This is a genomic window from Streptomyces aurantiacus JA 4570 (assembly GCF_000414115.1).
Taxonomy (GTDB): Bacteria; Actinomycetota; Actinomycetes; order Streptomycetales; family Streptomycetaceae; genus Streptomyces; species Streptomyces aurantiacus_A.
In genome coordinates this window covers 1-48834 of sequence record NZ_AOPZ01000275.1, presented here as the reverse complement: position 1 = coordinate 48834, position 48834 = coordinate 1, and the positions used below count along the sequence as shown (strand labels likewise).

The 48834-nt window shown below is 72.6% G+C and carries 40 protein-coding genes and 1 pseudogene; 21 read left to right on the top strand and 20 right to left on the bottom strand.

The window, feature by feature from the left end; translation table 11 throughout:
• Positions 1-29 precede the first annotated feature (29 nt).
• The 3 genes from STRAU_RS25105 to STRAU_RS25095 form a co-directional block, all read right to left on the bottom strand.
• Positions 30-476 (bottom strand): NUDIX hydrolase, encoded by a 447-nt coding sequence (locus tag STRAU_RS25105; protein ID WP_016643197.1) that lies wholly within the window; start codon positions 474-476, stop codon positions 30-32.
• A 41-nt stretch (positions 477-517) separates the two neighbouring features.
• Positions 518-1372 carry a pyridoxamine 5'-phosphate oxidase family protein gene (locus STRAU_RS25100; protein ID WP_037661758.1) on the bottom strand — a complete coding sequence of 285 codons (855 nt, stop codon included), beginning with the start codon at positions 1370-1372 and terminating at the stop codon, positions 518-520.
• Between the two features lie 102 nt (positions 1373-1474).
• A complete protein-coding gene (locus STRAU_RS25095) occupies positions 1475-1936 on the bottom strand; it encodes a VOC family protein (protein ID WP_037661742.1) in 462 nt (153 codons plus the stop codon).
• Positions 1937-2064: 128 nt separating this feature from the next.
• Between STRAU_RS25095 and STRAU_RS25090 the strand changes: the two genes are divergently transcribed.
• Both STRAU_RS25090 and STRAU_RS25085 read left to right on the top strand, forming a co-directional pair.
• A complete protein-coding gene (locus tag STRAU_RS25090) occupies positions 2065-2646 on the top strand; it encodes a CGNR zinc finger domain-containing protein (RefSeq protein WP_016643194.1) in 582 nt (193 codons plus the stop codon).
• Between the two features lie 218 nt (positions 2647-2864).
• Complete coding sequence (locus STRAU_RS25085) at positions 2865-6209, top strand: S8 family serine peptidase (protein ID WP_037661756.1); 3345 nt, start codon at positions 2865-2867, stop codon at positions 6207-6209.
• A gap of 94 nt (positions 6210-6303) precedes the next feature.
• Here STRAU_RS25085 and STRAU_RS25080 read toward each other — a convergent pair whose 3' ends face one another.
• The 3 genes from STRAU_RS25080 to STRAU_RS25070 all read right to left on the bottom strand — a co-directional run bounded on the left by STRAU_RS25080 (position 6304) and on the right by STRAU_RS25070 (position 9359).
• Complete coding sequence (locus tag STRAU_RS25080) at positions 6304-7806, bottom strand: M28 family metallopeptidase (protein WP_016643192.1); 1503 nt, start codon at positions 7804-7806, stop codon at positions 6304-6306.
• 171 nt (positions 7807-7977) lie between these two features.
• On the bottom strand, positions 7978-8832 hold the full coding sequence (locus STRAU_RS42465; protein ID WP_016643191.1) for a hypothetical protein: 855 nt from the start codon (positions 8830-8832) through the stop codon (positions 7978-7980).
• Positions 8829-9359 carry a sigma-70 family RNA polymerase sigma factor gene (locus tag STRAU_RS25070; protein ID WP_016643189.1) on the bottom strand — a complete coding sequence of 177 codons (531 nt, stop codon included), beginning with the start codon at positions 9357-9359 and terminating at the stop codon, positions 8829-8831. Before STRAU_RS25070 ends, STRAU_RS42465 begins: the two co-directional genes overlap by 4 nt.
• A 219-nt stretch (positions 9360-9578) precedes the next feature.
• Here STRAU_RS25070 and STRAU_RS25065 point away from each other — a divergent pair, with 219 nt between their 5' ends.
• Both STRAU_RS25065 and STRAU_RS25060 read left to right on the top strand, forming a co-directional pair.
• The gene (locus STRAU_RS25065; protein ID WP_016643190.1) at positions 9579-10598 is read left to right on the top strand and encodes an aspartate-semialdehyde dehydrogenase; all 1020 of its coding nucleotides are present in this window, start codon (positions 9579-9581) and stop codon (positions 10596-10598) included.
• Between the two features lie 151 nt (positions 10599-10749).
• Positions 10750-10956 (top strand): hypothetical protein, encoded by a 207-nt coding sequence (locus STRAU_RS25060; protein WP_016643188.1) that lies wholly within the window; start codon positions 10750-10752, stop codon positions 10954-10956.
• A gap of 104 nt (positions 10957-11060) precedes the next feature.
• Here the strand turns inward: STRAU_RS25060 and STRAU_RS25055 are convergent, their stop codons facing one another.
• Positions 11061-12245, bottom strand: coding sequence for an MFS transporter (locus STRAU_RS25055; RefSeq protein WP_037661739.1), 1185 nt, complete (start codon positions 12243-12245; stop codon positions 11061-11063).
• A gap of 102 nt (positions 12246-12347) precedes the next feature.
• Here STRAU_RS25055 and STRAU_RS25050 point away from each other — a divergent pair, with 102 nt between their 5' ends.
• The gene (locus STRAU_RS25050; protein WP_016643186.1) at positions 12348-13238 is read left to right on the top strand and encodes a LysR family transcriptional regulator; all 891 of its coding nucleotides are present in this window, start codon (positions 12348-12350) and stop codon (positions 13236-13238) included.
• Between the two features lie 3 nt (positions 13239-13241).
• Here the strand turns inward: STRAU_RS25050 and STRAU_RS25045 are convergent, their stop codons facing one another.
• From STRAU_RS25045 to STRAU_RS25020, 6 genes are all read right to left on the bottom strand, one after another.
• Positions 13242-13754, bottom strand: a complete 513-nt coding sequence (locus STRAU_RS25045) for a DUF1203 domain-containing protein (protein ID WP_016643185.1) — start codon at positions 13752-13754, stop codon at positions 13242-13244.
• Positions 13755-13936: 182 nt separating this feature from the next.
• Complete coding sequence (locus STRAU_RS25040; protein ID WP_016643184.1) at positions 13937-15250, bottom strand: flavin-dependent oxidoreductase; 1314 nt, start codon at positions 15248-15250, stop codon at positions 13937-13939.
• The gene (locus tag STRAU_RS25035; protein WP_016643183.1) at positions 15247-16026 is read right to left on the bottom strand and encodes an ABC transporter ATP-binding protein; all 780 of its coding nucleotides are present in this window, start codon (positions 16024-16026) and stop codon (positions 15247-15249) included. The genes STRAU_RS25040 and STRAU_RS25035 overlap by 4 nt, the downstream gene beginning before the upstream one ends.
• Positions 16027-16132: 106 nt before the next feature.
• Complete coding sequence (locus tag STRAU_RS25030) at positions 16133-16930, bottom strand: ABC transporter permease (protein WP_016643182.1); 798 nt, start codon at positions 16928-16930, stop codon at positions 16133-16135.
• A 32-nt stretch (positions 16931-16962) separates the two neighbouring features.
• Complete coding sequence (locus STRAU_RS25025) at positions 16963-17889, bottom strand: ABC transporter permease (RefSeq protein WP_016643181.1); 927 nt, start codon at positions 17887-17889, stop codon at positions 16963-16965.
• 10 nt (positions 17890-17899) lie between these two features.
• Positions 17900-18862, bottom strand: coding sequence for an ABC transporter substrate-binding protein (locus tag STRAU_RS25020; protein WP_016643180.1), 963 nt, complete (start codon positions 18860-18862; stop codon positions 17900-17902).
• 318 nt (positions 18863-19180) lie between these two features.
• On the opposite strand from STRAU_RS25020, the gene pepN reads away from it, so the two are divergent.
• Positions 19181-21757: an aminopeptidase N gene (gene pepN / locus STRAU_RS25015; protein ID WP_016643179.1), complete on the top strand. Its 2577-nt coding sequence runs from the start codon at positions 19181-19183 to the stop codon at positions 21755-21757.
• 569 nt (positions 21758-22326) lie between these two features.
• Here pepN and STRAU_RS25010 read toward each other — a convergent pair.
• The 3 genes from STRAU_RS25010 to STRAU_RS25000 form a co-directional block, all read right to left on the bottom strand.
• Positions 22327-23217, bottom strand: coding sequence for a LysR family transcriptional regulator (locus tag STRAU_RS25010; protein ID WP_016643178.1), 891 nt, complete (start codon positions 23215-23217; stop codon positions 22327-22329).
• A gap of 30 nt (positions 23218-23247) precedes the next feature.
• Positions 23248-24117 carry a DMT family transporter gene (locus STRAU_RS25005; protein WP_016643177.1) on the bottom strand — a complete coding sequence of 290 codons (870 nt, stop codon included), beginning with the start codon at positions 24115-24117 and terminating at the stop codon, positions 23248-23250.
• 139 nt (positions 24118-24256) lie between these two features.
• Positions 24257-25216: an EamA family transporter gene (locus tag STRAU_RS25000; protein WP_016643176.1), complete on the bottom strand. Its 960-nt coding sequence runs from the start codon at positions 25214-25216 to the stop codon at positions 24257-24259.
• A gap of 144 nt (positions 25217-25360) precedes the next feature.
• Here STRAU_RS25000 and STRAU_RS24995 point away from each other — a divergent pair, with 144 nt between their 5' ends.
• On the top strand, positions 25361-25900 hold the full coding sequence (locus tag STRAU_RS24995; RefSeq protein WP_016643175.1) for a MarR family winged helix-turn-helix transcriptional regulator: 540 nt from the start codon (positions 25361-25363) through the stop codon (positions 25898-25900).
• A 125-nt stretch (positions 25901-26025) separates the two neighbouring features.
• Here the strand turns inward: STRAU_RS24995 and STRAU_RS24990 are convergent, their stop codons facing one another.
• The 4 genes from STRAU_RS24990 to STRAU_RS24975 form a co-directional block, all read right to left on the bottom strand.
• Complete coding sequence (locus STRAU_RS24990) at positions 26026-26265, bottom strand: hypothetical protein (RefSeq protein ID WP_016643174.1); 240 nt, start codon at positions 26263-26265, stop codon at positions 26026-26028.
• Positions 26266-26324: 59 nt separating this feature from the next.
• The gene (gene malQ / locus STRAU_RS24985) at positions 26325-28442 is read right to left on the bottom strand and encodes a 4-alpha-glucanotransferase (protein ID WP_016643173.1); all 2118 of its coding nucleotides are present in this window, start codon (positions 28440-28442) and stop codon (positions 26325-26327) included.
• Positions 28443-28679 carry a hypothetical protein gene (locus STRAU_RS41670; protein ID WP_016643172.1) on the bottom strand — a complete coding sequence of 79 codons (237 nt, stop codon included), beginning with the start codon at positions 28677-28679 and terminating at the stop codon, positions 28443-28445.
• Positions 28680-28949: 270 nt separating this feature from the next.
• Positions 28950-29486, bottom strand: a complete 537-nt coding sequence (locus tag STRAU_RS24975) for an HNH endonuclease (RefSeq protein WP_016643171.1) — start codon at positions 29484-29486, stop codon at positions 28950-28952.
• Positions 29487-29764: 278 nt separating this feature from the next.
• On the opposite strand from STRAU_RS24975, the gene STRAU_RS24970 reads away from it, so the two are divergent.
• The 14 genes and pseudogenes from STRAU_RS24970 to STRAU_RS43850 form a co-directional block, all read left to right on the top strand.
• Entirely contained in the window at positions 29765-30856 is a 1092-nt protein-coding gene (locus STRAU_RS24970; RefSeq protein ID WP_016643170.1) for a mechanosensitive ion channel family protein, read from the top strand.
• A 258-nt stretch (positions 30857-31114) separates the two neighbouring features.
• On the top strand, positions 31115-32293 hold the full coding sequence (locus STRAU_RS24965) for an ROK family transcriptional regulator (RefSeq protein WP_037661736.1): 1179 nt from the start codon (positions 31115-31117) through the stop codon (positions 32291-32293).
• 61 nt (positions 32294-32354) lie between these two features.
• Complete coding sequence (locus STRAU_RS24960) at positions 32355-33695, top strand: ABC transporter substrate-binding protein (protein WP_037661734.1); 1341 nt, start codon at positions 32355-32357, stop codon at positions 33693-33695.
• Between the two features lie 13 nt (positions 33696-33708).
• Positions 33709-34668: a carbohydrate ABC transporter permease gene (locus STRAU_RS24955; protein ID WP_016643167.1), complete on the top strand. Its 960-nt coding sequence runs from the start codon at positions 33709-33711 to the stop codon at positions 34666-34668.
• 7 nt (positions 34669-34675) lie between these two features.
• Positions 34676-35587, top strand: a complete 912-nt coding sequence (locus STRAU_RS24950; protein ID WP_016643166.1) for a carbohydrate ABC transporter permease — start codon at positions 34676-34678, stop codon at positions 35585-35587.
• A gap of 7 nt (positions 35588-35594) precedes the next feature.
• Positions 35595-36860, top strand: a complete 1266-nt coding sequence (locus tag STRAU_RS24945; protein ID WP_016643165.1) for a 6-phospho-beta-glucosidase — start codon at positions 35595-35597, stop codon at positions 36858-36860.
• On the top strand, positions 36851-37876 hold the full coding sequence (locus STRAU_RS24940) for an N-acetylglucosamine kinase (RefSeq protein WP_016643164.1): 1026 nt from the start codon (positions 36851-36853) through the stop codon (positions 37874-37876). The genes STRAU_RS24945 and STRAU_RS24940 overlap by 10 nt, the downstream gene beginning before the upstream one ends.
• Before the next feature lie 266 nt (positions 37877-38142).
• Complete coding sequence (locus STRAU_RS24935) at positions 38143-39630, top strand: hypothetical protein (protein ID WP_037661731.1); 1488 nt, start codon at positions 38143-38145, stop codon at positions 39628-39630.
• 17 nt (positions 39631-39647) lie between these two features.
• The gene (locus STRAU_RS24930; protein ID WP_016643162.1) at positions 39648-40733 is read left to right on the top strand and encodes a glutamate ABC transporter substrate-binding protein; all 1086 of its coding nucleotides are present in this window, start codon (positions 39648-39650) and stop codon (positions 40731-40733) included.
• Positions 40734-40839: 106 nt separating this feature from the next.
• Positions 40840-42159 carry a coiled-coil domain-containing protein gene (locus STRAU_RS24925; RefSeq protein ID WP_037661727.1) on the top strand — a complete coding sequence of 440 codons (1320 nt, stop codon included), beginning with the start codon at positions 40840-40842 and terminating at the stop codon, positions 42157-42159.
• Positions 42156-44891 carry a serine/threonine-protein kinase gene (locus STRAU_RS24915; protein ID WP_052029234.1) on the top strand — a complete coding sequence of 912 codons (2736 nt, stop codon included), beginning with the start codon at positions 42156-42158 and terminating at the stop codon, positions 44889-44891. The genes STRAU_RS24925 and STRAU_RS24915 overlap by 4 nt, the downstream gene beginning before the upstream one ends.
• Before the next feature lie 11 nt (positions 44892-44902).
• Positions 44903-46324 (top strand): PP2C family protein-serine/threonine phosphatase, encoded by a 1422-nt coding sequence (locus tag STRAU_RS24910; RefSeq protein WP_078621458.1) that lies wholly within the window; start codon positions 44903-44905, stop codon positions 46322-46324.
• A gap of 155 nt (positions 46325-46479) precedes the next feature.
• Positions 46480-47823 (top strand): vWA domain-containing protein, encoded by a 1344-nt coding sequence (locus tag STRAU_RS24905; RefSeq protein WP_016643156.1) that lies wholly within the window; start codon positions 46480-46482, stop codon positions 47821-47823.
• 79 nt (positions 47824-47902) lie between these two features.
• Positions 47903-48834 (top strand): annotated as a pseudogene (locus STRAU_RS43850) (FHA domain-containing protein); the annotation flags it as partial.

Below are 48834 nucleotides of genomic sequence, written 5' to 3'. Positions count from 1 at the left end.
GGGTCCGGGGCGGAGCCCCGTGGCGGGGGCTACGGCAAGTGGCCGGTGGGCGGGCGCGCGTGCCAGAGGGCGAGGCCGGCGTCGACCAGGCTCACGCGGTCGAGGGTGGCGACGTCGGCCAGGGGGTGCCACGCCGCCCGGTCCGTCGACCCCGACGTCTCGTGCCGCAGCGCACCCCCGACCACCCGCCCCTCGTACACGATCCGCACGCCGTGGAAGTCCGCCACGGCCCCGAGCCGCCTCGGATAGCGGCGCCGCAGCGAGTCGACGCCGAGCAGCGCGACCGGCTCCACGACGTACCCGGTCTCCTCGTCGGCCTCGCGGATCACCGTGTCGTACGGATCCTCCCCGTGGTCCATGCCGCCCCCGGGCAGCGTCCACCGTTTGCTGCCGTCACCCGCCACCCACCGGGCGAGCAGCACGGAGTCGTCGCGTACGCATACGGCGTAGGCCGCCACCCGGAGTTCCTTGTGCACGGGCCGACGTTAGACCCCGTACACGAGATAGGCACGTCCCGTTACCGGAGCGGTGGGTTGGCGGGTGAGTACGCGGGGGCGGACCACGTCCAGGGGGAGGCGGCGGTGGTCTCGCGGGTCTCGGTGAGGGCGAGGCGGACCGTGCGGGTGCCGTCGGGGGCGAACGCGGTGCGGGCCGTGCCCGTGAGGTGGAGCGCGGTGCCCGTCGTCCAGTCGAGGAAGAGCAGGCCCGCGCGGGGGTCGCGGGTGAGGTTGCCGAGGGTCAGGAACATCGCGTTGCCGGGGTAGTCGGGCCACTCCAGCTCGCGGGGTGAGACGACGCGTACGAAGCCGGGGTTGCCGCCGCGGTGGCCGGCGTCGGCGCCGCCCTCGCGGACCGTGGCCAGGAAGAAGGTGTCCGCGGCGGCGACGAAGTCCCGCTGGGCGGGCGTGAGGTCGGTGCCGCGGGTGGTGCGGGGGCGGGCCTCCGGGGGCCGGGCGCCCAGCAGTCGGCGCTGCTGCAGGTATTTGGGGCAGTTGGCGAAGACCTGGTCCGCCTCGACGGCCAGGCCCCGTGGCGTCGGGCGGGCCCGGCCGTTCAGGCGCATCCGCCGCCGCGTGCGCGGGTCCAGGGCGATGGTGCCGACGGGGGTGCCGGGCACCGCCAGGGCGGCGGCGAGCGGGTCCCCTTCCGCGGGACCGCCCGCCACCGACATCTGGCTCGGCCCCGTGGCCCGTACGAAACCGGGCTCGCCGGTGAGCAACGACGCCCACACCCGCCCGCCCACCGGGTCCGCCGCGCCGATCACCAGCATCGGCTGGAGTTCGAGGAACGCGGCGGCGACCGGCCGGATGCCAGGGCCGATGGACCGGCCGACGTGATCGGCGAGTTCGCGTACCCCGACGCGGTCCTGCACGGCGCGCGACCCCGGGTGGTAGGGGCCGCTGTCCGCCCTGTCGGTCCCGTCCGTCCTGTCGGTCCCATCCGGCTCGTACGTGGTGTCCACGAGGCCGCCCTTCTAGAAGAAGCCGCAGGTCGGCGCGGCCGCGACGGGGGCGCTCGCGGACTCGGCACCGGCCGGGGCACAGATCTCCAGGCGGGTGCCGTCGGGGTCGTGGAAGAAGATCCCGCCGGACGCGGCGCCCTCGCCGTGCGGCACGACGCCGTCGTAGGCGAACTCCACTCCGTACGCCCGCAGTTCTCGTTCGTACGCCCTGACCTCGTCGATCGTGCCGACCTCGAAGGCGAGGTGGTGCAGGCCCGCGCGCCCGCCCTCGTACGGGGCGCCCGCCTGCTGCCAGAGCGTGAGCGTGAGGGCGCCCGCGTGGCCGAGGAAGGCGAAGCGGCGGCCCTCCTCCTTGCCCTCGCCGATCAGCTCGAAGCCGATCACGTCCCGGTAGAAGGCGAGGGAGCGGTCGAGGTCGGTGACGTTCAGACCTACATGGCCCGTACGCGGGGCGCTGAGCGCGCTCGGGGGCATCGTGCCGCCTTTCGACATGGGTGGCCCGCCCGACGCGGGCTAACCGTCTAATGCGAGATTAGGGGTTAGCGCACGCGAGCGTCAACCGGTCACGTACGCTTTGCTGGTTAGCGCCGAAGGGAGCCCCCATGCCCGCCGCCACCCCGCCCGACCCGCGCCCCCTCACCGGTGAGCCCCTCTCCCTGGACCTGCTCAACACCCGCTGGATGCAGGACGGCGCCCGGGAAGACCTGCTCGGCGGGACCGGCGGGCTCAGCGCCGTGGACGGGCTCACGGTCTGGCTGGCGGCGAACCGGCTCGACGGGCGCTTCACCGCCGACGGGCGGACCCTGGAGCATCTGCTGCGCGCCCGCGACGCCCTCGCGGGCCTGGTCGACCTGCCGGGCAGGCCGGGCGGCGAACCCGCCGCCGTCGCCCGCGTCGACGCCGTCCTCGCGCACGGCCGCATCCGTGCCACGCTGACACCGGCCGGGCCCGGCGAGGAGCCGGAGTTCGAGGACCCGTCCTGGGGGCCCGCCTGGCTCGCGGCGCGCGACTATCTGGAGCTGCTGACCCGTGCGCCCGACCGCATCCGCGGCTGCGCCCACGACGCCTGTGTCCTGCACTTCTTCGACACCTCGCGGAACGGCACCCGCCGCTGGTGCTCGATGGCCGTGTGCGGCAACCGGGCGAAGGCGTCCCGGCACTACGCCCGGTCCCGGGAGGGATAGCTTCACCAGGCCGGGCGTGCGGCGCGGCCGCCAAGTCCCGTTATGCGCCGCCTTGTTCCCGATGGCGTATGGCGGAAGTACGCCACCGGCCCATCCCGTCCCGGGCAACTCTCCCCAAACAGGCACCCCTTACGTAAAGCTGAGCGGTCATCCGGCCCCGTATTCCGGACCCTCGCTACATCGGCTCGACCAGCCGATCTTTACGTACAGGGATGCTGATGACCCTCGATCCACGACGTGCGCCGATATCCGGTGCAAGACCCGCCGACCACGCCGCCCGCCCCCGGGGCGTCCGCCGCACCGCCCGCCTCGCCACCGCGATAGGCGTGGCCGCCGCCCTCAGCGCGGCGGCCCCGCTCCCGCTGGCCTTCGCCGCCGACACCCCCTCCCCCGTCCCTGGCGCCCCCGCCCCCAAGGACGCCGCCGCCAAGCTCGGCGCTCAGGACGCCGAGTTGCTCGCCGACGCCAAGGCCGAGGGCGAGAAGACCGTCACGATGATGGTCGCCACCGCGCCCGGCGCGACCGAGCAGGTCGCCGAGGAGCTGGACGCCGTCAAGGGCGGCTCCGTGGGCCGCACCTACGACAAGCTCGGCTACGTCCGCGCCGCCGTCCCGACCGCCCGCGCCGACGCCGCCATCAAGGCCGCCTCGAAGCTCCCCTCCGTGCACGCCATCGACCTGCGGCACGAGATCGAGCTGGACGACCCGAGGCCGGGCGGCGCCAAGTCCGCCACGTCCGCGCAGGGCCGCGCCGCCTACCCGGCGCCGGACAAGAACACGCCCGCGAAGAACCCGTACAACCCGTCCTTCGAGACGGGCGCCGTCGACTTCGTGAAGAAGAACCCGAAGGCGGACGGACGCGGCATCACCATCGGCGTCCTCGACTCGGGCGTCGACCTCGGCCACCCGGCGCTGCAGAAGACGACGACCGGCGAGCGCAAGATCACCGACTGGGTGACCGCCACCGACCCGATCGTCGACGCGGACGGAACCTGGCGGCGGATGACCAATCCTGTCAGCGGGCCCACGTTCACCTGGGACGGTGACACGTGGAAGGCCCCGGCGGGCTCGTACCAGGTGAATCGTTTCCGCGAGGCGGCCACCACCGGCGGCGACGCCAAGGGCGACCTGAACCGCGACGGCGACACCACCGACTCCTGGGGCGTCCTGTACGACCCGGCCGCCGGCACCGTCCGCGTCGACCTGAACGACAACAAGGACTTCGCCGACGACAAGGTGATGAAGCCCTACGGGGACAAGCACCAGGTCGGCTACTTCGGCAAGGACGACCCGGCCACCGACGTCGCCGAGCGCGTGCCGTTCGTCGTGGAGATCCGCAAGGACGTGCCGACCGACCCCTACGGCGGCGACTGGGTCGGCAAGAAGGCCGACTTCGTCAACATCGGCCTCATCGAGTCCGAGCACGGCACGCACGTCGCGGGCATCACGGCCGCCAACAAGCTGTTCGGCGGCAAGATGAACGGCGCGGCCCCGGGCGCGAAGCTCGTCTCGTCCCGCGCCTGCACCTGGTCCGGCGGCTGCACCAACGTCGCGCTCACCGAGGGCATGATCGACCTCGTCACGAAGCGCGGCGTCGACATCGTCAACATGTCGATCGGCGGCCTGCCCGCGCTCAACGACGGCAACAACGCGCGCGCCGAGCTGTACAAGCGCCTCATCGACACCTACGGCGTGCAGCTGGTCATCTCGGCCGGCAACTCGGGCCCCGGCGCCAACACCGTCGGCGACCCCGGCCTCGCCGACCACGTCATCTCCGTGGGCGCGGCCATCTCCAAGGACACCTGGGCCGCCAACTACGGCTCCGAGGTGACCAAGAAGTACGGCATGTTCCCGTTCTCCTCGCGCGGCCCGCGTGAGGACGGCGGCTTCCAGCCCCTGGTCACCGCGCCGGGCTCGGCCATCAACACCACGCAGACCTGGCTGCCGGGCGGCCCGGCGGCCGAGGCGGGCTACCAGCTCCCGGCCGGCTACTCGATGCTGCAGGGCACGTCGATGTCGTCGCCGCAGGCCGCGGGCGCGTCCGCGCTGCTGCTCTCCGCCGCGAAGCAGAAGCGCCTGGAGCTGTCCCCGGCGAAACTGCGCACCGCGCTCACCTCGACCGCGCACACCATCCCCGGCGTGCAGGCGTACGAGCAGGGCACCGGACTGATCGACGTCGTGGACGCCTGGGACGCCATCAAGGGCGGCGCCAAGGCCCACGAGTACACGGTCAAGGCGCCCGTCGACACGGCACTTGAGCAGGAGCTGAAGAAGCCCGGCACCGGTCTGTACGACCGCGAGGGCGGCCTGAAGGCGGGCCAGAAGAAGACGTACGACGTGAAGATCACGCGTACGACGGGCCCGACGCGTCCCGTGCTGCACAAGCTCGGCTTCGCCAACAACCACGACAAGACGTTCCGCCTCCTCGGCGACGACGAGGTGTTCCTGCCGCTGAACAAGGCCGTGACCGTCAAGGTGCAGGCCAAGCCGAAGGCCGCGGGCCTGTCCAGCGCCAGGCTGACGGTGAACGACCGGCGCACCCGCGGCATCGACCACCAGATCATGACCACGGTGGTCGTCGCCAAGGACCTCGCCAAGCCCTCCTTCACCTTCTCCGCGTCCGGCTCGGTGCAGCGCAACTCCACCAAGTCGTACTTCGTGACGGTGCCGAAGGGCGCGAAGACCCTGGAGGTCGCGCTCGGCGGCCTGAAGGACAAGAGCCAGACGCGGTTCATCTCCATCCACCCGTACGGCGTCCCGGCCGAGTCGACGTCCTCGCTCGTCTGCTACCCGAACTTCCCCAACCCGGACAACACCTGCCGCCCCGACCTGCGTTCGTACGCGAACCCGACGCCGGGCGTCTGGGAGATCGAGGTCGAGTCGCGCCGTACGTCGCCGGTGCTCGACAACCCGTACAAGCTGGACGTCGCCGCGCTGGGCGTGACCTTCGACCCGGCGACGCAGAAGGTCGCGGAGGCCAAGTCCGGCCAGGCCGCGCCCGTCACCTGGAAGGCGACGAACCACTACGCCGCCGTGGACGGCAAGCTGAAGGGCGGCACGCTGGGCTCGGCCGCCACCACGCGTCCCACCATCAGGCAGGGCGAGACGCACACCAGCACGGTCGAGGTGCCCGCGGGCGCCGAGCGGCTCGACGTGGCGATCGGCTCCACCGCCGACAGCGCCGCCGACCTGGACCTGACGGTCCTCAAGGACGGCGTGCCGGTGGGCAGTTCGGCGGACGGCGACTCCGAGGAGTCGGTGCGCCTCAGCAAGCCGGCCGCGGGCAAGTACACCATCGAGGTCGCGGGCTACTCCATCCCGTCGGGCTCGACCGCGTACAACTACCGTGACGTGTTCTTCGCCGCCTCGCTCGGCAAGATCAAGGTCGACGAGACGAAGGTCGTGAAGCTCGCCCACGGCGCGTCGGCCGACGTCTCGGCCGAGGTCGTCGCGGACGCTCCCACCGCCGACGGGCGGATGCTGTTCGGCGAGGTGAACCTCCTGAACGCGCGCGGGTCCGTCGCGGGCACGGGCAGCGTGACGGTGGAGAAGGTCACCCCGTAGTGCGGTACTGATCCGGCATGACGATGGGGGCGGGCACCAAGTGCCCGCCCCCATCTGCGTGTTCAGCCCGTCCGCCCGTTCAGGCGGGCCGTGCTCAGCCCTTGAGCGAGCTCAGGTCGTGCGCGTACGTGCCCACCGCGTGCGCGATCACGTCGATGTTCGTCGCGAAGATCTTGCGGTCGATGTTCTTCAGCGTGTCGCCCGCGGCGTGGTAGTTGGGGTCGTACGGCTGACCGGCCTTGCCGCCCGCCTTCGCCGCCTGCTCCTCGGTCTTCAGGCCCTCGGCGCCGGTGAAGGTGCCGCCCGCCGGGATGCCGTTGGCGATGAACGCGCCGTAGTCCGAGCGGCCGTCGAAGTCCGTGCCCCAGTGCGGGACCTTCTTCTTGTCGAGGAAGCCGTTGATCAGGCCCTCGATCTGCGCGGAGCCCTTCGGGCCCGGGCCCTCGCCGGTGTTGTCGGAGTTGTCGCCGTCGTAGACCAGCTCCGCGCCGTTCGGCGAGCCGATCATGTCGAAGTTCAGGTACAGCTTGATGTTCTTCTTCTGCTGCGCCGACAGCGACTTGACGTAGTGGTCCGAGCCGAGCAGGCCCAGCTCCTCGGCCGACCACCAGGCGAAGCGGACCTTGTTGGTCAGCTTCTTGCCGCCCTTGGTCTCCTTGGCGAGCTTCTCGGCGACCTCGATCAGACCGGCCGAGCCGGAGCCGTTGTCGTTGATGCCGGGGCCCTCGTGCACCGAGTCGAGGTGCGCGCCGAGGCCCACGACGCGGTCGGCGCGACCGCCCCGGGTCTCGGCGATCACGTTGCGGGTCTTGTGCGGGACGGCCTTCGTGGCGACGTCCACGGACACCTTGACCTCACCCTTGCCGACCTGCTCGGCCAGCTTCTCGCCCTCGGCCTTGGTGATGCCGACGGCGGGAATGTGCGCGTTCTCCGGGACCTCCAGGTTGCCCTTGACGGGCTGGTCGCCGGAGTGGTTGTAGAGGACGAGGCCGACGGCGCCGGCCTTGGCCGCGGCGGCCTCCTTCTCGGCGAAGGTGCAGGCGCCGCGCTTCACCAGGGCGATCTTGCCGGTGAAGGTGTCGGACGTGTAGTCGTCGGCCTCGCAGCCGGGGGTGTCGTCGACGCGGGCGGCGGCGACCGCGGCCTGGATGCCGCCCTCGGGCGTCGACTTGCTGAAGTCGAACGCCACGGCGTTCAGCTTGCGCGCCTCGGGAGAGAGGACGCTCGCGCCCTCGCGCAGGGTCTTCGACTCGTAGAACGTGAAGTTCTGGTACGAGACCTTGTAGCCAGCCTTCTTCAGCCGGTCGTGCACGTACTTCGCCGAGGCGTCGTAGCCCTTGGTGCCCGCGGCGCGGTTGCCGCCGTTGGCGTCGGCTATCTGCTGGAACTTCTCCAGGTGGCGGTGGGCGCTCTTGCCGGTGGACTTCTTCACCAGCTTCTTGGCCAGCTTCTGCGCCTTCTCGGCCTGGCCCGAGTGGTGCTTGGCGGGCCGGGGGGCGTCCTGGGCGCCGGCCGGGGCCGCGGCGGCGAACAGGACGGGGGCGGCGACGGCCGCGCTGAGCAGGGCGGCCGTGGTCCGGCTGCGGGGTGCGCGCACGGAGGTCCTTCCATGGGTGGTCGGTGAGCGCCGGTGATCTCCGTGATCGGTCGGTCCGTACGTGGTCGGTGTACGTGGATGATCACCGGCGAGCGGTGGAAGGAACGTAGCCCGGCGAAACCGCAGTTCAGAAGGTTCGCCGGGGGTCGCAACCGCGCCTTCACGCACTTGTCACCGGAACTCAGTACTCCGCCTTTGACCGGAAGGTTGTGCTCCGCCGCGCCCGGCACTCAGCACTTCAGCCCGCGCGACCCCGGCAGGGCCTTCTCGATCCACTCGCGGTCCTTGGCGAGCCGCCGGCCCGTCGACCAGAGGCCGGGCGTCGCCTCGCCCTGGTCGAACCCGAGCAGGACGCGGTCCCCCGTCCGCAGCCGCGGGTCCACGTCGACGTTCATGACGAAGGTGATCCGGTCCGGCCCCTTGGCGGGCTTGTAAGCGGCGGGACACATCGAGGGTGATCCGGTCCCGGGTGCCGTCGGGCAGCAGCTCGACGTTCCGTACGGTGCCCTCGACGACGAGCCGCATGCAGGCGACGGAGCCCTCGGGCGACCGGCCGTCCTCGGCACCGCCCGGCTTCTGCTCGGCCGGGCCCGACTCGCGGTCCTCCATGCTCGGCGCGCCCTTCGCGGCGCCCGCGTCGTCCCCCGCGCCGTCCCCGGTCCCGCTCCCCACGCCGAGCCAGACCACGCCGCCGAGCAGGCCGACGCCGAGCGCGGCGGCCAGGGCGAGGACGGCGCGGCGGCGGGCGGCCCCCGGGGGCCGGAAGGGGGCCGCGGCGGGCAGCCCGGCGGCCACCGATGCCTGCGCCTGTGGTCCTGCTCCGGCCCCTGCCCCTTCCGTACGCCCCGCCAGCGCATCCCCCACGATCCTGAGCTGCTCCCGCAGCAGCGCGACGTCGGCGACGGCCGCCGCGTGCTCGGCCATGAACCGCTCGTCACCGCGCGCCTCCTCGGGCACCGGTGTGTCCGTGACCGCCAGCGACAGCGCGTCGACGGCGTCGTACGGCTCCTCGTGCGCCACGGTCACACCACCTCTCCCTCGTGCAGCCGCGTGCGCAGCACCCGTACGGCCGCGTGCAGCCTGCTCTTGACCGTGCCCTCCGGAATGCCCAGTTCATCCGCTATGTCCCGGACGGGCAGGTCGGCGTAGAAGCGCAGCACGACGACCTGCCGCTGGCTGTCCGGCAGCTCGTCGAGGCCCTGGGCCACCGCGAGCGAGAGCACGCGGGACTCGGCGCCGTCCTCCTGGGGCTCCGCGGGGCGCAGCGCGGCGAGCCGCTCGCCGAGACGTTCCTGGCGGCGCCGGGCACGGTGGAAGTCCATGGCCCAGTTCGAGGCGACGACCGCCGCCCAGGCCGAGACGTCGCGCGGCGCCTGCTGCCCCTTCGCCGCCCGCTCCAGGAGCCGCAGCCTGACCTGCTGCACCCCGTCCTGGAGTTCCCCGTGCGGCACCCCGCCGAGCGACAGGACCGCCCGCACCCGGTCCTCCTGGGCCGGATCGAGCGGGTCGGCCGCCTCCGCGCGGCGCGGCGCCCGCGTCTTTCTGCGCAGCAATGCCCCTCCCCGTTCCCGCGACGTCTTCGCCCCGCGACGTCCCCCGTCGGCCGGTGTTTCCCCTACGACGCGGCAGGTGCCGGAAACGTTCGCCGCCTCCGCCGGGGAATGTGGCGTCCCGCACCTCGGACAATGGATTGGACAAGTCGGTCGTGGACAGACGCATCATGGAAACGGCAGCGGCACCCGTCGCGACGTGCAACTACGGAGGAAACCCCTGTGAAGGTCGGAATCGTCGGAGCCACCGGTCAGGTCGGCACGGTCATGCGCAAGATCCTCGCCGAGCGGAAGTTTCCCGTCGACGAGCTGCGCCTGTTCGCCTCGGCCCGCTCGGCCGGTTCGGTCCTGGACGGCGTGACGGTCGAGGACGCCTCGACGGCCGACTACACGGGCCTGGACATCGTTCTGTTCTCCGCGGGCGGCGCCACGTCCAAGGCACTCGCCGAGAAGGTCGCCGCGCAGGGCGCCGTGGTGATCGACAACTCCTCGGCCTGGCGGCGCGACCCCGACGTACCGCTGGTCGTCTCCGAGGTGAACCCGCACGCGATCGCGGACCGCCCCAAGGGCATCATCGCGAACCCGAACTGCACGACGATGGCCGCGATGCCGGTCCTCAAGCCGCTGCACCTGGAGGCGGAGCTGACCTCGCTGGTCGTCGCCACCTACCAGGCGGTGTCCGGCTCCGGGCTCGCGGGCGTGGACGAGCTGTTCGAGCAGGTCAAGAAGGTCGGCGACGACGCGCCGAAGCTGACGCACGGCGGCGACCAGGCCGAGTTCCCCGAGCCGGACAAGTACGTCGCGCCGATCGCGTACAACGTCCTGCCGCTGGCGGGCTCGATCGTCGACGACGGCCTGAACGAGACCGACGAGGAGCAGAAGCTCCGCCACGAGTCCCGCAAGATCCTGGAGATCCCCGGCCTCAAGGTCTCCGGCACCTGCGTCCGCGTCCCCGTCTTCACGGGCCACTCCCTCCAGGTCAACGCCCGCTTCGCGCGCCCGCTGACGCCGGAGCGCGCCACCGAGGTCCTGTCCTCGGCCGAGGGCGTCGTCCTCACCGACGTGCCGACGCCGCTGGGCGCCGCCGGCCGCGACGAGTCCTTCGTGGGCCGCATCCGCGGCGACGAGACCGTCGAGAACGGCCTCGCGTTCTTCATCTCCGACGACAACCTCCGCAAGGGCGCCGCGCTGAACGCGGTGCAGATCGCGGAGCTGGTGGCGGCGGAGCTGTCCGGCTCCTGAGGCGCCCGATTCCGACGCGCGGCCGGGAGGGAAACCTCCAGGTCGCGGGGGATCGTTTCAGCAGCCACGGATGAGTGAAACCGCGCATGTGTCCCGGGCGTGTCCGGGCAGTACTCCGGTGCCTCAACCGCACCACACACAAGGGAATTTCATGCGTCGTATCGCCGCCATGGCCACCATGGCCGTCGGAACCCTCACGCTCGTCGGCGCGCTCGCCGCCCCGGCGAGCGCCGTACCGGACCCGGTAGGAACCGTCGACTGCCTGGCCCAGGCCGCCGGGGACGTCACGAGCCTCATCGACCCGGCCAGCCCGGGCCTGCCCGCGGAAGTCCCGGGCACGGCTTGCCTGGCCCCCTGACCTGACGCGCTCAGGCCGGGACACCACCGCGCCCGCACGGATCCCGACCAGATCCGTGCGGGCGCGGCTGCCGTTCGGCGCGGAAGGCGTCGGGGCCCGGGGCGTCACTGCTTCCCCCGCCCCGCAAGCACCACCACCCCCAGCGCGAGCACCGCGAGCCCGCCGCCGACCCACAGCACGTCGGTCACCCCGATGCCGTCGGCGACCCGGCCCCCGGCCAGCGCGCCCAGCGCGATGGCGGCGTTGAACACCCCGGCGAACAGCGCGGACGCCGCCTCCCGGGCGCGCGGCGCGGCCGCCATCACCCAGTTCTGCGAGGACACGGAGACGCCGCCGTAGGCGAGCCCCCAGGCGACCAGGAGCACGACGGTCGCGGCGAGGGAGCCCCCGGCCGGTCCCATCAGGAGCACCACGCCCGCGAGGGCCGCCGAGATCACGAGGAGCGCCCGGCGCGGGTCGCGGGCCGCGAGCGAGCCGCCCAGGAAGTTGCCGGCGATCCCGGCGACGCCGTAGGCGAGCAGCAGCCCGCTGACGAGCCCCGCCCCCAGGTCCGGCACCCGCTCCAGGACCGGCCGCACATAGGTGTACGCGGTGAAGTGCCCCACCACGAGCAGCGCCACGGCGATCAGGCCGACCCGCAGCCGGGGCAGCCGCAGCAGCTCCGGGAACACGCCGAGCCGCACCGGCTCGTCGGCGGGGAGCGGCGGCAGCACGGCGGCGAGCAGCGCGGCGACGGCGAGGCCGAGCGCGGCGACGGCCCCGAACGCCCAGCGCCAGCCCGTGAGTTCACCGAGGAAGGTGCCCGCGGGCACGCCGAGGACGGACGCCACGGCTATCCCGCTGAAGATCACGGCGGTGGCCCGCCCGACGGACTCGGTGCGGACGAGACGTACCGCGAGGGAGGCCGCGACGGCCCAGACGCCGCCGATGCACAGCCCGACGACGATCCGCGCGCCGAGCAGCACCGCGAAGGACGGCGCGAGCGCCGAGACCAGGTTGGCGGCGCCGAGCAGCAGCATGAGCCCGCACAGCACGGCGCGCCGGTCCGCGCGGCGCACGGCGACGGGCAGCAGCAGCGCGGCGAGGGCCGCGACGAGGCCGGGCACGGTGACGGTGAGCCCGGCGGTGCCGTCGGAGACGCGCAGCCCCGAGGCGAGGGAGGTGAGCAGTCCCACGGGCAGCATTTCCGTGGTGACGACAGAGAAGGTGGCGGCCGCGACGGCGAGGACGGACAGCGGCAGGGTCCGCCGTCCGGTGGGGGCGGGCGCGGTTGTGGTCACGGTTTCCATGGCCTCCACACAACGCCCGAGCGGTCACCGGGAACAACGGCGGAATCCTCATCCTTGAATGAGCGTGGCTGATCGATCGACGGGTTCCGGGGGCGTACGGGCATGAGCGGTGTCGAGATACGGGAGCTGGAGTGCTTCCTCGTCCTGGCGGAGGAGTTGCACTTCGGCCGGGCGGGCGAGCGCCTGTACGTCTCGCAGAGCCGGGTGAGCCAGCTCCTGGCCGCCCTGGAGCAGCGGGTCGGCGCCCGCCTTGTGGAGCGTACGAGCCGACGGGTGCGGCTGACCCCGCTCGGTGAGCGATTTCACGCGGAACTGGCCCCGGCGTACGCCGAGTTGGCGGGGGTCGTGGAGCGGGCCCGGGAGTCGGCGCGCGGGGTGGCGGGCCGGATCAGGATCGGCTTCCAGGGGACGGCGGACGCGCGTCTGATGGCGGCGATCACGGCGTTCCAGCAGGGGCATCCCGGCTGCGTCGCGGAGATCGCGGAGGTGCCCTTCGCGGATCCGTTCGGGGCGGTGCGCCGCGGTGAGGTGGACGCGGCGATCGTGCTGCTTCCGGTGGCGGAGCCCGACCTGGTCCTTGGCCCGCTCTTCTCGCGCCAGCAGCAGACGGTGGCGGTGTCCGTACGGCACCCCTTCGCGTCCCGTGCGTCCCTCGCCGCCGCCGAGCTCACCGGCACCCCCCTGATCGCGGCGACGGCGCCGGCGCCCGCGTACTGGCGCGAGGCGCACGCCCCCTCGACGGTGCCCGCGCCCGCCGTCCGCACGCTCCAGGAGGGCCTGACGCTGGTCGCGGCGGACCGGGGCGCGATGCTGTTGTGCCGGCCGACGGCGGAGTATCACGGGCGGCGGGACGTCGTGTTCGTGCCCGTGGAGGGGCTGCCGGACTCGGTGCTCGGGATGGTGTGGCACCGGGACGGCGAGACGGAGCGGGTGCGGGCGTTCGCGCGGGCGGTGACGGGGGCGACCGACGTCGTGGAGACGCCGGCCGCCTGAGGTTCACTCCGGGCGGCGCACCTCGAAGTGGAAGCAGCCGTACTCCACCGCCCGTACGTGTACGAGGGCGACCTCCGGCTCTGCGAACGCCTCGGCGAAGGCCGCGTCGAAGCCCGCCGTGGTGTCCTCCGGGATCTCGAGGAGCCGCCCGCCGACGATGCGTCCCTCGGCGCTGTAGCGACGGAACGTACGCAGCGCGCCCGCCCGGACGAACGGGTACTCGTCCCGCGTCCCCGCCGGCTCGGGCCCTTCGCACGGGTCCGCGTGGATGAACACCGGCCCCTGCTCGTCGTACGCCCCCGGCTCGGCGCCGGTTTCCGCCGCCCAGCGGCGGAGGGGGGCGTACGAGACGAGCGCGACGCGCTCGCCCTCGCGGACGGGGCGAAGACAGCAGCGCAGCGGGTCGCCGCCCTCCGGGTCGGTGTACGAGACGCAGGGGCGCCCCGCGTCGTCGGTGTCGCGGAGCTGCTTGAGGGTGTCGGGGTCGATGGCGCGTGGTGTGAATGCGGTGCTCATGGGGCCAGGTTCGCGCGTGCGCGACCGTTCCGGCTGGCGGTTTCCGGACGTGGACTACCCAACCGGACGGGCTGATTTTCGGCCCCTCCGGCGTTTGAGGAGCGGGGGTCTGGGGGCAGAGGTCTGGGGGCAGAGCCCCCAGTTTCGGGAAGGGGGCGGGACCGGGGAATGCCCCGCAGGGCCTACGCCCCCCACGACCCCCTCCCGTTCAGCTCCGCCACATCCGTCCCGGTCGTCCACCGGTAAGCAGCGTCCAGCTCCGCCAACTCCTCCCCCGTCAGCACGTCCTCGACGCGGTCGAACCCCTCGGGGGCCCGTTCGGCGACGACTTGGAGGAGGCGGTCCGCGGGCATGCCGCGGTTGGCGAGGACCAGGGCGGACGTGGCTTCGCGGCGGACCTCCTCGTACGCCCGCAGCCCGGCGACCCGGTCGGGGTCGTGGACGGCGAGGCAGCGGGCGAGGACCCGTGCGTCGAGGACTGCCTGGGAGCCGCCGTTGGAGCCGACGGGGTACATGGGGTGGGCGGCGTCGCCGAGGAGGGTGACGGGGCCGCGGCCCCACCAGGGCAGCGGCTCCCGGTCGACCATGGGGTACTCCAGGATCCGCCGGGTCGCGGCGAACAGCGCGGGCACGTCGAGGTCGCCGATGCGCCACCCGGCGAAGTGCGGGAGGACGTCGGAAAGACGCCCGCTGCGGTTCCAGTCGGCCGTCCCGGGCATCCCCCCGTGCTCGACGGGAAACCGCACCTCCGCCACCCAGTTGAGCAGCGCGCGCCCCCGCTGCTCGGCCTCGCGCGAGATCGGGTAGACGACGAGCTTGGCGTGCGCGTTGCTGCCGGCGACGGCGACGGTGCGGCCGCCGAGCACCGGGTGCCACTCGGCGACGCCCCGCCACATCCGGATGCCGCTCCACAGCGGTGGCCCCTCCCCCGGATGCAGCTGCGCGCGCACCGTCGAGTAGAGACCGTCCGCCCCGACCAGCGCCCGCACCCGCACGGTGTGCTCACGCCCGCGCGCCAGGTCCCGCAGGATCACCGGAAGCACCTGCCCCTGCCCCTGCCCCTCCGCCTCGGCACACCGCACGAACGAGGTGCCGGTCACGACGGCCCGCTCACCGAGACGTTCCCGCACCGCGTCCAGGAGCAGCAGCTGCAGGGCGCCGCGGTGGAGGGAGTACTGCGGCCAGTGGTAGCCGAGCGCGAGCCCGCGGGGCTCGCCCCAGATGCGGTTGCCGTGCCGGTCGTAGTGGACCATCTCGGCGGTCGGCACGGCGGTCGCGGCGAGCTGCTCGCCGAGGCCCAGTTCGGTCAGCTCCCGTACCGCGTGCGGCAGCAGGTTGATGCCGACGCCCACGGGCCGCAGCACCTGGACCGGCTCGACGATGCGCACGCCGATCCCCATCGCGTGCAGGCTCAGCGCCGCCGTGAGCCCGCCGATGCCCGCGCCCGCGATCAGTACGTCGGTGTTGGTCGCGGGTGCCGCGTGCCTGGCGCTCATGGCCGCCGCACCGCCCGCCCCACCTCGGCGCGCAGCTTCACGAACTCCGGCAGGCCGCGCGTGACGATCTGGTCGCGCGGCGCGGGCAGTTCGACGCGCAGCTCGCTGTGTACGCGGCCGGGGGCGCCGGTCAGGACGACGACGCGGTCGCCGACGTACACGCTCTCGTCGATGTCGTGGGTGACGAGGAGGATGGTCATCCCGCCGCGGTCTTCGGAGCCCCCGCCCCGGTCGGCGCCCCCGCGCACCGACAGGAGCAGATCCTCCAGGTCCTCCCGCGTCTGCGCGTCCACAGAGCCGAACGGCTCGTCCATCAGGAGCAGCGCGGGCCGGTACGCGAGCGCGCGGGCGATGGCGACGCGCTGCTGCATGCCGCCGGAGAGCTGCCACGGATACTTCCCCGCGACGCCGTCGAGGCCGACCTGCGCGAGTGCGGCGAGAGCCTGTTCGCGGCGCTGCGCGCGGGCGAGGCCGCGGCGGCGCAGCGGCAGGGCGACGTTGTCCCGGACGGTCAGCCACGGGAACAGCGAGCGCGTGTAGTCCTGGAAGACGACGGCGAGGTCGTCGGGCACGCCGTCGACGGGTCTGCCCCCGACCGCTATCCGGCCCTCGCTCGGCCGCTGCAGCCCCGCGACGCACCGCAACAGCGTGGACTTTCCACAGCCGGACGGCCCGACGATGCTCACCAGCTCGCCGCGCGCGACGTGCAGTTCGACTCCTGCGACAGCCTGATGCCCGTCGTCGTACCGATGACCGAGCCCCGCGATCTCCAGCATCCCCTGTTCCCCCTGTCCCCCTGCTGCCCAACTGCCGGTCGGTCTACGTGATGTGAGTGCCCAAAGGCCGCGCCCGTTCCCCGTGTGCCCCGTGCATCCTGTTGGTCTAGGTGCTCATCCGCCGCGCGCCCCGGTGCCAGGCCAGCGCCTTCCGCTCGACGAGCAGGAACAGTCCGTTGAGTACGCAGCCGAGGGCGCCGAGGAGCACGATCCCGGCCCAGAGCTGGTCCGGCCGGAACTCCCGCTCGGCGGCGTTCAGCCGCGACCCGATGCCGTCGCCCGACCCCATCAGCTCGGCGATGACCATGAGGATCAGCGCGAAGCCGAGCGCGACCCGCAGCCCCGCGAAGATCCTCGGCGCGGCCGCGGGCAGCACGACGTACCGGAGCCGGGCGAACCCGCCGAGCCCGAAGACCCGCGCCGAGTCGAGCTGCACGGGCTCCACGGCCCGCACCCCGTCGGCGGTGTTGAGCAACACCGGCCACACCACGCCGAAGACGATGGCCGCGAGCTGCATGGACGTACCGAGCCCGAAGGCGACCATGAAGAACGGGATGAGCGTCGGCGGCGGCACCGCGCGCCCGAACTGCAGCACCGGGTCGAGGACGAGGTACGCGATCCGCGACAGCCCGATCACGACCCCCACGGCGATCCCCACGATCCCCGCGAGCGCCCACCCGAGCAGCAGGTGACTGAGACTCGGTACGAAGTCGTCGACGGCCCGGTCGCTCAGCCACAGCCGGGACGCCGGCCCCGACCACCACAGCTCCCGCATCGCCGACACGATCCGCGTAGGCGGCGGAAAGTACAGATCCCCGGCGCGCCGGGCGGCCAACTCCCAGGCGGCCACGAGGAGTACGAGCAGCCAGGAACGGCCGAGGAGGGCGAGGGCGACGTGCTTCATCTTTCCGGCGCGCTCCGCCCTTTCGGCGCGCTTCACCTTTTCAGCCCGCCCGGTTCTTTCAGCCCGTCCGGCGTTTGAGGACGAGGCCGTCCAGGCCGATGCGGGGGCCCGGGGGCGGCAGCCCCCGGTTTCCGCTCCACCCACCCCAGCCCACCGTTGGCCGCAACCCCCAACACCCCCGCCCAACAAGCCCCCGCCACCATCAGATCCGGCCGCCCACCCCCGGACTGCGTCTCCAGCAGATAAACGCCGAGTCCCCCCTCCCCACCCGCCCGCAACTCCGCACTCACCACCACGATCAACCCCACAGAAGCAGCGATCCGCACCCCCGTGACCACGAAGGGACCGGCACTCGGCAGCGACACCCGCCACAGCACCCCGAGCACCCCGAACCCGAAGGCCCGCAGCGTCTCCTTGGCGACGGGGTCGACGTCCCGCAGTCCGTACAGGGTGTTGAGGAGAATGGGCCACAACGCGGCGTAACAAACGAGCGACCGCTCCACCCGATCGGGCTCGACGAACACAAGAATCGCCAGCGGGATCAGCGCGACGGACGGAATGGGCCGGGCCAGCTCGACGACGGCGAGGGCGGCGGTGTCGAGCCGGGGCAGCGACCCGAGCAACAGCCCGGCGGGCACGGCGAGAAGAACCGCAAGCCCAAGCCCGGAGAGCCAGGCAGAAACGGTGACCCACACATCACCGAGGAACCCCTCGTCGACGGCCATCTCGGCGGCGCGGGCGAGCACGGAGGAGGCGGGCGGCAGCGCCTGCCCGTCGAACACCCCGCTGCGGGCGACGAGTTCGACGGCCAGCAGCGCACCGCAGACACCGACCGCCCCCAGCAGAGCCCGCCCCCACCCGCGCCCCGCGAGCCATGCGGCGCGCGAGCGGGCGCGCGAGCGGGCGCGCGCCCCGGACCCCGGGCCGAGGCCCGGAGCGGAGCGCGCGTCCCGCTTCACCGTGATGCCCTCATGGCCCCGTACGCACCAGCAGCGGCTCCACGTCGATCTCCCGTTTCAGGTAGCCGAACTCGCGCATCAGCTCGACCACCCGGCGCAGCCGGGCCGGGTCGAGAGCCACGGGGTAGCCGCCGAGGTGGAGCTGGGCCGCCTGGTCGGCGGTGATCTTCGTGTAGTCCGGGAGTGCCTCGACGACGGTCGAGCGGTTGGCGGCCTGCTTCTGGGCGCGGGCCATGGCCCGCTGGAAGGCGGCGACCGTCTTCGGGTTCTCCTCGGCGAACGACGCCGTGGCCGCGTACCCGGCGATCGGGAAACCCGCGGTCGGCGGCTTGCCGAGGTCGGCGACGACGCGGCCGGTGCCGGACTTCTCGATCGCGCTGACGAACGGCTCGACGGCCTGCACGGCGTCGACGCTGCCGGACTTCAGCGCGGTCTCCATGTTCGGCATGTCGACCTCGGCGAAGTTCTTGTCGTCGTCGAAGGCGGCGCCCTCCGCCTTGCCCGCCTTCTTGACGAGCAGGGCGCTGATGTTCCGCTTGGTGTTGACGCCGATCCTCTTGTCCTCAAGGTCCTTCAGGGTCTTGACCGGCGAGTCCTTCTTCACCAGGACGGCGTGCGTACGGGGTGCGGACTGGAAGGCGTCGGCGACGATCCGTACGTCGATGGCCTTGTTCGCGTGCGCGAGGAAGTACGAGACGTAGTTGCCGAAGGAGATGTCGAGGGCGCCCGCGCGAAGGCGGCTGACGGACTCGGCGCCGCCGCTGAGCGTGGTCGTGCGCACGGTGAGCCCCTCGGCCTTGAAGAAGCCCTTCCGCATCGCCATCTCCAGGGGCGCGGTGTCGGCGACGGGCATGGTGCCGACGGTGATCCGGGCCTTCTCCGGGCCCCTGCCGTCGCCCGAGCCGCCGTCGGAGTCACCGGAGGAGCCGCAGCCGGCGGTGGCGGCCGCGAGCAGCAGGGCGAGGGCGGGCACGGACCCGCGGAGGGTCCGCGGGCCGGGGAACAACGGCGCACGGGAGAGCGGCGCGCCGCGTAACCGTGCCGGACGCCGCGACCCGCGCGCCCCGCCCGCGCCCCGCACACCGCTTGCCATATACATCTGCCCCCGACCGCTTCCACCGCTCCGGACCGCTTCAAGCCGCTTCGGGCCGCTCCCTGGCCTGAGCCGACGCGCGGATGCTAACGGCCGCGCGACCTGAGAACAATGGCTCGGCGCGGGCCGCGGCGGCGCATGGAAGGATGGCCGGAAACATCGCAAAAACTTCGCAAGTCGTACCGAGGAGATGACCGCGTGCCCGGCACCAATCTGACCCGCGAAGAGGCGCAGCAGCGGGCGAAGCTGCTCACCGTTGACTCGTACGAGATCGATCTCGACCTCTCCGGAGCGCAGGAGGGCGGGACGTACCGGTCGGTGACCACGGTCCGTTTCGACTCCGCCGAGGCGAACGCCGAGACCTTCATCGATCTGATCGCCCCCGCCGTCCACGAGGTCGTCCTGAACGGGCACGCCCTCGACGTGGCCGCCGTCTTCCGTGACTCGCGGATCGCCCTGAGGCATCTGCACGAGGGCGCGAACGAGCTGAAGGTCGTCGCGGACTGCGAGTACACCAACACCGGTGAGGGCCTGCACCGCTTCGTCGACCCGGTCGACCAGCAGGCGTACCTCTACACGCAGTTCGAGGTCCCGGACGCGCGCCGCGTCTTCGCCTCGTTCGAGCAGCCCGACCTGAAGGCCACGTTCCGGTTCACCGTGAAGGCGCCCGAGGGCTGGACGGTGGTCTCCAACTCGCCGACCCCGGAGCCCTCGGGCCCCCAGTCGAATGTATGGGCCTTCGCGCCGACCCCGCGCATCTCGACGTACATCACGGCCCTGATCGTCGGTCCGTACCACTCGGTGCACTCCTCGTACGAGGGCCCGGACGGGCAGAGTGTGCCGCTAGGCATCTACTGCCGCCCCTCGCTCGCGGAGTACCTGGACGCGGACGCGATCTTCGCGGTCACCCGGCAGGGCTTCGACTGGTTCCAGGAGAAGTTCGACTACGCCTACCCGTTCGAGAAGTACGACCAGCTCTTCGTGCCGGAGTTCAACGCGGGCGCGATGGAGAACGCGGGCGCGGTGACGATCCGCGACCAGTACGTGTTCCGTTCCAAGGTCACCGACGCCGCGTACGAGACGCGCGCGGAGACGATCCTGCACGAGCTGGCGCACATGTGGTTCGGCGACCTCGTGACGATGGAGTGGTGGAACGACCTCTGGCTGAACGAGTCGTTCGCGACCTACACGTCCATCGCCTGCCAGGCGTACGCCCCCGGCTCGCGCTGGCCGCACTCCTGGACGACGTTCGCGAACTCCATGAAGACCTGGGCGTACCGGCAGGATCAACTGCCGTCCACGCACCCGATCATGGCGGACATCCGCGACCTGGACGACGTGCTCGTCAACTTCGACGGCATCACCTACGCCAAGGGCGCCAGCGTCCTGAAGCAGCTCGTCGCGTACGTCGGCATGGACGAGTTCTTCAACGGTGTGCAGAAGTACTTCAAGGCGCACGCGTTCGGGAACACGCGGCTGAGCGATCTGCTCGGCGCCCTGGAGGAGACCAGCGGCCGGGACCTGAAGACCTGGTCGAAGAAGTGGCTGGAGACGGCGGGCATCAACGTGCTGCGCCCTGTGGTGGACGTGGACTCGTCCGGCACGATCACGTCGTTCGCCGTGAAGCAGGAGGCCCCGGCGCTGCCCGCGGGCGCCAAGGGTGAGCCGACTCTGCGCCCGCACCGCATCGCCATCGGCCTCTACAACCTTGACGACGCGACCGGCAAGCTGGTGCGCACCGACCGCGTCGAACTCGACGTGGACGGCGAGCTGACGGCGGTGGAGGCGCTGGTGGGGCGGCCCCGCCCGGCGGTGATCCTCCTCAACGACGACGACCTGTCGTACGCCAAGGTCCGTCTGGACGCCGATTCGCTCGCCTTCGTGACGGAGCACCTCGGCGACTTCGACGCCTCGCTGCCGCGGGCGCTGTGCTGGGCGTCGGCGTGGGACATGACGCGCGACGCCGAGCTCCCCACGCGGGACTACCTCTCCCTCGTCCTCTCGGGCATCGGCAAGGAGTCCGACATCGGCGTCGTCCAGTCGCTGCACCGTCAGGTGAAGCTGGCTCTGGACCTGTACGCCGCCCCGGCGGGCCGCGAGGCGGCACTCGCCCGGTGGACCGAGGCGACCCTGGAGCACCTGCGGGCCGCCGCGCCGGGCAGCGACCACCAGCTGGCGTGGGCGCGGGCCTTCGCGGCCACGGCCCGCACGGAGTCCGAACTGGCGCTGCTTGAGGGCCTGCTTGACGGCTCGGAGTCCATCGACGGCCTCGCCGTGGACACCGAGCTCCGGTGGGCGTTCGTGGCGCGGCTCGCCGCGACCGGGCGGCTCGACGAGGCGGGCATCGCCGCGGAGTTCGAGCGGGACAAGACGGCCGCGGGTGAGCGGCACGCCGCCGCGGCTCGGGCCGCGCGGCCCACCACCGCCGCCAAGGCGGAGGCGTGGGCGTCCGTCGTCGAGTCCGACAAGCTGCCCAACGCCGTGCAGGAGGCGGTGATCTCCGGCTTCGTCCAGACCGATCAGCGGGAGCTGCTCGCGGCCTACACGGGGAAGTACTTCGACGCCGTCAAGTCCGTCTGGGAGTCCCGCTCCCACGAGATGGCCCAGCAGGTCGCGGTCGGCCTGTACCCCGCGCTCCAGGTGTCCCAGGACACGCTGGACGCCACGGACGCGTGGCTGAAGGCCGCGGAGCCCACGGCGGCGTTGCGGCGACTCATCACTGAGTCGCGCGCCGGGGTCGAGCGGGCCCTGCGCGCCCAGTCCGCCGACGCGTAGCCCCTTCTGTACGGGGTGGGGTGCCCGGCACGTTCCGGGCACCCCGAACCCCCTTGCCGGGGGCGGGCGTTGCACCCCTCACGGTGAGCCGGGCGCCCCCACCAACCCCGCCGCTCCGCGGCGAATATCTCCCACCCTCCCCCAAGCTCTTAAAGAGCAGGGGGGACCCCCTTCCCGTTTCCAGTCGACCACGGGGTGGGCGTCTCCGGTGGGGGCCACCCACCGTCGGCGACTGCGGCGGCGGGGGCGGGCAGAGGCGCCCCCAGTCCGCGTGCACTCCGGCACCTGCGTGTGCCTCTGCGGCGGCGGCCGCATGGCGTCTGCGGCAAGTGAGCATCCCGCCGCTCCGCGGCCCCTACCGGCTCCGGCTCCTGCTGTGGGCAGCCGCCCCGCCCGCCGCTCCCGCTGTGGGCAGCCCGCCCCGCCCGCCGCTCCCGCTGTGGGCAATCGTTCCGCAGGGCGGAACGGGTGGGCACAGCCCAGGCCGACGGGGCCGTGATGTGGGCGGAGGGGCGGCCGACGCCCCCAGGGCCACGGTGCCGGAACCATGAAGCCGGGCCCCGGTCGGGTCAGGCTGCGGCCCGCAGGGCGGCCAGGACATGGGAGACCGCGGGAGCCCCCTCCGCGCCCCGGCGGACCGCGGCGACCACGTGGCGGCTCGGGCGGTCCGCGCCCAGCGACCGCATGGCGACACCCCCACCCCGGCCGGAGGCCATCCGCGGGACCAGAGCGACCCCCATCCCCGCCCCCACCATCGCCAGAATCGCCTCCCACCCGGCAGCACTGTGGGCCTGCTCGGGCACGAACCCGGCCGCCTCGCACGCGGCCAGCGTGATCTCCGACCAGGGCCCGGACCCCCCGAAGATCCACGGCTCGGCGGCGAGATCGGCAAGACGCAGGTCCGCCGCGTCGGCGAGCGGATGACCGGCGGGCAGGGCGACGTCGAGCGGGTCGGCCAGCAACGGCACCCGCGTGAACCGCCCGTCCGCCCCCCGAGGCGCCTGCGCGGCGAGGGACAGCGCGAGATCGACGTCCCCGGCGGCCAGCAACTCGTACGCCTCCGCCGCCTCGGCCTCCCGCACCCGCACCGAGACCCCGGGACGCGTGGCCCGCAGGGCCCGTACCGCCGGCACCACGAGCGCCGGCACGGCCGTGGAGAACGCCCCCACCCGCACCTCCCCCGTCACCCCGCCCACATACGCGGCCAACTCCGCGTCAGCACGCTCCAGTTGGGCGAACACCGCGTCGGCATGCACCAGCAGGAGCCGCGCGGCGCCGGTGAGCCGCACCCGCCGCCCGTGGGCTTCGAGGAGCGGCACCCCCACCTGCTTGGCGAGGTTGGACAGTTGCTGCGACACGGCCGAGGGGGTCATCAGGAGCGCCCGCGCCGTGGCGGTGACGGTCCCGCGCTCGTTCAGGGTGCGCAGGATCTGCAGCTTCTTGATGTCCCACTCGGTCATGACGTCAACGTACCGGCGACGCGCCCGGGGTCACTTCCCGCCCGCCGAGCCGAGCACCACGCCGCCCAGGATCAGCCCCATGCACAGCACCTGCAGCCGCCCCATGCCCTCGCCGAGCAGCGCGAAGGAGAGCAGCGCCACACACACCGGCTGGAGGTAGTAGACGACGCCCGCGCGGGCCGCGCCGATGACGGAGATCGCCTTGTTCCAGGCGAAGAAGGCGACCGCCGAGGAGACCACGCCCACGTACAGGAGCGGGGACACCGTCGCGGCCGTCGGCTCGAAGCCGCCCTGGACGACGAGGCTGACCAGGAAGACCGGGAGCAGCATCAGCGCGCCGAGGACGAAGGTGCTGAAGAGGAAGGGCAGGCCGGAGATCTGCGTGGGCCTGCGGCGCAGCAGCGCGCTGTACGAGCCGAACGCGACCGCCCCGCCGATCACCCACAGGTCGCCCGCCGCCAGCTCCATGCCGAGCGAGCCGCCGCTGACCAGGAGCAGCACACCGACGCAGGCGACGAGCATGCCCGTGACGCGGCGCGCCCCGAGCCGGGCCCCGCCGAGGCGTTCGTACACCGCCATGAGGACGGGCGAAGCGGCCATGATCATGCCCATGTTGCCCGCGGTGGTCGTCACTCCGGCCTGGTTCACCAGGGTGTTGTAGACGGTGACGCCGAGGAAGGAAGCAGCGAGCAGGAAGCCCAAGTGCTCGCGCAGCAGCGCGCGTTGGCGCCAGGTCTGGCGGAGCGCGAAGGGGGCGACGGCCGCGATGGCGATGATCCAGCGCCAGAAGGCGTGCTGGACGGGCGGGACGCTGTCGGCGAGGGCCCGTGAGGTGACGAAGCTTCCCGACCAGACGACGGTGGCGAGCGCCGCGAGCGCGAGCCCGCCGCCGAGCCCCACCCCCGGCCCCGGCCCGCGGGAAGCGGTGCGCCCGCCTTCCGTGCCACTCCGTACGCCGTCGCTCCGGTCCAGGACGCTCGCCACTGATATCGCCTTGCCTCTCTCCCCGGCTGCGGGGCCTCCGTGATCTCGTACCGGCTTACCGTCGCACCTCCTCAACATCCAGGTCCATCGAAACTTTACGATCGGTCTTTGAAGCTGAACTGAATGATTCGGGAGTGGCCGGGCGGACGTCGGCGGCACCCTGCGGCTTCGGCCGGAGCTGGCCGAACACCGTCGCGCCGAACGCGATCGCCATCCCCGCCACCTGCACCGCCGTCAGCGACTGGCCGAGCGCGGCCCAGCCGATCACCGCGGCCGTCAGCGGCGAGAGCGGGCCGAGCAGGCTGGCCTGGGTCGCGCTGAGGTGGCCGATGCCGCGGAACCACAGCCAGTACGCGAGAGCCGTGCCGGCCAGGGAGAGGTAGACGTAGCCCGCGATGTTGCGCCCGTCGAGCGCGGGCGGCGCGCCCTCCGCCAGGAAGGCGACGGGGGCGATGAGCAGCCCGCCGACCGTGAGCTGCCAGGCCGTCAGCGCCAGCGGACCCACGCCCTCCGGGCGGCCCCACCGCTTGGTCAGCACAGTGCCCGTCGACATCGACGCCGTGGACCCCACGGCCGCGAGCAGGCCGACCGCGTCGAGGGCCCCGGTCGCCTTGAGGACGACCAGGCTGACGCCGAGCGCCGCGGCGGCCCCGGTGAGCAGGGTGCGCGGGCTCGGCCGGTCGGCGAGGAGCAGCGCCGAGAGTCCGGCGACGAAGAGCGGGCCGACCGAGCCGACGACCGCGGCCATGCCGCCGGGCAGGCGGTAGGCGGACAGGAAGAGCAGCGGGAAGAAGGCGCCGATGTTCAGCGCCCCGAGGACCGCCGACTTCCACCACCACTCCCCTCGCGGCAGCCGCCTGGCGAGCAGGAGCAGCAGGAGACCGGCGGGCAGGGCCCGCATCAGGCCGGTGAAGAGCGGGCGGTCGGCGGGCAGGAACTCGGTCGTGACGGCGTAGGTGGAACCCCAGGTGAGGGGGGCGTAGGCGGTGAGCAGGACGGCGGTGGAGCGCTTCATGACGTACGTCCCCCAAGAGGTCGCGAAGGAAGGGCTGCCCGAGGAAAGCTGAGCAGTAAGTAGCTTAGCTCTAAGCTACTTATCGTCAACCCACTTAGTTGCGACTTACTTGCGAGCTTCCAATCTCCGCTGAATAATTCCCCCATGAACGCCACCACCCCCGACACCGGGACCGCCCCCGACGCCGTCGACGCGATCGTCGAGCAGTGGGCCGTGGTCCGGCCCGACCTGGAGACCACGCCCATGGAAGTCTTCGGTCGCGTCTACCGCATCTCGCACGCCGTGGCCGACCGCGTCGAGCAGGCGCACCGCCAACAGGGCACCACCCGCGGGGAGTTCGACGTGCTCGCGACGCTGCGGCGCTCCGGCGAGCCGTACACGCTGTCGCCGCGCCGGCTCTCCTCGACGCTGATGCTGACGTCGGGCGGCATGACCGGGCGGCTCGACAAGCTGGAGCGCGCCGGGCTGCTCCGGCGCTCCCCCGACCCGAGCGACCGGCGGGCGCTTCAGGTGACGCTGACGGAGAAGGGCCTGGAGCTGGTCGACCGGGCGGTCGTGGCGGGCCTTGAGGCGCAGCGCACGGCGCTCACGGCCGCCGGTCTCGACGAGGCGGAGACGGCGCAGCTCGCCGCCCTGCTGCGGAAGTTGCTCGCCGGCGCGCAGCCGGGTGCCGAAACCTCATGACGCCGTTGCCGGCGTGAACGCGCCGAGGGCGCTCCCGGGCCGCGTACACGGTTCTCCGTGTGCGTACGCGGCCGAGGAGCGCCCTCGGCGGAAAGGTGTGCGGGGAGCCGGTGACCGGCCCGCCGTCAGCTCTGCTTCTGCTGCTTGCGGGACTTGTCGCCGACCATCACGAGACCCGCGATGACCAGGAACAGCACGATGGGTGCGACGACGTAGAGGCCGAGTGTCTCGACCACGCTCAGGCCGGGGCCCGGGTCGTCGCCGTCGTCGCGGGTGAGCGCGAGCGCGGGGGACGTCATGAGCAGCATCATCAGCGTCGTACCGGAAGCCAGGGCGCCGGCGCGCAGGGCGTTCTTCTTGTCCACGGTGCCAACGTAGCGAACCGCTCCGCGGGCCGCGCGCCCGGGGTGCCGTACGGGGCGCCTCAGCGCGTGCGCGGCGGGTGCGGCCGCAGCGCGTCGAAGACCTCCAGCAGGGCGTGCAGGCGCGGCGAGGCGGCGAGGTCCTCCAGGGTGACGGGGCGGCCGGCGGCGTCGGCGACGGGCAGCCGCCAGTTCGGGTACTGGTCCCAGGTGCCGGGGAGGTTCTGCGGGCGGCGGTCGCCGACGGTGTCGGGCAGCCAGACGCCGACCATGCGGGCCGGGGTGGCGAGCAGGAACCGGTGCACGGCGCGGACCTCGTCCTCCTCGCGCCCGCCGCCGCCCGGCAGCAGGCCGAGCCGGGAGATCACGGCGAGCCATTCGCGTACGTCGGCGGCGGCCTCGGCGCGTTCGGCGGCGAGCGGGCGGGTCAGCAGGCCCAGGTCGTGCCGGAGCCGCACGTGCGCGCCGGTGACGCGGGCGGCGGTGGACGGCAGGTCGTGGGTGGTGGCGGTGGCGAGGCAGTCGGCGCGCCACCGCTCGGGCGGCAGCGGCAGGCCGTCGCCGTCCCAGTCGCGCTCGAACCACAGCACGGACGTGCCGAGCACGCCGCGCTCGCGCAGCGCCTCGCGGACGCCCGGTTCGACGGTGCCCAGGTCCTCGCCGATGACGAGGGCGCCCGCGCGGTGCGCCTCCAGGACGAGGACGGCGAGCATGGCTTCGGCGTCGTAACGCACGTACGTTCCGTCTACGGGGGTACGTCCGCTCGGCACCCACCACAGTCGGAAGAGCCCCATGACGTGGTCGACGCGCACGGCGCCCGCGTGCCGCAGCGTCGCGCGCAGCAGGGCGCGGAACGGGGCGTAGCCGGACTCGGCGAGCCGGTCCGGGCGCCACGGCGGCAGGCCCCAGTCCTGCCCGCGCGCGTTGAAGGCGTCGGGGGGCGCGCCCGCGGACATGCCCGCGGCGAAGTGGCGCTGCTGCGCCCAGGCGTCGGCGCCGTCCGGGTGGACGCCGACGGCCAGGTCGTGGACGAGGCCGACGGGCATCCCGGCGTCGCGGGCGGACCGCTGGGCGGCGGCGAGTTGCTCGTCGGTGAGCCAGGCCAGGCGCTCGTGGAAGTCGACGCGGTCCATCAACTCGGTGCGGGCGCGGGTGGTTTCGGGGGACGCGGGGTCTTGCAGGGGTCTGGGCCAGGCGTGCCAGTCGGGTCCGTACCGCTCGGCGAGCGCGTACCAGGTGGCGTGGTCCTCCAGGGCCTCGCCGTGCTCGGCGAGGAAGTCGCTGTACGCGGCGCACCGGCCAGGACCGAGCGGCACGTCGCGGATCAGCTCCAGGGCGGCCGCCTTGAGCTCCCACACGGCGTCCCGGTCGATGAGGGCGCCCTCGCGCAGGACGGCCCGGCGCAGTGCCGCGGCGCGCTCCAGGCAGACCCCCGCGCGGTCGCGGGCCTCGCCCCGGAGCCGGCCGAACTCCGGGATGTGCTCCACCCTCAGGTGCACGGGGTCCGGGAAGCGGCGGGACGAGGGGCGGTACGGGGACGGGTCGCTCGCGCCGTCCGGCGGCTTCGGCACCGCCGCGTGCAGCGGATTCACCTGGACGAATCCGGCCCCCAGCGTCCGCCCCGACCACGACGCCAGCTCCGCGAGGTCGCCGAGGTCGCCCATGCCCCAGGAGTGGCGGCTGAGGAGGGAGTAGAGCTGGACGAGGAATCCGAACGTGCGGGGTGGTGGCGCGGGGGCGCGGCGCGGGGCGACGACGAGGTGGGCTTCGCCGGTGGTGCCGTCGGGGGCGGTGGCGCGCAGGCGGTGGACGCCGAGGGGGAGATCGGGGGGCGCCGGGACGTCCGTGAGGTCGATGAGCGTTCCCTCTTGCTCGGTCTCCACGGTGACGCGGGTGCCCGGGGGGAGGGAAGTGAGGGCTTCCGGGGGCGCGGGCCCGGGGCCCTCGGGAGCGGGGCCGTCGTCCTTCCAGAGGACCACGGTGGGCGGCAACAGGCGTTCCCGTAAGGCCCGTTCGCGGGCTGCCACCGCGTCCCGCACCGCCTCGGGCGTGCTCGCGTCGACGTCGAGCGCGGCGAGGGCCGCGACGACCGCGGCTTCCGATGCCTGGACCGTGCGGTCCGGGGACGGGGAGTAGGAGGTGGCCACGCCGTGCAGGGCGGCCAGCCGGGCCAGGGTCACCTAGACCCCCATGGGGTCCAGGCCCGCGGCCGTGCCCGTCGAGGTGGGCTCGCTGGTGAGGGGGGCGGCGTCCATGAGGGACGGCTCGCTGGTGAGGGGGGCGGCGTCGGCGAGCGGGGGCTCGCTGGTGAGGGGCGGCTCCAGGCAGCCGCAGGAGCAGGAGCCGTCGAGGCCGGAGTCGGGGTGCGAGACCTGTTTGGACAGGGCGGAGAGGAGGAGGTTCGCGGAGGCGGGCATGGGGCTCCTTGATCGCGGGGGCCGCGGCGTGGTCGCGGACATCGGTTCCGAAGCCCTACCCACTGCGGTGGGGCGCATCCGTATACGGCCGGGGAACGTGGCGCTGGTCACAATTCGGCCCCTGGACCCCCGCCATCGGCCTGAACGGCCTCGTCCTCAATCGCCGGCCTCGTCCTCAATCGCCGGACGGGCTGAAAGTGCCGACTGCGTGCCGGTCCGGGGGCGGAGCCCCCGTGGCGGTGACCCCGGGGGCACACAAAAGCCCGGATCCTAGGCAGAAATGCCGTCGATCCGGGCCATCGCGTCATCCGCGCCGAACGGCTGCAAGTACGGCAGCCAGCGCGGATCCCTGTGCCCGGTGCCGATGATGCGCCAGGCCAGTCCCGAGGGCGGGGCGGGTTTGTGGCGCAGGCGCCAGCCGAGCTCCATGAGGTGCCGGTCGGCCTTGACGTGGTTGCAGCGGCGGCAGGACGCCACCACGTTGTCCCAGACGTGCTGACCGCCGCGACTGCGCGGAATGACGTGGTCGACGCTGGTTGCGACGCCACCGCAGTACATGCACCGGCCGCCGTCGCGGGCGAACAGGGCACGGCGGGTCAGTGGAACGGGCCCCCGGTAGGGGACCCGCACGAAGCGCTTGAGCCGGACCACGCTGGGTGCGGGGATGGTGCGGGTCGCGCTGTGCATGAAGGCGCCGGACTCCTCGAGGCAGAGTGCCTTGTTCTCGAGGACGAGGACGAGCGCGCGGCGGAGCGGTACGACGCCGAGGGGCTCGTACGACGCGTTGAGGACCAGGACATGCGGCACGGATGCCTCCTATTACGCCGGCGGCGCGTGGCTCGCGCCGGGACGATCTGTAGCCAGTCTCCCCTCATGCCTGGTCGTAGCGCCACCATGTGCCGGTAACGGCCCTGAAGTGTTTTCGACCACACCCTGGGCGCAGGCACGTTTCACCATCGTTCCGGGCCTGGTGAGCACCGTCTCTCCTTCGAACATGACAACGATCCGCACACAATGCCCCGTTAGTGTGGTGAGTCTGCCCGGTGCATCTCCTGGGCAGGCCGCTATGCCTGGAGGTACGAGCCGTGTTCCTGTCCGTCCTGTCGGCCGCCGGAACGGACCCGGACCCGTCACCGACGCCGACGCGCAAACCCGTCACCCTCGACGACGCCCAGGAGAGCGCCACCAACGCCGCGAGCTGGGTGGAGGAGAACTGGTCGACCTGGCTCACCAACGGCCTGCGCATCCTGCTGATCGTCGTGATCGCGATGGTCCTGCGCGTGATCGTGCGGCGGGCCATCACCAAGCTGATCGAGCGCATGAACCGCACGGCGTCGGCCGTCGACGGCACCGCGCTCGGCGGGCTCCTGGTCAATGTGGAGCGGCGGCGGCAGCGTTCGCAGGCCATCGGGTCCGTGCTGCGGTCGGTGGCCTCGTTCCTGATCCTCGCCACGGCCGCGCTGATGATCCTCGGCACGTTCCAGATCAATCTGGCGCCGCTGCTCGCCTCGGCGGGTGTCGCGGGTGTCGCGATCGGTTTCGGTGCCCGCAACCTCGTCACGGACTTCCTCTCCGGCGTCTTCATGATCCTGGAGGACCAGTACGGGGTCGGTGACTCCATCGACGCCGGGGTGGCCTCCGGCGAGGTCATCGAGGTGGGGCTGCGCGTCACCAAGCTGCGCGGCGACGACGGCGAGATCTGGTACGTCCGCAACGGCGAGGTCAAGCGCATAGGCAACCTCTCCCAGGGCTGGTCGACGGCCGGCGTCGATGTGACGGTGCGTCCGGACGAGGACCTGGACAAGGTCAAGCGGGTGCTCGGCGAAGTCGGCGAGCGGCTCGGCAAGGACGAGCCGTGGAACGAGCAGCTGTGGGGGCCGGTCGAGGTCCTCGGCCTGGACAGCGTACTGATCGACCAGATGGTGGTGCGGGTCTCCGCGAAGACCATGCCGGGCAAGTCGCTCGGCGTGGAGCGGGAGCTGCGGTGGCGCATCAAGCGGGCCTTCGACGCGGAGGGCATCCGCCTTGTGGGCGGACTGCCCGTGCAGCCGGACGGCGGCGTGGCCCCGGCCGACCCGACCGCGGGCATGGCCGCGCCGTCGGCGTACGCCTCGTCGACGTCGCCGCAGTCGCTGGCGGCCTCGCCGATAGCCCCGCCGCCGAACCTGTCGAAGTAGGGGGAATCAGCCCGTCCGGCGTTTGAGGACGAGCCCGTCCGGCGTTTGAGGACGAGCCGCGGAGCGGCGATAACGGGGGTCCGGGGGCGGAGCCCCCGTAGCGGCCACCCGGACTCTCCGGGTAACGACTTGGTTGCCGCAGGCCCACTTGCCCTTGACGGCCCCTCTGGGGCGTCCTACGTTCCTCGCATCCAATAGGAAGCCTTCCTAACAGTGATGTGAGGGAGGCGGGCAGCCGAAGGGCAGGTGTCGTCAGCGATGGCTGGAACCACCCCATCCAACGGGTCTCCGGGCGTGCCGGGCACGCCCCGCGTGCTCCGCGCCATGAACGACCGCGCCGCGCTCGACCTGCTCGCCGCCCACGGCCCGCTCACCCGCACCCGCATCGGCGAGCTGACCGGCCTTTCGAAGCCCACCACCTCGCAGCTGCTCAGCCGCCTGGAGTCGGCCGGACTCGTACGCACCACGGGCCGCCAGAGCGGCCGCCCCGGCCCGAACGCCGTCCTGTACGAGATCGACCCCGCCGTCGGCCACGTCGCCGCCCTGTCCGCGGACCCCACCGGCATCACCGCCCTGGTCGCCGACATCACGGGGCACGAGGTGGGCAGGCAGCGCATCGAGGCCGCCGCCGTCGCCGAGGACGTACGCCACCGCACCGCCCAGCTGGTCGTGGAGGCCGTGGACGGCGCCCTCGACCGGGCCGGGCTCGGCCACGACGACCTGCGCGCCACCGTCATCGGCACGCCCGGCGCCATCGACCCGCACGACGGCCGGCTCCGCTACGCCCCGCACCTGCCCGGCTGGCACTCCCGCACCCTGCGCGCCGAGCTGGCCGAGGTGCTCGGCACGCCGGTGGCCATCGAGAACGACGTGAACCTCGCGGCCATCGCCGAGCAGTACGAGGGCGCGGCCCAGGACAACGACGACTTCGTGCTCGCCTGGCTGGACGAGGGCGTGGGCGCCGCGATCGTGCTCGGCGGCGTGCTGCTTCGGGGCGCGACCGGCGGCGCGGGCGAGATCGGCTACATGCCGGTGCCGGGCGCCCCGCTGCTGCGCGGCCCCGACGGGACGCCCGGCTCGTACCGGGGCGGCTTCGAGAGCCTCGTCTCCGCGGCCGTGGTCCGCGAGCGTGCGGGCGGCAAGCCGCTCACCGACGCGCTCGCCGACCCCGTCGAGCGCGACGAGCTGGCCCGGCACATCGCCACCGGCCTCGCCGCGGTCGTGGCGGTCGTCGACCCCGAACTCGTCGTCCTGTGCGGCCAGGTGGCCCAGGCGGGCGGCGAGGAGCTGCGCCTTCGCGTCAAGGAGGAGATGACGGGCCTCGCCCTGCCGCGTCCCCTCCTGCGCATCAGCGAGCTCGACGGCGACCCGATCCTCACCGGCGCCCTGCGCACCGCCCTCACGCAGGCCCGCGACACCGTCTTCGACACCGCCTGAGCCCTTCCGCACCCCCGTTCGTCCCCCTCCCCGACACCGCCTCCCGCAAAGGACGTCCGCCATGCCCCGATGGCGCATACGCAACGGCGTGCCCGCCGCCCTGACCGCGGCCGGACTGCTCCTGTCCGGCTGTGCCAACCCGAGCACCGGCAGCGCCGAAGACGATCCGACCAAGCCCGTGACGCTGAAGTTCTGGCACGGCTGGGCGGCCCCCGGCGAGGTCGAGGCGATCAACGAGAGCATCGGGCGGTTCGAGAAGCTGCACCCCAACATCGATGTGAAGGCGACCGGCAACGTCACCGACGCCACCATCAACCAGGCCCTGCGGGCGGGCGGCGGCGAGTCCCCCGACGTGGTGTCGTCGTTCACGACGAACAACGTCGGGCAGTACTGCGACTCGGGGATGTGGGCCGACCTCGACCCCTTCATGAAGAAGACCGGCCTCGACAAGAAGAAGACGTTCCCCAAGACCCTCCTCGACTACACGAGTTACGAGGGCAAACAGTGCGCGCTGCCGTTCCTCGCGGACGCGTTCGGCATGTACTACAACAAGGACGCCTTCAAGGAGGCGGGCATCAAGCGCCCGCCGCGCACCATGTCGGAGTTCAAGAAGGCCGCGGCGAAGCTGACCGTGCGCAGCGGCAAGGACTCGTACAAGCGCGTCGGCTTCATGCCGAACTTCCGGCTCTACCAGAACGCCCCGGACCGCCTCTTCGCGCAGTGGGGCCCGGAGTACTTCGACGCCGACGGCAAGTCGAACCTCGCCGACGAGCCCAAGACGTACGACTTCTTCAAGACCACCAACGAGCTGATCAAGGCCCAGGGCGGCTACGCCGACCTGGAGAAGTTCCGCTCCACCTTCGGCGACGAGATGTCGGGCCAGAACGCCTTCCTCACCGGCAAGCTGGCGATGCACCTCGACGGCGAGTGGCGCGGCCTGATGCTGAAGGACGCCAAGGCCAAGTTCGACTGGGGCGTGGCGCCGCTGCCCGTGCCGGACGACCAGGCCGACACCTACGGCCGCGGCTTCATCACCGGCACCGTCCTCGGCATCGCGCACAGCAGCAAGCACCAGAACGCCGCCTGGGAGCTGGTGCGCTTCCTGACGGCGAACACCAACCAGGTCGTGGACTTCGCCAACGACATCCACAACGTGCCGTCCACCTTCGCGGCCCTCAAGTCGCCCCGCCTGGACGCCGACAGGCGCTTCCGCACTTTCTTCAAGATCCTGGAGAACGAGCACAGCCAGGCGCTCCCGCAGTCCACGAACGGCGGCGCGTACATCGTCTCGCTCGCGGACCTCGCGTACTCCGTGGAGGCCGGAGGCAAGAGCGACCTGCGCAAGGGCCTCGAGAAGCTCGACGACCAGATCGACGCCGACAATCTCCAGGCAGAGAACTGAGGAGCGCCCCGCCATGGCCCTGTCACTCTCCAAACCAGCGCGGCGCAGACTGTCCCCTCCCGCGCGCCGCAGACTGCGCGTCCTCGGCTTCCTCTCCCCCTGGCTGATCGGCTTCAGCGTCTTCTTCGCGTACCCGCTGATCGCCACCGTCTACTTCTCGTTCATGCACTACAACCAGATCAAGGAGCCCACGTTCGTGGGCCTGAGGAACTGGCGGTACGTGTTCGAGCAGATGCCGCTGTTCGGCCCGGCGCTGTGGAACACGCTGTGGCTGGTGGTGGTGATGGTGGCGCTGCGGGTGATCTTCGGGCTCTCGCTCGGGCTGCTCATCACGAAGATCAAGTCGGGGGTGGGGTTCTTCCGCACCGCCTTCTACCTCCCCTACCTGGCCCCGCCGGTGGCGGCGACGGTCGCCTTCGTCTTCCTCCTGAACCCGGGCACGGGCCCGGTCAACGAGATCCTCTCGAAGGTCGGCATCGACGCGCCCACCTGGTTCAACGATCCGACGTGGGCGAAACCCTCGCTGGTGATGCTCTCCCTGTGGGGCATCGGCGACCTGATGGTCATCTTCATGGCGGCGCTGCTCGACGTGCCCAAGGAGCAGTACGAGGCCGCGGAGCTGGACGGCGCGGGCGCCTGGGCGAAGTTCCGGTACGTCACCTGGCCCTCGATCACGCCGATCGTGATGTTCGCCGTGGTCACGGGGGTCGTACAGACCATGCAGTACTACACGCAGGCCCTGGTCGCCGGAAAGATCGCCTCCGGGGTTTCCATCGGCCCGGGCTCGGTGATCCAGCCCGGCTATCCGGACCACTCGACCCTCACGGTCCCCCAGCTCGTCTACTCGATGGGCTTCCAGAACTTCAACACCGGTGCGGCGTGCGTGCTCTCGCTCGTGCTCTTCGCCATCGCCATGGCCGTGACGATGCTGCTGATGCGCAAGCGCTCCGGCCTGCTCTCGGCGGAGGACTGATCCCACCATGACTTCCACGACACTCAGCGCGCCCGCGTCCTCGAAGGCCGCCGCACCCGCCGGGCGACGCGGCCCGGCCGCCGCCCGCGCCCGCCGCAAGCGGATCCTGCACTGGATAGCCGTGCACAGCGTGGCCATCGCCGTGGCGCTGCTCTTCATCCTCCCCTTCGTCTTCGTCTTCCTCACCTCCGTGATGAGCGACGCGCAGGCGATGAGCGGCGATCTGTGGCCGTCGTCCTGGCACTGGGAGAACTACAAGGCCGTCTTCGAGACCGACGGCTTCCTCACCTGGTGGCGCAACTCCCTGATGTACGCGGGCCTCGGCACGCTCTTCACCGTCTGCTCGGCGATCCCCGTGGCGTACGCGCTCGCCAAGTTCCGCTTCCGCGGCCGACGCACCGCGATGCTGCTCGTCATCTCCACGATGATGCTGCCGCCGCAGGTCATCGTGATCCCCATGTACCTGGTGTGGGCGCAGCAGTTCCATCTGTCGGGCACGCTGTGGCCGCTGATCATCCCGATGGCGTTCGGCGACGCGTACTCGATCTTCCTGCTCCGGCAGTTCCTCCTCACCATCCCCAAGGAGTACATCGAGTCGGCGCGTGTCGACGGCTGCGGCGAGGTCAGGACCCTGCTGAAGATCATCGTGCCGATGGCCAAGCCCGGCATCGCGGCGATCGCGCTGTTCCAGTTCTTCTACTGCTGGAACGACTACTTCGGGCCGCAGATCTACGCGGCCCAGGACCCCGGCTCCTGGACGCTGAGCTACGGGCTCGAATCCTTCAAGAGCGCCCACATGGTGAACTGGAACATGACCATGGCGGCGACGCTGCTGGTCATGGCTCCGGTCATCGTCATCTTCTTCTTCGCACAGAAAGCCTTCGTCGAAGGCGTCACCCTCACCGGAGTAAAGGGCTGATTCAGCAATGAAGCTCACCGTGGTCGGCGGAGGCTCGACCTACACACCCGAACTCATCGACGGATTCGCCCGGTTGAGGGACACCCTGCCGATCGAGGAGCTCGTCCTCGTCGACCCGGCGGCCGACCGCCTGGAGCTGGTCGGCGGCCTCGCCCGGCGCATCTTCGCCAAGCAGGGCCACCCGGGCCGGATCGTCACCACCTCCGACGTGGACGCGGGCGTCGCGGACGCCGACGCGGTGCTGCTCCAGCTCCGCGTGGGCGGCCAGGCGGCCCGGCAGCAGGACGAGACCTGGCCGCTGGAGTGCGGCTGCGTCGGCCAGGAGACCACCGGCGCGGGCGGCCTCGCCAAGGCGCTGCGCACCGTCCCGGTGGTCCTGGACATCGCCGAGCGCGTGCGCCGCACCAACCCGAACGCGTGGATCATCGACTTCACCAACCCCGTCGGCATCGTCACCCGCGCCCTGCTCCAGGCCGGACACAAGGCCGTCGGCCTGTGCAACGTCGCCATCGGCTTCCAGCGGAAGTTCGCCGCGCACCTGGGCGTGGAGCCGGGGCAGGTGCACCTGGACCACGTGGGTCTGAATCATCTGACCTGGGAGCTGGGCGCCCGCCTCGGCGGCCCCGAGGGCGAGAACGTGCTGCCCAAGCTGCTCGCCGAGCACGGCGACGCCATCGCCGAGGACCTGCACATGCCGCAGACGCTCGTCGACCGCCTCGGCGTGGTCCCCTCCTATTACCTGCGCTACTACTACCAGCACGACGCCGTCGTACGGGAGCTGCGCACCAAGCCGTCCCGGGCCGCCGAAGTCGCCGCCATGGAAGAGAAGTTGCTGAAGATGTACGGCGACCCGGCGCTCGACGAGAAGCCGGAACTGCTCGCCCAGCGCGGCGGCGCCTTCTACTCGGAGGCGGCCGTGGACCTGGCGGCCTCGCTGCTCGGCGGCGGAGGCAGCCCGTACCAGGTGGTCAACACCTACAACAACGGCACGCTGCCCTTCCTCCCCGACGACGCCGTCATCGAGGTGCAGGCTTCGGTGGACTCCTCGGGCGCCGCGCCGCTGGCCGTCCCGTCCCTGGACCCGCTGTTCTCCGGGCTGATCGCGAACGTCACCGCGTACGAGGACCTGGCGCTGCACGCCGCCCTGCACGGCGGCCGCGACCGCGTGTTCAAGGCGCTGCTCGCGCACCCGCTGATCGGCCAGTACGCGTACGCGGAAGAGCTCACGGACCGGCTCGTCGCACACAACCGGGAGCACCTCGCGTGGGCCTGAGCACACCCCGCGGCACCGGCCCTTCGGCGTCCGCGCCGGTGCTCGCCATCGACGCGGGCAACAGCAAGACCGACGTCGCGGTGGTCGCGGCCGACGGACAGGTCGTCGGCACGGCCCGCGGCGGCGGATTCCGCCCCCCGCTGGTCGGCGTGGAACCCGCGATGGACGTACTCGACGAGGCGGTGCGGCGGGCGCTCGGCGAGGCGGGCCTCACCTCGGTCGGACACGTCTCGGCGTGCCTGGCCAACGCGGATCTTCCGGTGGAGGAGCGGGAGTTGGCCGCGGCGGTGCGCCGACGCGGCTGGAGCACCAGCGTCGCCGTACGCAACGACACCTTCGCGGTCCTGCGCGCGGGCCTGGTCGAGGACGCCGAGCCGCGCGGGGTCGCGGTGGTGTGCGGCGCGGGCATCAACTGCGTCGGGATGCTGCCGGACGGACGCACCGCCCGCTTCCCGGCGATCGGCAAGCTCTCCGGGGACTGGGGCGGGGGCGGCGGCCTCGCCCAGGAGGCGCTGTGGCACGCGGCCCGCGCGGAGGACGGCCGGGGCGGCCCCACGGCCCTCATGACCGCCCTGCCCGCCCACTTCGGCCTGCCCTCGATGTACGCCCTCATCGAGGCGCTGCACCTGGGCCACATCGAGCCCGCCCGCCAGCACGAGCTGACCCCCGTCCTGTTCGCGACGGCGGCGACCGGTGACGAGGTCTCCTGCTCCCTGGTGGACCGCATGGCCGAGGAGGTCGTCGCCATGTCGACGGTGGCCCTGGGCCGCCTGGACCTCCTGGACGAGACGGCCCCCGTCCTCCTGGGCGGCAGCGTCCTCGCGGCCCGCCACCGCCGCCTCGACGACGGCATCCGCGCCCGCCTCACGGAGAAGGCCCCCAAGGCGATCCCCCGCGTGGTGACCGAACGCCCGGTGCTGGGGGCGGCGTTGCTGGGCCTGGACGAGTTGGGCGCACCGGCGGGGGTGCATGCGCGGGTGCGCGCGCACTACGGACAAAGCCCGTCCGGCGATTGAGGACGAGCCGCGGAGTCCGGCGATTGAGGACGAGCCGCGGAGCGGCGATCGGCGGCGCCCCCGTCCCACCCGCAGGGCACCCCCGGGGACCCCCGCCCCCGGGGAACCGAACACACCCTCGTCGCGTGTTCAAAGGTGCCCACCGACCACGAATCCGCACAAGATCAGGTCAAGCCCTGTGCGGATGTCAGCCCCGGCGGCGATACTTGCGCCCGGAAGGAAGGGCCGCCCGCAGACCAGAAGACCAAGGGGGAGGTCGAGGTCAGGTGACACACCCACCAGAAGCACCACCGCAAGCGCCCAAGCCGGCGCAGCCGCCGCTGCCGGCCCAGGCAGCGAATCGAACGGGAACACCAGCGGGGCCACCGCAACAGGCGCCCACGCCGGAGAGAAGCACGGCGTGGGCCGAGGGCGTGGACCGCCTGCGCGCCGCCGCGACCACGGAGCCGGGGCGGCTGCGCGCGATCGGCGCCGTCCTCGCCGCCCTGGTCCTCGCCTTCGGCGCGATCACCACCTGGCAGACGACCTCCCGCGCGGACGCCGCGGACCGCGTCCTGAACCGCAGCCAGCCGCTGAGCAACGACGCCGCCGCGATCTACCGCTCGCTTGCGGACGCCAACACGGCCGCGTCCAGCGGCTTCCTGGCCGGCGGCCAGGAGCCCGCGAAGGTCCGCGAGCGGTACCGCCGCGACATCGACCGGGCCAGCGAGAAGCTCGCGACGGCCGCGGCGAACGCGGGCTCGGACTCCTCCTCCGCGACCTCCGTGAGCGAACTGAACAAGCTCCTGCCGCAGTACACGGCCCTCATCGAGCGCGCCCGCGCCAACAACCGCCAGGGCCTGCCGCTCGGCGGCGCCTATCTGCGGTACGCGAACGACACGATGCAGACCCAGATGCTCCCCGCCGCCGAGAAGCTCTACAAGGCGGAGAACAAGCGCCTGAACGGCGACTACGCCGACGCCAAGCCCTACCCCTGGCTCGCGATCGCCTTCGGCGTCGCCGCGCTCGCCGCCCTGGGCTGGGCCCAGCGCCGCAACTACCGCCGTACGAACAGGGTGTTCAACACCGGCCTGGTCGCCGCCACGACGGCCGCCGCGGTGGCGCTCCTGTGGCTGCTGGCCGGGCACACCTTCGCCCGCTCCGGCCTGAACGAGTCGTACGAGGACGGCGTGAAGTCCCTGAACGTCCTCAACGACGCCCGCATCAGCTCCCTGAAGGCCCGGAGCAACGAGAACCTGACGCTGGTCAGCCGGGGCGCCGAGACCGTCGCCGTGGGCAGCGCCACGAAGGACAAGTTCGACGTGGCCTACCAGCGGCAGATGGCGCGGCTCGCCGGCGGCGAGGGCGGCGGGAACGGCGGGGGCCTGCTCGACGAGGCCGCGAAGCTCGCCGACGACGAGTCGGGCGAACGCCCGGTGGAGACGGCCGCGAAGAACGTGACCGAGTGGAAGGACCGCCACAAGTCGGCCCGCGCGAGCGACGACGCGGGAGACTACGAAGGCGCGCTGGACGCGGTCATCGGCGCCAAGAGCGGCGAGGCCGCGGCCACGGCCCCGTCGACGGGGGAGTCCTTCGACAACGTGGACGCGGCGCTCGACCTCGCGCTCACCCACGAACTGCGCGAGTTCAGGAGCGCCGCCCAGGACGGCAAGGGCGCGATGGCGGGCCTGCCGGTGGGCGCCGCCGTGCTCGCGGTCCTCGGCGCGGCCGCCGCCGTGATCGGCATCGGCCGCAGGCTTTCGGAGTACCGGTGATGGGGGGCGCGCGGACGATGCGTACGCGACCTGGCGAGACGGAACAGCACGCCGCCGCGACGAAACGACACGCCACGAACCGGCAGGCGGTGATCCGGCGCCACGGCACCACGGCGCTGCGCCGCTGGGGCGGCGTGGTCTCGATGGCCCTCGCCTGCCTCCTGGCGGCCGTCGCCGTCGCCTTCGTGCCGGCCCTGCCGCAGCTGCGCGGCGACACCGGCCGGGGCGGCGACGGGGGTGCGTCCGGCGGCGAGCGCCTGACGCAGGCCGCGCCCGCCCGCGCGGACGACTGCGAGTCCCCCGAGAGCAGCCTGCGGCCCTCCCCCGAGGACGGCCCGACGATCGAGAAGATCAAGCAGCGCAAGGTCAAGAAGCTCATCGTGGGCGTCGACCAGAACAGCTACCGCTGGGGGTACCGCGACCCCAACAAGAGCGTGGGCGAGCTGGAGGGCTTCGACATCGACCTCGCGCGCGAGATCGCCGAGAAGCTGCTCGGCGACCGGAACGCCGTGGTGTTCCGCGCGATCCCCACCAACCAGCGCATCCCGGCGATCCAGAGCGGCCAGGTCGACATGGTCGTCCGTACGATGACGATCAACTGCGAGCGCATCAAGGACGTCGCCTTCTCCACGGCGTACTTCGAGACCGGCCAGCAGGTCCTCGCCCCCAAGACGTCCGGAATCACCGGCTACAACGAGACACTGAAGGGCAAGAAGGTCTGTTCGGCCGCGGGCTCGACCGCGGAGTCGGCGCTCAAGGAGAAGAGCTTCGGTGCCGACATCAGGACCACGGTGCCGAACCAACTCGACTGCCTGGTAAGGCTCCAGCTGGGCGAGGTGGACGCGGTGGTCACCGACAGCGCGCTCGCCGCGGGCCAGGCCGCGCAGGACCCGACGGTGCAGCTCAAGGGCAAGGAGCCGTTCACCACGGAGTACTACGGCGTGGCGATGAGGAAGGACGCCGACGACCTGGTGCGGCGGGTCAACGGCGTACTGGACGACTACCGCAAGGACAAGGACGGCTGGCGTCACTCGTACAACAAGTGGCTCGCCGCCGACCTGGGCAAGTCGGCGGGACCGCCGAACCCGAAGTACAAGGACTGAACCCGACGTACAAGAAATGAACCCGACGTACGACTGAACCCGAAGTACAAGGACTGACAGTCGAGTTCGAGAGCTGAGAAGTCAACGCAGAGCGGAGAGGTGATCGATGAGCGTCGCGGGACCCCCCGGCTCTGTGATGGACCGGGACGAGGTGGACCGGGCGCTGGTGCGGCTCGACGCCGAGCACGAGGCGATCGAGACGTCGCTCCTCGCCCTCCAGGACCACGCGGGCCGCCGCCTCCTCGAAGGCGCGAAGCTCACCGGCACCACGCACGAGCGCTGGCTCGCCACCGAAGGCCGGATCACGCTCCTGTGGACGTACTTCGACGCGTACGCGGGCGCGCTGAACACCGCCCGCGAGGTGCGCGAGCGCAGGCGCTGGCCCAACCGCGACGACCTGCTCGAACTGACGCGGCTGCTGCGCGGCCGGAGCGTCACCGTCGCGGGCGGCTCGGCGTCCGGCGCGGCGGCGTCGATCACCGGCCCCGCGAAGCTCACCGAGGAGTTCACGCTCGAAGAGCTCGTCGCGCGCATGAACGATCTGTACGCGCACTCCCTGGACCTGGTCGTCGCCGCCGACGCCGTGTGGTCCGCGCTGCCCGCCCGCATCGACCTGCTCGCCGCCGAACTCCAGCGCACCCGCCAGCTCGCGCACTCCGTGGGCGTCCGCCCCGGCGAGCACCCGTCGGGCGACGACCTGGAGCGCATCACGCACGAGCTGACGGCGCTGCGCGAGCAGGTGGTGTCCGACCCGCTGGCGTTCTGGCAGCCCACGCGCGGCAGTTCGGCCCCCGGCGGCGGCCGCCCGCACACGGACCGCTACGACCACGCGGCCCGCGCCCTGGAGGACGTGCGCCGCGAGATCGACGCCGTGCTCACGGTCCGCCAGGACGCCGAGGCCCGCCTGGGCAAGCTGCGCGACGTGCTCTCCCGCGCGGACCGCACGCTCGCCGAGGCCCGCTCCGCGCGCGGCGAAGTCCTCGCGAAGATCGCCGCGTCCGAGGTGCCCGCCGTCTCCGGGCCGCCCACGGCGCTCCAGGAGCAGCTCGCGATGGCCGCCGACTACCGCAGGAACGCCCAGTGGCACCGCCTCTCCCCGCTCCTGGAGTCCCTGGAGCAGAAGGCCGAGGACGAACTGCTGCGCGCCCGCGAGTCGTTGACGGCCGTCACCGCGCCGCTCGCGGTCCGCGCGGAGCTGCGCGGCCGCCTCGACGCGTACAAGGCGAAGGTCGCCCGGCACGGCCTCGCGGAGGACCCGTTCCTCATCGAGCGGTACGACGCGGCGCGCCGCATGCTCTGGAGCGCGCCCTGCGACCTGCGCGTCGCCGACGAGGCGGTGCTCCGCTACCAGCGGGCGGCGGCCGACGCGCTGGCGTCCAGGGTCCCGCAACAGGGCGGGCCCACCGACCGGAGGGGGGAAGCATGAGTGAGCAGACCGGCGGAACCGGCGGACAGCGACCCTGTCAGCGGCCCAAGTGCACGGGTTCGTACGAGGACGTGGGCGGCGGCGAGCTGTACTGCGACACCTGCGGTCTCGCCCCGGTCGTCTCGGCGAACGGCATGGTGGGCTCCCCGGCGACGGGCGTCACGGTCGGCGGCCGCAGCGGGCGCAGTGGGCGCAGCGGCCGGGGCTCGCGCAGTTCGCGCGGCTCGGCGAGCACCGGGACCCGCGGGAGCACCCGCTCCTCGCGGTCCGCGTCGTCGCGCCGCTCGGTCTCGGGCCGGCTCTCGCGCTCCCTGTCGGAGGGCACGTCGGCGCGGTCGGTGTCGGTGCGCAGCTCGGGCTCGTCGGCGGCCTCGTCGGGGCGCGGCAGGCTGGGCGTCGGCCTGGTGTCGGTGCCGCAGGTGCCGCGCCCCGACCCGCGCGGCGCGGTGCAGGAGAAGCCCGAGGTTCCCGAGCGGAAGCGGTTCTGCTCGCGCTCCGACTGCGGTGCGCCGGTGGGCCGCGCGCGCGGGTCGCGCCCCGGGCGCACGGAAGGTTTCTGCACGAAGTGCGGCCACCCCTACTCCTTCGTGCCGAAGCTGAAGGCGGGCGACATCGTGCACGGCCAGTACGAGGTCGTGGGCTGCCTCGCGCACGGCGGGCTCGGCTGGGTGTATCTCGCGGTGGACCGCGCGGTGTCCGACCGCTGGGTGGTCCTCAAGGGCCTGCTCGACACCGGCGACCAGGACGCGATGGCCGCCGCGATCTCCGAGCGGCGCTTCCTCGCCGAGATCGAGCACGCCAACATCGTCCGCATCTACAACTTCGTCGAGCACCTGGACCAGCGCACCGGCTCCATGGACGGCTACATCGTCATGGAGTACGTCGGCGGCAAGTCCCTCAAGGAGATCGCCAACAGCCGCCGCACGCCCACCGGCAAGCGCGACCCGCTGCCCGTCGAGCAGGCATGCGCGTACGGCATCGAGGCCCTGGAGGCCCTCGGCCATTTGCACAGCCGCAACCTGCTGTACTGCGACTTCAAGGTCGACAACGCCATCCAGACCGAGGACCAGCTCAAACTGATCGACATGGGCGCGGTCCGCCGGATGGACGACGACGAGTCGGCGATCTACGGCACGGTGGGCTACCAGGCACCGGAGGTCGCGGAGGTGGGCCCTTCCGTGGCCTCGGACCTGTACACGGTCGCGCGCACGCTGGCGGTGCTGACGTTCGACTTCCAGGGCTACACGAACGTCTTCGTGGACTCCCTGCCCGACCCCGACAACATCGAGGTCTTCCGTACGTACGAGTCGTTCTACCGGCTCCTCGTGCGCGCCACCGACCCCGACCCGGCACGGCGGTTCAGCTCCGCCCAGGAGATGGCCGAGCAGCTGACCGGCGTCCTCCGGGAGGTCGTGGCGGTGCAGAGCGGGCGGCCGCGGCCGGCTCTCTCGACGCTCTTCGGGCCCGAAGTGAAAGTCACTGACACGGAGTTGTTCGCGGAGCTGGTGGGGGAGGTTTCGGCGCTCGGGGCGCGGGAGTCGGGGCCCGGGCTCGGGCAGCGGCTGGGGATCGGTACGGCGGGGGGTTCCTCGGGTGCGGGTGGTGTGGCCGCGCTGGGGCTGGGGGAGCCGGACGGTTTGAGCGCCGGAGGCGCCGGGAACGGGGGCGGCGGAGCCGCTGGGGCTCTTCCCGGCGGAGCCGGACGGAACACCCCCGGCGGAGCCGGGGAGAACGGTGTCGCGGCCGCGTCCATGGTGCGGCCGCTGGACGCCCCCGCGGCGGCACTCGCGCTGCCCGTGCCCCGGGTCGACCCCGGGGATCCCAACGCCGGCTTCCTCGCCGGGCTCGTGGACTCCGCGGGCAGCGAGCTGATCGCCGCGCTCAGAGCCGCGCCCGCGACCTCCCCCGAGCTGCGTCTGCGGGAGCTGCGGGCCCGACTCACCATGGGCGAACTGGCCTCCGCGGGCAGTGCGCTGGAGTCCCTGGAGATCGACCACCCCGACGACTGGCGGGTGATCTGGTACCGCGGCGTCGCCTCCCTCACCACCGGCGACCACGAGATCGCGGCGCTCTCCTTCGACGCGGTGTACGACGCCTTCCCCGGCGAGCCCGCGCCCAAGCTCGCCCTCGGCGTCTGCGCGGAGGTGCTCGGCCAGTTGGACAACGCCGCGGAGTACTACCGCCTGGTGTGGACGACCGACCCGAGCTACGTCAGCGCGGCGTTCGGGCTCGCCCGGGTGCAACTCGCGTCGGGCGACCGGAGCGGCGCGGTGCGCACCCTGGAGTCCGTGCCGGAGTCCTCGATCCACTACACGGCGGCCCGCGTCGCCGCCGTGCGGGCGCGGCTTCGGCAACGTATGACGTTCGACACGACGGCCGGGCCGGGCGCCCGGTTCCTGGACGATCTGACGGCCGCCGCCGGGCAGGTCGAGGCGCTCGCGGGCTTCGGCCTCGACGCGGTGCGCAGAGAGCGGCTCTCGACCGAAGTCCTCGGGACGGCGCTCGACTGGGTACTCTCCGGTAGCCACTCTGGCCACGCCTCCCCGCCACCGGCCGCCGCCGGCGACGGTCGTACGGGGACGGTCCTGCTCGGCAGCGAGCTGGACGAGCGCGGTCTCCGGTTCGGTCTGGAACGGTCGTACCGAACGCTTGCCCGGCTCGCACAGGGTGGCGAGGAAAGGATCGAACTGGTGGAACGGGCCAACCGTTTCCGCCCTCGGACGTGGGTGTGAAGATGTCCCAGATGCACCAACCGGCGGCCCTGTCGACGTGCCCGAGCTGCGAGGAGCCCCTGGAATCGGGCGACTTGTTCTGCGACGCGTGCGGCTATGACCTCTCTGCCGTCCCGCCCCCACCGTCCGACCGCCCCACCGTCGTGCTCAACGGCATGCCTCCCGGCCCTCCGCCCGCCGCCCCACCGGCCCCGGCTGCCGCTCCGGCCCCGGCCCAGTGGCCCGTGGCGCCCGAGGTGGACAGCTCCGACACCCCGGCGCCGACCCACCGGTCCGCGGACCTGCCCGGCACGGACTCCGGGGGAGGCGATCTCGCGGCTTCCGAACAGACGGCCCCCGGCCAGGTGCCCGCCGATCCGGACGACTATCTGCTGCCCGCCCCCGGAACCAGCCCGGGCCCCGAGGCGCCGGGCCCCGAGGCACCGGCCGACCCGCGCACCGGCCCGCAGCCCGCCACCGAGGCGGCACACCCCTCCGCCGGAGCGGCGGAGCCCGTGCTGCCGACCCCGCCCGCCGGCACCAAGCTCTGCGTCGCCTGTCGCGCGGGCCACGTCGCCCCCGACGGCTACTGCGAGAACTGCGGGCACGCCCAGCCGCGGGAGCGGGACCACATGGAGCAGGAGCTGGCGGCGGTCGCCGCCGTCAGCGACCGGGGCCTGCGGCACCACCGCAACGAGGACGCGTTCGCGATCTCCTCGGCCGCGCTGCCCGACGGCTCCCCCGCCACCGTCGCCATCGTCTGCGACGGCGTCTCCTCGGCGACCCGCCCCGACGAGGCGTCCATGGCGGCCTCGCGCGCCGCCAACGCCGCGCTCCAGGACGCCCTGCCGCGCGGCACCCACCCGCAACAGGCCATGCACGACGCGATCGTCGCCGCCGCGGAAGCCGTCAACTCGCTCGCCGCCGAACCCACTTCGGCCCGCGAGCACAGCCCGCACCAGAACGCCCCCGCCTGCACCCTCGTCGGCGCCGTCGTCACCGGCGGACTGCTCGTCATCGGCTGGGTCGGCGACAGCCGCGCCTACTGGGTCCCGGTCGACCGCACCGGCCCCACCGCCCGCCTCACCGAGGACGACTCCTGGGCCGCCCAGATGGTCGCCGCGGGCCTCATGAACGAGGCCGAGGCGTACGCCGACGAGCGGGCGCACGCCATCACGGGCTGGCTCGGCGCCGACGCGTACGAACTGGAGCCGCACACCGCTTCCTTCAAGCCGGACCGCCCGGGTGTAGTGGTGGTGTGCACGGACGGCCTGTGGAACTACGCGGAGGCGGCCCAGGACATGGCCCGCGCCCTGCCCGCCGACGCCGCCCTGCGCCCGCTGCACAGCGCCCAGGTCCTCGTCGGCCACGCGCTGGACGGCGGGGGCCACGACAACGTAACAGTGGCGATCCTGCCGTTCCCTGCCGCGCCGCAAGGGGCAGGATCGGCCTAGCGCGGGAGGGCCGGGCACCGCGCGGCCCTGCCCTCCCGGCCACCGCACGTCCGTGCCGACCGCACCACCGGCACCAGGCACCACCCGCCTCCGCGCGCACACGGCGCCGCGGGCGAGAGGTCTGTGGGAAGTAGTCCTAGGGGGGAACAGCGTCCATGGCCATTTTCTCGAAGTCGAACGTGCCACAGTTCACGGTCGACGTGTATCAGAACGAGTATCTGCCCGAGGGCGGCCGCGAGGTCAACGCGATCGCCACCGTCACCTCGACCGGCGGCGGCACCATCGGCTCCGCGGTCGGCGCGCCCCATCTGTACTCGGCGGGCGAGGGACCCGACGCCGCGGTCGCGATCATGGTCGACTGCTCGGGCTCCATGGACTACCCGCCGACGAAGATGCGCGGCGCCCGCGACGCCACCGCCGCCGCGATCGACGCGCTGCGCGACGGCGTCCACTTCGCCGTCATCGGCGGCACCCACGTCGCCAGCGAGGTCTACCCCGGCGGCGGCCGTCTCGCCGTCGCCGGGCCGGGGACCCGCGCCCAGGCCAAGGAGGCCCTGCGCAAGCTCAGCGCGGGCGGCGGCACCGCCATCGGCACCTGGCTGCGCCTCGCCGACCGGCTCCTCGCCTCCGCCGACGTATCCATCAGGCACGGCATCCTGCTCACCGACGGCCGCAACGAACACGAGTCACCGGAGGACCTGCGGGCCTCCCTCGACGCCTGCGCGGGCCGCTTCACCTGCGACGCCCGCGGTGTCGGCACCGACTGGGAAGTGAAAGAGGTCACAGGCATCGCCTCCGCGCTGCTCGGCACCGCCGACATCGTCGCCGACCCGGCAGGACTCGCCGCCGACTTCACGCAGATGATGGAGTCCGCGATGGGCAAGGAGGTCGCCGACGTCAGCCTGCGGCTGTGGACACCCATGGGCGTGGAGATCATGTTCGTGAAACAAGTGGCACCCACGGTCGAGGAGTTGACCGACCGGCGTACGGAGGCGGGGCCCCGCGCGGGCGACTACCCCACCGGCTCCTGGGGCGACGAGTCCCGCGACTACCACATCTGCGTCCGCGTCCCCGGCGCCGAACTCGGCCAGGAAATGCTCGCGGCCCGGGTCTCACTGATCGTGCCCGGCGCCGACGGCACCGTACAGACCCTGTCCCAGGGCCTGGTCAGGGCGGTCTGGACGGACGACATGGCCGCCTCCACGTCCATCAATCCGCAGGTCGCGCACTACACGGGCCAGGCGGAACTGGCCCAGGTCATCCAGCAGGGGCTCGATGCCCGCAAATCGGGCGACTTCGACGGAGCAACGGCCAAACTGGGGCGGGCCGTTCAGCTCGCCAGTGCCTCCGGCAACGAGGACACCGCCAAGCTCCTTTCCAAGGTGGTGGACGTCGTAGACGCCACGACAGGTACTGTTCGATTGAAGGCGCGGGTCGCCGAGGCCGACGAGATGACACTCGAGACGCGCTCGACGAAGACGGTCCGCGTGAAGAAGTAGTACGCGTACGCGTTGCCAGTACCGGAAAAGCCAGTGCACACGGCCCTCGGGCCGGAGAAGGAGAGGGGGAAGCGCCGACATGCCGACCTGCCCGAACGGACACCAGTCGGGTTCCGACGACTGGTGCGAGGTCTGCGGTCACCGCATGGCCGGTGCCGTACCGCCGCCGCCTCCCCCGCCGCCCCCGGCCGCCGGCTACGGCTATCCGCCGGCTCCCGGGCAGCATGGCCAGCAGGGTGGTCCCGGCGGGGCCGGTGGCCCTGGCCCTGGTGGTCACGGTGGGCCCGGTGGTCCTGGTCCCGGTGGTCCCGGTGGTCCTGGTCCTGGCGGCCCTGGTCCCGGCGGTCACGGTGGTCCCGGTCCCGGCGGTCCTGGTCAGCAGGGCGGGCCCGGTCAGCCCGGCCGCCCGCACCTCTCCGCCGTGCCGGACCTCGGGCGCGAGCCCGAGCTCTGCCCGCAGTGCCGCACGCCCCGCGAGGCGAACGCGCCCTTCTGCGAGGAGTGCCGGTGGAACTTCCTCACCGGTACGGCCACGTCGTACACGCCTGCCGCGCCCAATCCGCCGCTGCCCACGGGTGGGCCTGGCGGGCCCGGCGGTCCGGGGATGCCTGGGCACGGTGGCCCCGGTGGCCCCGGTGGACCGGGTGGGCCTGGTATGCCCGGGCCGGGTGGCCCAGGCGGGCCCGGTGCGCCTGGTGGCCCCGGCGGGCCCGGTGCTGATGGCCCGGGTGGGCCCTTCGGCGGGCCGCCCTTCGGTGGGCACGGTGGTCCGGGTGGGCCTGGTCCTGGTCCTGGTGGACACGGTGGGCCTGGGGGTCCTGGTCCGGGTGGTCCCGGCCCCGGTCCTGGTGGGCCTGGTCCCGGCGGCCACGGTGGTCCGGGTGGTCCCGGTCCCGGCGGACCCGGTGGCCCCGGCCCGGGCGGCCCCGGCTCCCCCAGCCCCGCCCAGCAGTTCCACCAGGGACCGCCCCCGCCCGGCCCGGGTGCACACGGCGGCCCCGGTGGTCCCGG

Bases quoted from the DNA above. Each gene is read 5' to 3' on its own strand.
- STRAU_RS24925 (WP_037661727.1), top strand. From the start codon at position 40,840: ATGAGCGTCGCGGGACCCCCCGGCTCTGTGATGGACCGGGACGAGGTG.
- STRAU_RS24960 (WP_037661734.1), top strand. From the start codon at position 32,355: ATGCCCCGATGGCGCATACGCAACGGCGTGCCCGCCGCCCTGACCGCG.
- STRAU_RS25010 (WP_016643178.1), bottom strand. From the start codon at position 23,217: ATGACCGAGTGGGACATCAAGAAGCTGCAGATCCTGCGCACCCTGAAC.
- STRAU_RS25095 (WP_037661742.1), bottom strand. From the start codon at position 1,936: ATGCCCCCGAGCGCGCTCAGCGCCCCGCGTACGGGCCATGTAGGTCTG.
- STRAU_RS25035 (WP_016643183.1), bottom strand. From the start codon at position 16,026: ATGCTGGAGATCGCGGGGCTCGGTCATCGGTACGACGACGGGCATCAG.
- STRAU_RS25030 (WP_016643182.1), bottom strand. From the start codon at position 16,930: ATGAAGCACGTCGCCCTCGCCCTCCTCGGCCGTTCCTGGCTGCTCGTA.
- STRAU_RS25000 (WP_016643176.1), bottom strand. From the start codon at position 25,216: ATGAAGCGCTCCACCGCCGTCCTGCTCACCGCCTACGCCCCCCTCACC.
- STRAU_RS24965 (WP_037661736.1), top strand. From the start codon at position 31,115: ATGGCTGGAACCACCCCATCCAACGGGTCTCCGGGCGTGCCGGGCACG.
- STRAU_RS24915 (WP_052029234.1), top strand. From the start codon at position 42,156: ATGAGTGAGCAGACCGGCGGAACCGGCGGACAGCGACCCTGTCAGCGG.
- STRAU_RS25045 (WP_016643185.1), bottom strand. From the start codon at position 13,754: ATGAGCACCGCATTCACACCACGCGCCATCGACCCCGACACCCTCAAG.
- STRAU_RS25090 (WP_016643194.1), top strand. From the start codon at position 2,065: ATGCCCGCCGCCACCCCGCCCGACCCGCGCCCCCTCACCGGTGAGCCC.
- STRAU_RS25055 (WP_037661739.1), bottom strand. From the start codon at position 12,245: ATGGAAACCGTGACCACAACCGCGCCCGCCCCCACCGGACGGCGGACC.
- STRAU_RS25050 (WP_016643186.1), top strand. From the start codon at position 12,348: ATGAGCGGTGTCGAGATACGGGAGCTGGAGTGCTTCCTCGTCCTGGCG.
- STRAU_RS24950 (WP_016643166.1), top strand. From the start codon at position 34,676: ATGACTTCCACGACACTCAGCGCGCCCGCGTCCTCGAAGGCCGCCGCA.
- STRAU_RS24945 (WP_016643165.1), top strand. From the start codon at position 35,595: ATGAAGCTCACCGTGGTCGGCGGAGGCTCGACCTACACACCCGAACTC.
- STRAU_RS24910 (WP_078621458.1), top strand. From the start codon at position 44,903: ATGCACCAACCGGCGGCCCTGTCGACGTGCCCGAGCTGCGAGGAGCCC.
- STRAU_RS24995 (WP_016643175.1), top strand. From the start codon at position 25,361: ATGAACGCCACCACCCCCGACACCGGGACCGCCCCCGACGCCGTCGAC.
- STRAU_RS25060 (WP_016643188.1), top strand. From the start codon at position 10,750: ATGCGTCGTATCGCCGCCATGGCCACCATGGCCGTCGGAACCCTCACG.
- STRAU_RS25040 (WP_016643184.1), bottom strand. From the start codon at position 15,250: ATGAGCGCCAGGCACGCGGCACCCGCGACCAACACCGACGTACTGATC.
- STRAU_RS24955 (WP_016643167.1), top strand. From the start codon at position 33,709: ATGGCCCTGTCACTCTCCAAACCAGCGCGGCGCAGACTGTCCCCTCCC.
- STRAU_RS24905 (WP_016643156.1), top strand. From the start codon at position 46,480: ATGGCCATTTTCTCGAAGTCGAACGTGCCACAGTTCACGGTCGACGTG.
- STRAU_RS25085 (WP_037661756.1), top strand. From the start codon at position 2,865: ATGACCCTCGATCCACGACGTGCGCCGATATCCGGTGCAAGACCCGCC.
- STRAU_RS41670 (WP_016643172.1), bottom strand. From the start codon at position 28,679: ATGCCCGCCTCCGCGAACCTCCTCCTCTCCGCCCTGTCCAAACAGGTC.
- STRAU_RS24930 (WP_016643162.1), top strand. From the start codon at position 39,648: ATGCGTACGCGACCTGGCGAGACGGAACAGCACGCCGCCGCGACGAAA.